Annotated in this window: 50 protein-coding genes and 2 pseudogenes (1 of these 52 running past the window's edge); 27 read left to right on the top strand and 25 right to left on the bottom strand. The window is 67.0% G+C overall.

Annotation, left to right across the window (positions count from 1 at the left end):
* Positions 1-358 carry the end of a 1-(5-phosphoribosyl)-5-[(5-phosphoribosylamino)methylideneamino]imidazole-4-carboxamide isomerase gene (hisA, locus tag QZW52_RS02240; protein ID WP_293994736.1) on the top strand. 392 nt of this gene lie to the left of the window's left edge, so only the last 358 of its 750 coding nucleotides appear in the window; the start codon falls outside the window, past its left edge; its stop codon occupies positions 356-358.
* 16 nt (positions 359-374) lie between these two features.
* Entirely contained in the window at positions 375-1,154 is a 780-nt protein-coding gene (gene hisF / locus QZW52_RS02235; RefSeq protein WP_293994733.1) for an imidazole glycerol phosphate synthase subunit HisF, read from the top strand.
* Positions 1,155-1,170: 16 nt separating this feature from the next.
* On the opposite strand, the gene QZW52_RS02230 is transcribed toward hisF, so the two are convergent.
* From QZW52_RS02230 to QZW52_RS02220, 3 genes are read right to left on the bottom strand one after another with little or no spacing between them, the layout of a single operon-like run.
* A complete protein-coding gene (locus QZW52_RS02230; RefSeq protein ID WP_293994730.1) occupies positions 1,171-1,800 on the bottom strand; it encodes an HD domain-containing protein in 630 nt (209 codons plus the stop codon).
* Between the two features lie 21 nt (positions 1,801-1,821).
* Complete coding sequence (locus tag QZW52_RS02225; RefSeq protein ID WP_293994727.1) at positions 1,822-2,451, bottom strand: response regulator; 630 nt, start codon at positions 2,449-2,451, stop codon at positions 1,822-1,824.
* Positions 2,448-3,608: a hybrid sensor histidine kinase/response regulator gene (locus QZW52_RS02220; RefSeq protein WP_293994724.1), complete on the bottom strand. Its 1,161-nt coding sequence runs from the start codon at positions 3,606-3,608 to the stop codon at positions 2,448-2,450. The genes QZW52_RS02225 and QZW52_RS02220 overlap by 4 nt, the downstream gene beginning before the upstream one ends.
* 147 nt (positions 3,609-3,755) lie before the next feature.
* Here QZW52_RS02220 and QZW52_RS02215 point away from each other — a divergent pair, with 147 nt between their 5' ends.
* Both QZW52_RS02215 and QZW52_RS02210 read left to right on the top strand, forming a co-directional pair.
* Positions 3,756-4,118 (top strand): response regulator, encoded by a 363-nt coding sequence (locus tag QZW52_RS02215; RefSeq protein WP_293994722.1) that lies wholly within the window; start codon positions 3,756-3,758, stop codon positions 4,116-4,118.
* Positions 4,119-4,129: 11 nt separating this feature from the next.
* Positions 4,130-6,181 (top strand): chemotaxis protein CheA, encoded by a 2,052-nt coding sequence (locus tag QZW52_RS02210; RefSeq protein ID WP_434738254.1) that lies wholly within the window; start codon positions 4,130-4,132, stop codon positions 6,179-6,181.
* An 8-nt stretch (positions 6,182-6,189) separates the two neighbouring features.
* On the opposite strand, the gene QZW52_RS02205 is transcribed toward QZW52_RS02210, so the two are convergent.
* A complete protein-coding gene (locus QZW52_RS02205) occupies positions 6,190-8,793 on the bottom strand; it encodes an ABC transporter permease (protein ID WP_293994719.1) in 2,604 nt (867 codons plus the stop codon).
* A 97-nt stretch (positions 8,794-8,890) separates the two neighbouring features.
* Here QZW52_RS02205 and QZW52_RS02200 point away from each other — a divergent pair, with 97 nt between their 5' ends.
* On the top strand, positions 8,891-9,736 hold the full coding sequence (locus QZW52_RS02200) for a DODA-type extradiol aromatic ring-opening family dioxygenase (protein ID WP_293994717.1): 846 nt from the start codon (positions 8,891-8,893) through the stop codon (positions 9,734-9,736).
* An 18-nt stretch (positions 9,737-9,754) separates the two neighbouring features.
* Here QZW52_RS02200 and QZW52_RS02195 read toward each other — a convergent pair whose 3' ends face one another.
* Positions 9,755-10,519, bottom strand: a complete 765-nt coding sequence (locus QZW52_RS02195) for a Nif3-like dinuclear metal center hexameric protein (RefSeq protein ID WP_293994714.1) — start codon at positions 10,517-10,519, stop codon at positions 9,755-9,757.
* 11 nt (positions 10,520-10,530) lie between these two features.
* Between QZW52_RS02195 and QZW52_RS02190 the strand changes: the two genes are divergently transcribed.
* On the top strand, positions 10,531-11,703 hold the full coding sequence (locus QZW52_RS02190) for a S1C family serine protease (RefSeq protein WP_293994711.1): 1,173 nt from the start codon (positions 10,531-10,533) through the stop codon (positions 11,701-11,703).
* A 27-nt stretch (positions 11,704-11,730) separates the two neighbouring features.
* Here QZW52_RS02190 and tatC read toward each other — a convergent pair whose 3' ends face one another.
* From tatC to hisI, 6 genes are read right to left on the bottom strand one after another with little or no spacing between them, the layout of a single operon-like run.
* Positions 11,731-12,510, bottom strand: coding sequence for a twin-arginine translocase subunit TatC (tatC, locus tag QZW52_RS02185; protein WP_293994708.1), 780 nt, complete (start codon positions 12,508-12,510; stop codon positions 11,731-11,733).
* 12 nt (positions 12,511-12,522) lie between these two features.
* Entirely contained in the window at positions 12,523-13,017 is a 495-nt protein-coding gene (gene tatB, locus QZW52_RS02180; protein WP_293994706.1) for a Sec-independent protein translocase protein TatB, read from the bottom strand.
* A gap of 20 nt (positions 13,018-13,037) precedes the next feature.
* Positions 13,038-13,277 carry a Sec-independent protein translocase subunit TatA gene (gene tatA, locus QZW52_RS02175; RefSeq protein ID WP_293994703.1) on the bottom strand — a complete coding sequence of 80 codons (240 nt, stop codon included), beginning with the start codon at positions 13,275-13,277 and terminating at the stop codon, positions 13,038-13,040.
* A gap of 55 nt (positions 13,278-13,332) precedes the next feature.
* Complete coding sequence (locus QZW52_RS02170) at positions 13,333-13,680, bottom strand: histidine triad nucleotide-binding protein (RefSeq protein ID WP_293994700.1); 348 nt, start codon at positions 13,678-13,680, stop codon at positions 13,333-13,335.
* Positions 13,681-13,705: 25 nt separating this feature from the next.
* Positions 13,706-14,047 carry a phosphoribosyl-ATP diphosphatase gene (locus tag QZW52_RS02165; RefSeq protein ID WP_293994697.1) on the bottom strand — a complete coding sequence of 114 codons (342 nt, stop codon included), beginning with the start codon at positions 14,045-14,047 and terminating at the stop codon, positions 13,706-13,708.
* A gap of 10 nt (positions 14,048-14,057) precedes the next feature.
* Positions 14,058-14,468 carry a phosphoribosyl-AMP cyclohydrolase gene (gene hisI, locus QZW52_RS02160; RefSeq protein WP_293994693.1) on the bottom strand — a complete coding sequence of 137 codons (411 nt, stop codon included), beginning with the start codon at positions 14,466-14,468 and terminating at the stop codon, positions 14,058-14,060.
* 57 nt (positions 14,469-14,525) lie between these two features.
* Here hisI and pdxA point away from each other — a divergent pair, with 57 nt between their 5' ends.
* Entirely contained in the window at positions 14,526-15,614 is a 1,089-nt protein-coding gene (pdxA, locus tag QZW52_RS02155; RefSeq protein ID WP_293994691.1) for a 4-hydroxythreonine-4-phosphate dehydrogenase PdxA, read from the top strand.
* Here pdxA and ubiA read toward each other — a convergent pair.
* The 3 genes from ubiA to QZW52_RS02140 all read right to left on the bottom strand — a co-directional run bounded on the left by ubiA (position 15,599) and on the right by QZW52_RS02140 (position 19,964).
* The gene (gene ubiA / locus QZW52_RS02150; protein WP_293994689.1) at positions 15,599-16,453 is read right to left on the bottom strand and encodes a 4-hydroxybenzoate octaprenyltransferase; all 855 of its coding nucleotides are present in this window, start codon (positions 16,451-16,453) and stop codon (positions 15,599-15,601) included. The genes pdxA and ubiA overlap by 16 nt on opposite strands.
* A gap of 16 nt (positions 16,454-16,469) precedes the next feature.
* Positions 16,470-18,932 (bottom strand): putative bifunctional diguanylate cyclase/phosphodiesterase, encoded by a 2,463-nt coding sequence (locus QZW52_RS02145; protein WP_293994687.1) that lies wholly within the window; start codon positions 18,930-18,932, stop codon positions 16,470-16,472.
* A gap of 93 nt (positions 18,933-19,025) precedes the next feature.
* On the bottom strand, positions 19,026-19,964 hold the full coding sequence (locus QZW52_RS02140; protein WP_293994685.1) for a hydrogen peroxide-inducible genes activator: 939 nt from the start codon (positions 19,962-19,964) through the stop codon (positions 19,026-19,028).
* Positions 19,965-20,186: 222 nt separating this feature from the next.
* Here QZW52_RS02140 and QZW52_RS02135 point away from each other — a divergent pair, with 222 nt between their 5' ends.
* Positions 20,187-20,849: a c-type cytochrome gene (locus QZW52_RS02135; protein ID WP_293994683.1), complete on the top strand. Its 663-nt coding sequence runs from the start codon at positions 20,187-20,189 to the stop codon at positions 20,847-20,849.
* Positions 20,850-20,873: 24 nt separating this feature from the next.
* Here the strand turns inward: QZW52_RS02135 and QZW52_RS02130 are convergent, their stop codons facing one another.
* Positions 20,874-23,123, bottom strand: coding sequence for a heavy metal translocating P-type ATPase (locus tag QZW52_RS02130; RefSeq protein ID WP_293994681.1), 2,250 nt, complete (start codon positions 23,121-23,123; stop codon positions 20,874-20,876).
* Positions 23,124-23,252: 129 nt separating this feature from the next.
* On the opposite strand from QZW52_RS02130, the gene QZW52_RS02125 reads away from it, so the two are divergent.
* The 6 genes from QZW52_RS02125 (at position 23,253) to QZW52_RS02100 (ending at position 32,216) form a co-directional block, all read left to right on the top strand.
* The gene (locus QZW52_RS02125) at positions 23,253-24,854 is read left to right on the top strand and encodes an ABC transporter substrate-binding protein (RefSeq protein WP_293994679.1); all 1,602 of its coding nucleotides are present in this window, start codon (positions 23,253-23,255) and stop codon (positions 24,852-24,854) included.
* 203 nt (positions 24,855-25,057) lie between these two features.
* Positions 25,058-26,239, top strand: a complete 1,182-nt coding sequence (flhB, locus tag QZW52_RS02120; RefSeq protein ID WP_293994677.1) for a flagellar biosynthesis protein FlhB — start codon at positions 25,058-25,060, stop codon at positions 26,237-26,239.
* A complete protein-coding gene (gene flhA, locus QZW52_RS02115) occupies positions 26,236-28,347 on the top strand; it encodes a flagellar biosynthesis protein FlhA (RefSeq protein WP_293994675.1) in 2,112 nt (703 codons plus the stop codon). Before flhB ends, flhA begins: the two co-directional genes overlap by 4 nt.
* Positions 28,344-30,077 carry a flagellar biosynthesis GTPase FlhF gene (gene flhF / locus QZW52_RS02110; protein WP_293994673.1) on the top strand — a complete coding sequence of 578 codons (1,734 nt, stop codon included), beginning with the start codon at positions 28,344-28,346 and terminating at the stop codon, positions 30,075-30,077. The genes flhA and flhF overlap by 4 nt, the downstream gene beginning before the upstream one ends.
* A gap of 55 nt (positions 30,078-30,132) precedes the next feature.
* On the top strand, positions 30,133-30,846 hold the full coding sequence (locus QZW52_RS02105) for an RNA polymerase sigma factor FliA (RefSeq protein ID WP_293994671.1): 714 nt from the start codon (positions 30,133-30,135) through the stop codon (positions 30,844-30,846).
* A 20-nt stretch (positions 30,847-30,866) separates the two neighbouring features.
* Positions 30,867-32,216: a methyl-accepting chemotaxis protein gene (locus QZW52_RS02100; protein WP_293994669.1), complete on the top strand. Its 1,350-nt coding sequence runs from the start codon at positions 30,867-30,869 to the stop codon at positions 32,214-32,216.
* Positions 32,217-32,219: 3 nt separating this feature from the next.
* On the opposite strand, the gene gltA is transcribed toward QZW52_RS02100, so the two are convergent.
* From gltA to QZW52_RS02065, 7 genes are all read right to left on the bottom strand, one after another.
* Positions 32,220-33,530 carry a citrate synthase gene (gene gltA, locus QZW52_RS02095; RefSeq protein ID WP_293994759.1) on the bottom strand — a complete coding sequence of 437 codons (1,311 nt, stop codon included), beginning with the start codon at positions 33,528-33,530 and terminating at the stop codon, positions 32,220-32,222.
* Positions 33,530-33,841 (bottom strand): FAD assembly factor SdhE, encoded by a 312-nt coding sequence (locus QZW52_RS02090; RefSeq protein ID WP_293994658.1) that lies wholly within the window; start codon positions 33,839-33,841, stop codon positions 33,530-33,532. Before QZW52_RS02090 ends, gltA begins: the two co-directional genes overlap by 1 nt.
* A 53-nt stretch (positions 33,842-33,894) precedes the next feature.
* A complete protein-coding gene (locus QZW52_RS02085; protein WP_293994655.1) occupies positions 33,895-34,599 on the bottom strand; it encodes a succinate dehydrogenase iron-sulfur subunit in 705 nt (234 codons plus the stop codon).
* A 10-nt stretch (positions 34,600-34,609) separates the two neighbouring features.
* Positions 34,610-36,436: a succinate dehydrogenase flavoprotein subunit gene (gene sdhA, locus QZW52_RS02080; protein WP_293994652.1), complete on the bottom strand. Its 1,827-nt coding sequence runs from the start codon at positions 36,434-36,436 to the stop codon at positions 34,610-34,612.
* Positions 36,436-36,801: a succinate dehydrogenase, hydrophobic membrane anchor protein gene (gene sdhD / locus QZW52_RS02075; protein ID WP_293994649.1), complete on the bottom strand. Its 366-nt coding sequence runs from the start codon at positions 36,799-36,801 to the stop codon at positions 36,436-36,438. Before sdhD ends, sdhA begins: the two co-directional genes overlap by 1 nt.
* A gap of 41 nt (positions 36,802-36,842) precedes the next feature.
* On the bottom strand, positions 36,843-37,265 hold the full coding sequence (gene sdhC / locus QZW52_RS02070; protein ID WP_293994646.1) for a succinate dehydrogenase, cytochrome b556 subunit: 423 nt from the start codon (positions 37,263-37,265) through the stop codon (positions 36,843-36,845).
* Between the two features lie 123 nt (positions 37,266-37,388).
* Positions 37,389-38,168, bottom strand: coding sequence for a GntR family transcriptional regulator (locus QZW52_RS02065; protein WP_293994642.1), 780 nt, complete (start codon positions 38,166-38,168; stop codon positions 37,389-37,391).
* A 182-nt stretch (positions 38,169-38,350) separates the two neighbouring features.
* Between QZW52_RS02065 and QZW52_RS02060 the strand changes: the two genes are divergently transcribed.
* The 10 genes and pseudogenes from QZW52_RS02060 to QZW52_RS02015 form a co-directional block, all read left to right on the top strand.
* A complete protein-coding gene (locus QZW52_RS02060; protein ID WP_293994640.1) occupies positions 38,351-39,337 on the top strand; it encodes a malate dehydrogenase in 987 nt (328 codons plus the stop codon).
* A gap of 77 nt (positions 39,338-39,414) precedes the next feature.
* A complete protein-coding gene (locus QZW52_RS02055; RefSeq protein WP_293994638.1) occupies positions 39,415-40,437 on the top strand; it encodes an HpcH/HpaI aldolase/citrate lyase family protein in 1,023 nt (340 codons plus the stop codon).
* 121 nt (positions 40,438-40,558) lie between these two features.
* A complete protein-coding gene (locus QZW52_RS02050; protein ID WP_293994637.1) occupies positions 40,559-41,008 on the top strand; it encodes a hypothetical protein in 450 nt (149 codons plus the stop codon).
* A gap of 116 nt (positions 41,009-41,124) precedes the next feature.
* Positions 41,125-43,716, top strand: coding sequence for a bifunctional aconitate hydratase 2/2-methylisocitrate dehydratase (gene acnB, locus QZW52_RS02045; protein ID WP_293994635.1), 2,592 nt, complete (start codon positions 41,125-41,127; stop codon positions 43,714-43,716).
* A 108-nt stretch (positions 43,717-43,824) separates the two neighbouring features.
* The gene (locus QZW52_RS02040) at positions 43,825-46,905 is read left to right on the top strand and encodes a type I restriction endonuclease subunit R (protein WP_293994632.1); all 3,081 of its coding nucleotides are present in this window, start codon (positions 43,825-43,827) and stop codon (positions 46,903-46,905) included.
* 36 nt (positions 46,906-46,941) lie between these two features.
* Positions 46,942-47,547: a protein adenylyltransferase Fic gene (gene fic / locus QZW52_RS02035; RefSeq protein WP_293994629.1), complete on the top strand. Its 606-nt coding sequence runs from the start codon at positions 46,942-46,944 to the stop codon at positions 47,545-47,547.
* 61 nt (positions 47,548-47,608) lie between these two features.
* A complete protein-coding gene (locus QZW52_RS02030; RefSeq protein WP_293994626.1) occupies positions 47,609-48,898 on the top strand; it encodes a restriction endonuclease subunit S in 1,290 nt (429 codons plus the stop codon).
* The gene (locus tag QZW52_RS02025) at positions 48,895-49,950 is read left to right on the top strand and encodes a UPF0149 family protein (RefSeq protein WP_293994623.1); all 1,056 of its coding nucleotides are present in this window, start codon (positions 48,895-48,897) and stop codon (positions 49,948-49,950) included. The genes QZW52_RS02030 and QZW52_RS02025 overlap by 4 nt, the downstream gene beginning before the upstream one ends.
* Before the next feature lie 29 nt (positions 49,951-49,979).
* Positions 49,980-51,593 carry a type I restriction-modification system subunit M gene (locus tag QZW52_RS02020; RefSeq protein ID WP_293994620.1) on the top strand — a complete coding sequence of 538 codons (1,614 nt, stop codon included), beginning with the start codon at positions 49,980-49,982 and terminating at the stop codon, positions 51,591-51,593.
* Positions 51,594-51,595: 2 nt separating this feature from the next.
* Positions 51,596-51,826 (top strand): annotated as a pseudogene (locus QZW52_RS02015) (hypothetical protein); the annotation flags it as partial.
* A 74-nt stretch (positions 51,827-51,900) separates the two neighbouring features.
* Here the strand turns inward: QZW52_RS02015 and QZW52_RS02010 are convergent.
* A complete protein-coding gene (locus QZW52_RS02010) occupies positions 51,901-52,263 on the bottom strand; it encodes a hypothetical protein (RefSeq protein ID WP_293994615.1) in 363 nt (120 codons plus the stop codon).
* A 479-nt stretch (positions 52,264-52,742) separates the two neighbouring features.
* Between QZW52_RS02010 and QZW52_RS02005 the strand changes: the two genes are divergently transcribed.
* The 3 genes from QZW52_RS02005 to QZW52_RS01995 are packed head-to-tail and all read left to right on the top strand — an operon-like array spanning position 52,743 to position 55,385.
* The gene (locus QZW52_RS02005; RefSeq protein WP_293994612.1) at positions 52,743-53,546 is read left to right on the top strand and encodes a 5-oxoprolinase subunit B family protein; all 804 of its coding nucleotides are present in this window, start codon (positions 52,743-52,745) and stop codon (positions 53,544-53,546) included.
* Complete coding sequence (locus QZW52_RS02000) at positions 53,531-54,571, top strand: 5-oxoprolinase subunit C family protein (RefSeq protein ID WP_293994609.1); 1,041 nt, start codon at positions 53,531-53,533, stop codon at positions 54,569-54,571. Before QZW52_RS02005 ends, QZW52_RS02000 begins: the two co-directional genes overlap by 16 nt.
* Before the next feature lie 25 nt (positions 54,572-54,596).
* Positions 54,597-55,385: a LamB/YcsF family protein gene (locus tag QZW52_RS01995; RefSeq protein ID WP_293994606.1), complete on the top strand. Its 789-nt coding sequence runs from the start codon at positions 54,597-54,599 to the stop codon at positions 55,383-55,385.
* Between the two features lie 13 nt (positions 55,386-55,398).
* Here the strand turns inward: QZW52_RS01995 and QZW52_RS01990 are convergent, their stop codons facing one another.
* Positions 55,399-55,776, bottom strand: a complete 378-nt coding sequence (locus QZW52_RS01990) for a tetratricopeptide repeat protein (protein WP_293994603.1) — start codon at positions 55,774-55,776, stop codon at positions 55,399-55,401.
* A gap of 31 nt (positions 55,777-55,807) precedes the next feature.
* A pseudogene (locus QZW52_RS01985) lies at positions 55,808-56,063 on the bottom strand (hypothetical protein); the annotation flags it as partial.

Raw genomic sequence — 56,063 nt, 5'->3', positions numbered from 1 at the left:
CGCCAAGGACGGCATGGTCGCCACCGACGGCTGGAGCAAGCTCAGCGGCCACGAGGTCGTCGATCTGGCGAAGAAGTTCGAGGGCTACGGCGTCGAAAGCATCATCTACACCGACATCGGCCGCGACGGCATGCTCACCGGCATCAACATCGACGCCACCGTGAAGCTCGCGCAGGCGCTGACCATTCCCGTGATCGCCTCGGGCGGGCTGTCGAACATCGCCGACATCGAGGCGCTGTGCGCGGTGGAAAAGGAAGGCGTGCAGGGCGTGATCTGCGGCCGTTCGATCTACACCGGCGACCTCGACTTCGCGGCAGGCCAGCGCCTGGCCGACGAACGCAACGGCACCACGGCCTGAGCCGGATCGGAACGCCATGCTCGCCAAACGCATCATCCCCTGCCTCGACGTGACCGGCGGTCGGGTCGTCAAGGGCGTCAACTTCGTCGGCCTGCGCGACGCGGGCGATCCGGTGGACATCGCCGCCCGCTACAACGACCAGGGCGCCGACGAGCTGACCTTCCTCGACATCACCGCCACCAGCGACGGGCGTGACCTGATCCTGCACATCATCGAGGCGGTGGCGTCGCAGGTCTTCATCCCGCTGACGGTGGGCGGCGGCGTGCGCACGGTGGCCGACGTGCGCCGGCTGCTCAACGCGGGCGCGGACAAGGTGAGCTTCAATTCGGCCGCCGTCGCCAACCCGCAGGTGATCCGCGAGGCATCCGACAAGTACGGCGCGCAGTGCATCGTCGTCGCCATCGACGCCAAGAAGCGCGTGGGCGAGGATCTGGTCGCCAAGGGGCCGGGCTGGGATGTCTACACCCACGGCGGGCGCAAGAACATGCACCTCGACGCCGTGGCCTGGGCGCGCCAGATGGCCGAGATGGGCGCCGGCGAGATCCTGCTGACCAGCATGGACCGCGACGGCACCAAGATCGGCTTCGACCTGGCGCTGACGCGGGCGGTGGCGGATGCCGTGTCGGTGCCGGTGATCGCGTCCGGCGGTGTCGGCAATCTGGACCATCTGGCCGACGGCGTGCAGCAGGGCGGGGCGGACGCGGTGCTGGCGGCCAGCATCTTCCACTATGGCGAACACACGGTCGGTGAGGCCAAGGCGCTGATGGCGGCGCGTGGGATTCCGGTTCGCCTCTGATCGCAGCTTGCCGGCGTCAGGCCGCGTCGAGGCCGAGGCCCATGGCGCGGCGCAGGTTGTCGCGGGCCGTGGCTTCCAGCGCGTTGCGGAAATGCGCGGTGCTGTAGAGCGTCGGCCGGTCCAGGAACGATTGCAGGATGGCGCGGCGCTTCGCCCGAAACAGCACGCCCGGCACCCAGGCGTACTCGGCGCGGATCTGCTCCTCGTACTCGGCGAAGCGTGCTGGTGGTGTGCCCAGGATCGACAGGTCGATGTCGATCAGTACCTGTTCGTCGAGTCCTGTGGGCACGGCCGTGTGCCGGGTCGCCATGATCAGTGCGTGAACGCGGTTCGCCACCTCGGCCGGTACACCGTCCTGCAGGCACGCTGACCTGGCCCAGTCGGCGCTCCGGGCTTCGTTGTCGCTGCTGTACAGGTCGTAAACGGCGTCGTGAAACCAGAGCGCCACTTCCACTTCTGCCGCGTGCGTGGGCAGGTGCCGCACGGCGTCGAAGTGTTCGAGGCACTCGGTCAGGTGCTGGCGCGAGTGGTAGTGGCGGTGTGGCTCGTCGTACCGGGCCAGCAGGGTGGTGAAGAGATCGTCGCCTGCGGTGCGTGCCCCGAGTGTTTTCCAGGCGAGTGACCAAGTGCGGTGAAGGTCGAGCATGTCCAGACCTCTGCTTTCCCTTCAGACCAGCTCGTTCCTGATCGCATACACCGTCAGCTCCGAGTTGTTCGTCAGCCCCAGCTTCTCCAGCACCCGCGCCCGGTAGACGCTCACCGTCTTCGGACTCAGCGACAGTTGCTCGGCGATGTCGCTCAGCCGCTTGCCGGAGGCGATCATCGTCAGCGTCTGCAGCTCGCGGTCGGAGAGCTTGTCATGCGCAGCCTCCGGCGCGGGCGTGGTCAGGCTTTCGACCAGCATCTGCGCCATCTCGGCGGTGATGTACTTGCGGCCTTGCGCCACCATCCGCACCGCGGTGACGATCTGCGCCGTGTCACCGCCCTTGTTGACGTAGCCATAGGCGCCGCCGCGCAGTGCGCGCAGCGCGTACTGGTCCTCCGGGTACATGGACACGATCAGCACCCGGATCGGCGAGCCTTCGTCCTTGAGCGCGTGCAGCACGTCCAGTCCGCTGCGGCCTGGCATGTTGATGTCGAGCACCAGCACGTCGCAGGTGGTGGTGCGCAGCAGGGAGCGCAGTTCGCCGTATTCGCCGGCCTCGCCGACGATCTGCATGTCGGGCTGCTCGGCCAGCGTGTCGCGGATGCCGCGGCGGATCAGGGCATGGTCGTCACAGAGAATCACGCGGGTCATAGGGCGCCCCAGGTAGAAGGATCGTGCGGGCTGCTGGTCAGTGGCGGGTCGATGTCGGTGTCACCGGGACGCAAGGCCACATCGCTCAGGTCGAGAGGCACGGAGAGTATCAGGGTCGTCCCCGTCGGTGAGCTGCTCAGGTCCACCCAGCCGCCCACCGTGTCCGCGCGTTCGTGCAAGCCGCGAATTCCGAACGAATGGTCCTTGCCCAGATCGCCATTGGCCAGCCCGCGGCCGTTGTCGCTGATCTCCAGCGACAGCACGCCCGCAGCCACCGTCAGATCGACCTGGACCCGCGTGGCCTGGGCGTGCTTGGAGATGTTGGTGAGCGCCTCCTGGGCCGTGCGGTAGGCCACGAGTGGAATGCCGGGCGACAGGCGCAGGTGGTCGTGGCTGGTGCGGAAGGTGGTGCGCATGTGGGTGCGGCGCTCGAAACGCTGGGTCATCCACTGCAGTGCGGCCACCAGCCCCTGCTCCAGGATGGCCGGGCGCAGGTTGTGCATGATCCGCTGGCTGGCCTCGATGGCGTGGTTGACCGACTCCAGCGCCTGCTGGGCACGCTCGGCCATCGGCCCGTTCGGGGCATGGCGGGCGATCCAGGCCAGGTCGAACTTGACCGCAGTCAGCGAGCCGCCCACATCGTCGTGGACCTCGCGGGCGATGGCGGCGCGCTCCATCTCGATGCTGGTCTGCAGGTGCTGGGCCAGCTCGGACAGGCGCTTGCGCGAGCGGGCCAGCTCCTCGTCGGTGCGCTGGCGGGCACGCTGGCCTTCGCAGACCTCGACCGCGTGCAGCAGCGCCGGCACCAGGCGTGCCAGGTTGATCTTGAGCAGGTAGTCGGATGCGCCGTTGCGCATGGCCTCGACGGCGGTGTCCTCCCCGATCTCTCCCGACACGAGGATGAAGGGCATCAAGGTGTCGCGGTCGCGCAGCAGCTCCAGCGCGACCAGGCCCGAGAAGCCGGGCAGGTTGTAGTCCGAGATGACGGCATCCCAGCTCTGGCCGAGTGCGGCGAGGAAAGCCCCCTCGGTATCGACACGGTGCATGGTGGCTTCGATGCCGCCGCGGCGCAGGTGGACCAGGACCAATTGGTGGTCCATGTCCGAGTCTTCGAGGTGCAGGATGCGCAGGCGGCGCGGTGGAGGCGGGCGGTACATGGGGCGTCTCCTGGAAACTGGCTCGGATTTTGAGGCGTGATCCCGGCACCACTGAACGCCCATACTGAGAAAAATCGAGGCAGTTGACGCATACCCCGTCGTTTGGCGCGTTGGGCGTGCGTCCGGACCCAGCCGGAGTGGTGATTCATGCCCTTGATCCTCGCAGTCGATGACTCCGCCTCCATGCGGCAGATGGTGTCTTTCACGCTCAAGAGTGCCGGCTACCAGGTGGTGGAGGCCGTGGACGGCGCCGATGCCTGGGAAAAAGCTGGGCGGCAATCCTTCGATCTGGTCCTGACCGACCAGAACATGCCGCGCATGGACGGCATCGCGCTGACGCGCAAGCTGCGCGAAACCTCGCAATACCAGGCCACGCCCATCCTCATCCTCACCACCGAATCCGGCGAGGACATGAAGAAGGCCGGGCGCGAGGCCGGGGCAACGGGCTGGCTGGTCAAGCCCTTTGATGCGATCAAGCTGCTCGAAGTCCTGCGCATGGTCATCCGCTGACCGCGCCCGCCATGACCGACTCCACCCCGCAGCACCCGGACCCTGCCGCCCCCCGCGACAGCGGCATGGGACTGGATTTGCAGCAGTTCCACCAGACCTTCTTCGAAGAAGCAGCGGAAAACCTCCAGCGCATGGAGCCGCTGCTGCTGGCGCTGGATCCGGCGGCGGTCGATGACGAGACGCTCAACGCGATCTTCCGTGTGGCCCATTCGATCAAGGGTGGCGCCGCGACCTTCGGTTTCACGGAGGTGGCCGCGCTGTCGCACGAGATGGAGACGCTGCTCGACCGCTTGCGGCGCCACGAGCTGGTGCCGACGGCGCCCATGGTCGATGTGCTGCTGCGTGGTGGCGATGCGCTGTGGGCGCAGCTCTTGTTCCGCCAGGGGCGGGTGCCGCAGACCCCGGCGATCGAGGCCCTGGTCAACGACATCCGCCGTCTGGTCGGTCAGACCGGTGCGCCCCCCGTGGCCGACGTGCGTTCCATTCCCGCGTCCGCGCAGGCGGGCTTGCGCGAGCTGGACGTGCGGATCGGTCCGCTGGAGCACCCGCAGGCGGCCAACCAGCTCCACGAGCTGTTCGACGAGATTCCGGGCCTGGGCGAGCTGCGCCCGCTGGATTTCGGCGAGGCCGTGGACGGGATGCGCCGCTTCAGCGTCACCACGGCGTGTACCGATGCCGAGCTGCTGGACTTGTTCAGCTTCCACGTCGATCGTTCGCTGGTGCGCCTGGAAGCGCTGGGTCCGGGGTATGGCTTCCACGAGGGCAATCCGGGCGCGCCGCTTGCGAGCGCCACGGCGGCCTCCCCATCCCACGCCCCACCACCCGCCACCACGCCGGCCGCCAGCCCCGCCGCACCCCGTGCCGCCAGTGCCGGTGCGGGGGCCTCGGTGGACGCCACGACGCTGCGCGTGTCGGTGGACAAGGTCGATCAGCTCATCAACCTCGTGGGCGAGCTGGTGATCACGCAGGCCATGCTGATCCAGGGCAGCCGCGCGCTCGATCCCGTGGCACACCAGGTGCTGCTGGCCTCCATCGGTCTGGTGGAGCGCAATTCGCGTGATCTCCAGGACGCCGTGATGTCGATCCGCATGATCCCGATGTCGGCGGTGTTCAGCCGCTTCCCGCGCATGGTGCGCGACCTTTCCAGCAAGCTGGGTAAGCAAGTCGAGCTGGTGACGCTCGGCGAGGCGACGGAGCTGGACAAGGGCCTGATCGAGAAGATCACCGACCCGCTGACCCACCTGGTGCGCAACGCCTGTGACCACGGCATCGAGGCGCCCCAGATCCGTACCCAGCATGGCAAGCCGCCGCACGGCACGATCACCCTGTCGGCCTGGCACCAGGGCGGCTCGGTCGTGATCGAGGTGCGTGACGATGGCAAGGGCCTGTCGCGCGAGAAGCTGCTGTCCAAGGCCCGCGAACGCGGCTTGCCTGCGCCGGACACGCTGACCGACGCGCAGGTCTGGAACCTGATCTTCGAGCCGGGCTTCTCCACGGCCGAGGTCGTCACGGACGTGTCCGGCCGCGGCGTCGGCATGGACGTGGTGAAGAAGAACATCACCGGGCTGGGCGGGCGGGTCGAGATCGACTCGGCGCCGGGCTGCGGCATGAGTGTCAAGGTGCGCCTGCCGCTGACCCTGGCGATCATGGACGGCATGAGCATTGCCGTGCGCGACGAGGTCTACATCCTGCCGATGGCGTCGGTGGTCGAGAGCGACCTGATTGAGCCCGACACGATCCGCTCGCTGGGTGGCGGTGGTCGGGTGGCCAAGGTGCGCGACGACTACCTCCCGGTCGTGGACCTGGCCGAGCTGCTGGGCACGCCGCCGGCGCAGGAGGCGGCCACCCTGGCACCGGCCGCGCCCGGCATCGTGGTGATCGTCGAGTCGGAGGGGACGCGCGCGGCCCTGCTGGTGGACGAGCTGGTGGGCCAGCAGCAGGTGGTGGTCAAGAACCTGGAGACCCACTTCCGGCGCGTGCCGGGGGTGTCGGGGGCGACCATCCTCGGCAATGGCCGGGTGGCCTTGATCCTGGACGTGGGCGCGCTGGTCCACCGGAGCTGAACCACGGGTCAGCCCGTGGCCTGCCGCAGCGTCTCGCTCACCGGGCGGCGCAGCACCTCGCGCAAGCTCCACCACCCCGCCCCCAGTGCCAGCAGCGCCCCCAACGCCGCGCCGAACAGCGGCACCCACAGCGGTGGATTCCACTGGAAGTTGAACACCTCCCGCGCCAGCGCCCAGCCCACGGCCAGCGCCGCGACCGAGGCCAGCCACCCCGCCAGTGCCCCCACGCCGAGCAGCTCCGCCCGCTGCACCTGCCGCAGCAGCCTGCTGCCTGCGCCCATCGCCCGCAGCAGCGCGAACTCCCTGGCCCGCGCCTCCCGCGTGGCGCTCACGGCGGCGAACAGCACCAGCAGCCCCGCGCACAGCGTGAAGCCGAACAGGAACTCCACCGCCCGGATCACCTGGTCGAGCACCCGCTGCACCTGTCCGATCTGGGCCGAGACATCGACGTTGGTGATGTTCGGGTAGGCGCGTGCCAGGGCCGCGTCGAAGCCGGGCTGGCTCGGTGCCCGCAGCGCGGCGATGTAGGTGGCCGGCAGGTCGGGCATGGCCGTGCGCGGGAACATCACGAAGAAGTTCACCCGCATCGAACCCCAGTCCACCTTGCGCAGGCTGCTGATGCGGCCCTCGGTCGGTGTGCCCGCGATGTCGAAGCGCAGCCGGTCGCCCAGCTTCAGGCCGAGTGTCTTCGCCAGACCTTCCTCCACGCTCAGGCCATCGGGCTCGTCCGCCTTCCACTGCCCGGCGACCACCTCGTTGTGTCCGGGCAGTGCCGCGCTGTGGCTGAGGTTGAACTCGCGCTCGACCAGCCGCTGCGCGCGCACGTCCGGGTAGCTGGCCGGGCCGACCTCGCGGCCATTCACCGCCACCAGCCGGCCGCGGATCATCGGGTACCAGTCGTAGTGCGCCACGCCGGCGGTTGCCAGCGATTGCCGGAACGCTTCGCCCTGTTCGGGCTGGACGTTGATGACGAAGCGGTTCGGTGCATCGGCAGGCGTGGCAGCGCGCCAGCTGGAGACCAGATCGGTGCGCAGCAGCACCAGCAGCATCAGCGCCATCAGCCCCAGCGCCAGCGCACTGACCTGCAGCACCACCAACCCCGGCCGCGCCCCCAGGCTGCGCGTGGCCAGCGTGAGCCAGCGCGGCGCACCTGCCTCCGGCACCGCCCGCCGCAGCACCTGCACCGCCAGCCACGCCGCCCCGGCGAACACGCCCCAGGCCAGCGCGAAGCCCCCCACGGCGATGGCCCCGAGCCTGGCGTCCTGCGCCACCGCCATCAGCAGCGCCGCATAGCCGGCCAACCCCGCCAGCAACACCCCCAGCGACGCCGCCCGCTGCGCCCCCAGATCGCGCCGGATCACCCGCAGCGGCGGTACCTGCGCCAGTTGCAGCACGGGCGGCAGCCCGAACGCCGCCACCAGCACCATCCCCACCGCCAGCCCGAACACGCCGGGCCACACGCCGGGCGCGGGCAGGTTCGTCTCGACCAGCCCTGCCAGCAGCACGACAAACACCTGGTGGACCACCAGGCCGATCAACACGCCCAGCGCACTCGCCGCCACGCCGACCAGACCCAGCTCCAGCCCGTACACCGCCGCGATGCGCCGCTGCGGCATCCCCAGCACCCGCAGCATCGCGCAGGCGTCCAGGTGCCGCGCCGCAAATCCCCGCGCCGCAATTGCCACCGCCACCGCCGCCAGCAGCGCCGCCAGCACGGCCACCAGTTGCAGGAACTGCCCCGCCCGGTCCAGCGTCTGGCGCATCTCGGGGCGGGCGTTGTCCATCGACTCGACCCGCGTGCCGCGCAGGTGATCGCGCTCGACCGTGGCGTCCACCCAGGCGACGTAGCCGCGCACGGCGGCCTGCGCAGTGGCGCGGCGCTTGGCGTCTGCGGCGACCACGGCGAGCCGCCAGTTCACGCGGCTGGCGGGCTGGATCAGACCCGTGGTGGCGAGGTCGCTTTCGGCCAGCAGCACGCGGGGCGCGAAGCTCATGAACCCGGCATCCCGGTCGGGTTCGACCCGCAGCACCTGGGCGATCCGCAACTGCGCGTCGCCCAGCAGCAGCGTGTCGCCGACCTGCACGGACAGCCCGTCCAGCACGGCCGCATCGACCCAGACCGTGCCTGCTGCCGGCCCGGCGGTCTGTTCGCGCACCGGCCCGGTGGCGCTGTCGCTCACGCCCAGCGTGCCGCGCAGCGGATAGCCCGCCGAGACCGCCTTGACGGACACCAGCTTCGATGCACCGCCACGCGCGTCCGGCGCGCGGGCCATGCTCGGAAAACGCACATTGCGGGCGGTTTTCAGCCCCATCTCGCGGGCTGTGGACTCGAAGCTGGCGGGCAGCGGCTGGTCGCTGGCGACGACTGCATCCCCGCCCAGCAGCGTCAGCGCATCCCGTGCAAGGCCCGCCTGCAGCCGGTCGGCGAAGAACCCCACCGCGCAGATGGCAGCCACCGCCAGTGCCACCGCCACCAGCATCAGCCGCAGCTCGCCAGCCCGGAAGTCGCGCAGCAACTGCCGCCAAGCCAGCCGCAGCACGGAGGGCGGGGTGTTGGTGCTGGTCTGGGCAGCGGAAGGCAAGGGCGGTGCAGCAGCGGAATCGGTGTTCATGCCGCCAAGGTACACCAGCCCGCACCATCGGACCGAACGCTGTGTGCAAAGGCACAGAATGGCGGTGTCCGATCGCGGTGCTTCAATCGAGTCCACCATGCACACACACCCTTCGTCCTTGCCCCCGCTCTACCTGTCGCACGGCTCGCCGATGATCGCCATCGAGACCTCGCCGGCTTCGCAGTTCCTCGACCGCCTCGGTGCGGCGATCGACCGCACTTTCGGCCGTCCTCGGGCGGTGGTGGTGGTTTCGCCGCATTCGGCGACGCGCCAGCCGATGGTGCTGGCCGGCGCGCAGCACGGGGCGATCCACGACTTCGGCGGCTTCCCGGCGGAGCTGTATGCCCAACGCTACGACGTGCGCGGCGATCCGGTGCTGGCGCATGACGTGTCGCGTCGGCTGGGCGTGGCGGGCATCCCGACCCAGGCGGTGGACGCCAGTGGTCTGGACCACGGCATCTGGACGGTGATGAAGCGTGCCTGGCCGGGTGCCGAGGTGCCGGTCGTGCCGCTGACGCTGGTGCCGACGTGGACGCCCGCGCAGCTCTGGGCGGCGGGCCGCGCACTGGCGGCGCTGGCCGAGGACGGCGTGCTCCTCATCGGCAGCGGCGCGATGACGCACAACCTGCGGCGCTTCTTCGGCCCGCGCTCGGTGCCGGAGGGCCAGATCGAGCCGGACGTGGTGGCGTTCCAGGACTGGGTCCACGCCCGCGGCACGGCGCGCGACTGGCCCGCGCTGCTCGACTACCGCAAGCAGGCCCCCGGCGCCGCGCTGCAACACCCGACGGACGAACACTGGCTGCCGTTCTACATCGCCGCGGGCGCCGGCGGCGAAGCGTCGCCGGCCGTGGGCATCCACCGCAGCGTCGATGCCGGGGTGCTGGCGATGGACAGCTTCGCGTTCGGGCCGCAGGCGGGTGCGCTGGCCGCCGCGCTGGCCTGAGCCGGGCGCCCGGCGCGTTCAGCCGGGGTTGTCGATGTCGATGAACTGGTGCGCGATGCCGAAGTGCGCGGCCAAGTGTGCGCCCACGGCCTGCACGCCGTAACGCTCGGTGGCGTGGTGCCCGCAGGCCATGAACGCCACGCCCGTTTCGCGGGCGATGTGGGCCTGGGGTTCGGAAATCTCGCCGGTCAGGTAGACATCGGCCCCCGTTGCGATCGCCGATTCGAACCAGCCCTGCGCGCCGCCGGTACACCACGCGACGCGCCGCACCACCCGCCCATCGCCCGCGGCCACCACGGGTGCGCGGCCCAGCCGGTGGCCGATGCGGGCCGCGAGGGCCTCCAGCGTGCAGGCACCATCGACCGGCCGGCCAATCACGCCAAGCGCCTTGTCACCGAAGGTGCCGTCCGTTGCCAGCCCGAGCTGCAAGCCGAGCTGCGCGTTGTTGCCCAGCGTTGGGTGGGCGTCCAGCGGCAGGTGGTAGGCGTAGAGGTTGATGTCGTGGCGCAGGAGGGTGGCCAGCCGCTGCTTCATCCAGCCGGTGACGCGGCCGTCCTGCCCGCGCCAGAACAGTCCGTGGTGGACGAGAATGGCATCGGCGCCTGCAGCGGCGGCGGCCTCGATCAGCGCCAAGCTCGCCGTGACGCCGCTGACGAGGCGGCGCACCTCGGCGCGGCCCTCCACTTGTAACCCGTTGGGACCATAATCGGCGAACCGGGCCACCTCCAGACACTGCTCCAGATGGTCGGCCAACCCGGTTCGGTGTGCCACGTTTTCAGTCATCTTCGATCTCCATGCGCAGGCTCTGGCTCGTATTCTCTCAAGCGGTCACGGTCGCCCTGGCCGTGGTGTTCGTGCTGGCCACGCTCAAGCCGCAGTGGATCGGCGCGCCAGTCGGTGGTCCGCCCGTGCAGTTGAGCATTGCGCAGGCACCCCCTTCCGGCGCCAGCGGGGCCTCCACACCGCCCAGCCCGGGCAGTTTTGCCCCTGCGGCACGGCGGGCCTCGCCATCGGTGGTCAGCGTGGTCACCAGCGCGGCCGTGGACCCCAAGCGCAAGCCCAACCCGGCCGAGCCGTGGTTCCACCGCTACTTCGGCGACCAGGAGGGACCGACCAGCGGCACCGGTTCGGCCGTGATCGTCTCGCCCGACGGCTACCTGCTCACCAACAACCATGTCGTCGAGAACGCCGGCCAGATCGAGATCGGGCTGGCGGATGGCCGGCGCGTGGCGGCCAAGGTGATCGGCACCGATCCGGACAGCGACCTCGCGGTGCTGAAGGTGGCGCTCAAGGGCTTGCCGGCGATCACCTTCGGGGATGCGGATGGCCTGCAGGTGGGCGATGTCGTGCTGGCGATCGGCAACCCGTTCAACGTGGGGCAGACGGTCACGTCGGGCATTGTCAGCGCCGTCGGCCGCACCGGGCTGGGGCTGAACACCTTCGAGAATTTCATCCAGACCGATGCCGCCATCAACCCCGGCAACTCGGGCGGCGCGCTGGTCGATGCCACGGGGCAGTTGCTGGGCATCAACACGGCGATCTATTCCCGCTCGGGCGGCAGCATGGGCATCGGCTTCGCGATCCCCGTGTCCACGGCGCGGCAGGTGATGGAAGGGCTGATCACCGAGGGCGTCGTCACCCGCGGCTGGATCGGCGTGCAGCCCAGCGACCTGACCCCCGACATGGCCGAGTCCTTCAAGCTGAAGGTGGACCACGGCGTGCTGATCACGGGGGTGCTGCAGGATGGGCCGGCCAGTGCAGCCGGGATGCAGCCGGGCGATGTCGTGCTGAAGGTGGGCCGGTCGGCGGTGGCCAATACCGCGCAGTTGCTCAACGCCGTGGCGGCGCTCAAGCCGCTGTCGTCGGTGGTGATCACGGTGCAGCGTGGCGAGCAGGCGGTGGACCTGACCGTGAAGGTCGCTCAGCGCCCGAAGGCCAAGGTCGCGGGCCGCAAGTCGGCCGAGTAGCCAACCGAATCGCCGCCGCGCGGCCCGTCAGTCGGTCGATTCCGGCTCCACCGCCGGCGCCTGGGTGTGCTTCAGGAAGAACTGCGACGCCACGATGCCCACTTCGTACAGCAGGCCCATCGGCAGCAGCAGCGCGACCATCGACACGGCATCCGGTGGCGTCACCAGCCCGGCGGCAGCCGCAGCGGCCACCCAGAAGTAACGCCGGAACTCGCGCAACTGGTCCACCGTGAGCACGCCCAGCCGTGTCAGCACGACCACCGCCACCGGCACCTCGAACGCCACCCCGAAGGCGATGAACATGGTGATCACGAAGTCGAGGTACGCCTCGATGTCCGGACTCACCGCCACCGAGGCGGGCGCCATCGACTGGATGGCCGGGAACGCCTGTCCGAAGACGAAGAAATAGCAGAACGACACGCCCAGGTAGAACAGCACCGTGCTGCTCGTCACCAGCGGCAGCACCAGACGGCGCTCGTGCTTGTACAACCCCGGCGCGACGAACGCCCAGATCTGGTACAGCACCCACGGCAGGGCCGCCCCGAACGCCACCAGCAGCGTCACCTTGATCGGGATCAGGAAGGGCGAGACGACGCCGACGGCGATCATCTTGGAACCCGCCGGCAGCGCCTTGACCAGCGGCAGCGCCAGCAGGTCGTACATCCGCGACGGGCCGGGAAACAGGCACAGCAGCGCGAAGATCGCGCCGACGCCGTAGACGGTCCTGAGCAGGCGGTCGCGCAGCTCGATCAGGTGGCTCACGAAAGGCGCTTCGGTGCCTTCCAGTTCATCGGTCGGAGTGGGCATGGAACCAGGGGATCAGAGCGAACGCGTCGGGCGCGCAGGGCGGAAACGTGCCACCCGGGCGGCGCCCGACTGCACATGGCGGCGCACGTTCTCGCTTTTCTTGTACCACTGGGGCACGGCGGAACGCTTGAGGCGCCAGTTCTTCTTCGGCGGCTTGTGGGGGGCCGGGGCCGGCGTGCTGTCCCAGTTGTACGGCTCGTAGGTCGGGGTGTCGCCATCGACGTGCTGGCCCAGGGCCGCATTGACATCGCGCGTGGCGTCGTTCAACCCGCCGGACACCGACTGGCCGACATCGCGCGCGGCGGTCTCGAACTGCTCGCGGACCTTGGTCAGTTCCTCCAGCTCGATCGAGCGGTTGACCTCGGCCTTCACGTCGGCGACATAGCGTTGCGCCCGGCCGATCAGCGTGCCGGCCATGCGTGCCACGCGGGGCAGCCGCTCCGGGCCGATCACGACCAGCGCAATGCCCGCCACGAGCATCATCTTGGAAATGCCGATGTCAAGCATGGGTCAGGTGCCGTGCTGCATCACTGCTTGGTCTTGACTTCGACGTCGATGGTCTGGCTGTCCAGGCGCTTCTCGGCGGCGACCTGGGCGGCCGGCGCGGCAGCGGCGGTCTCGGCGGCCTTGTCACCGTCCTTCACGCCGTCCTTGAAGCCCTTGACGGCCGAGCCGAGATCGGAGCCGAGGTTCTTGAGCTTCTTGGTGCCGAAGACCAGCACGATGATGACGAGGAAGATGATCAGGTGGGTGGTGGACAGGCCCATGGCGGTGCTCCGGTGCGGGTAGGTGATGCTGGGAAATTCAGCGAAGAATTCTAGGTCAGCCGTGTTTCCAGGGCCGGGGTCCGCCCATCACATGCAGGTGCAGGTGGTAGACCTCCTGGCCGCCGTCCGGGCCGGTATTGATCACCGTGCGAAACCCGTTGGTCGCCCCTTGCTCGACGGCCAGCCGCGGGGCCAGCGTCATCATGCGGCCCAGCAGCGCCTCGTGCTCGGCGGTCACGTCACCGAGTCCGGCGATGTGCTGGCGCGGGATGACCAGCAGGTGGACGGGCGCGGCCGGGTGGATGTCCTTGAACGCGATCAGCTCGTCGTCCTCGTAGACCTTCCGGGCGGGGATCTCGCCGGCGGCGATGCGGCAGAACAGGCAGTTCGGGTCGTGGCTCATGGGACAGCAGCGGTGCAGGGGGTGGTCAATTCTGGGGTCGGCTGGCGAACTCGGCCAGCCCGGACAAGCCTTCGCGGCGCTCCAGCTCGGCGATCACGTCGGCGGGGGTCAGGCCGAACTGCGCGAGCGCCACGAGGCTGTGGAACCAGAGGTCGGCGACTTCGTAGACGATTTTCTGCGCGTCGCCATCCTTGGCGGCGATCACCACTTCGGTGGCCTCTTCGCCGATTTTCTTGAGGATGGCGTCGGTGCCCTTGTGGAACAGGCGGGCGACGTAGCTCTTGTCGGGATCGCCGCCGCGGCGTGCGGCGATGACCTCGGCGAGGCGGGCCAGGCTGTCCTGGGAGGTCGGGTGCGTCGTCGTCATGGGGTCGTCGTCACGGCTTGGCGTAGATGGTGTGGGGATCCTTGAGCACCGGCTCGACCGGCTGCCACGCGGGCTGTCCGTCCGCACCCGGCAGCAGGCGCTCGTAGAAGCAGGAATGGCGCCCGGTGTGGCAGGCGATGCCGGGTGCGTGGCCGTGCTGCGTGACCTTCAGCAGCACGACATCCTGGTCGCAGTCGATCCGGATCTCATGCACCTGCTGCACATGGCCCGACTCTTCACCCTTGTGCCAGAGGCGCTTGCGCGAGCGGCTCCAGTAGACGGCTTCCCCGCGTTCGGCGGTCAACGCCAGCGCCTCGCGGTTCATCCACGCGAACATCAGCACGTCGTGCGTGCCCGCTTCCTGCGCGATCACGGGCACCAGGCCCTCGGCAGTCCATGCAATCTTGTCCAACCAGTTCATGCGGGGGAGTGTAGCAACCGGGCATGGCCGGCCTGCCCCTTCCGTGACAATCTCCCCATGGCACACCTTGACCCTGTTCAATCTCTCCCGGCTGGCGCTGTGCTGGCCCCGGTGGTGATCACGCTCGGCGACGCGCTGGGCATCGGCCCGGAAATCACCGTCCGCGCTTTCCTCGGTGGCCGCACCGGCCCGCCGGGGCAGACGCTGGTGATCGGCGAGCCGGCGGTGCTGCGGCGGGCGGCGGCGGTGTGGCGGCAACGGGCGGATGTGCCAGAGCTGCCGATCGCCGTGATCGAGACGGTGGCGGATCTGACCGAGGTGCCGCCGGGCGCGCTGCCGGTGCTGTTGCCAAGCTGGCGCTGTCCGGAGCTGGGGCAGGCGCCTTGGGGCACGGTGGATGCCCGCTGCGGTCGGCTCGCGGCGGCCTGCATCCGCGACGCGGTGGCGCTGGCCAGCCGGGGCGCGGTGTCGGCGATCGTCACGGCGCCGATCCACAAGGAGGCGCTGTCCGCCGCGGGCGAGCCGTATCCCGGCCACACCGAGATGCTCGCCGCCGAGAGCGCGGTCCACGGGCAGCCGGCCGATGTGCGGATGATGCTGGCCAACGAGGAGCTGAAGACCGTGCTGGTGACGGTGCATTGTTCGCTGCGGGAGGCCATCGATCGGGTGACGTTCGATGCCGTGCTGTCCACGCTGCGCATCGCCCACGCGGGTGCGGCACGCTGGGGACAGCCGACGCCACGCATCGCGGTGGCCGGGCTGAATCCGCACGCGGGGGAGGGTGGCTTGTTCGGCCGCGAGGAGATCGAGACCATCGCGCCGGCCATCGCGGCGGCCCGCGCGGAGGGCATCGACGCCCGCGGCCCGTTCGCTCCGGACACCGTGTTCATGCGGGCGCGGACGGGCGCGTTCGACGTGGTGCTGGCGATGTACCACGACCAGGGGCTGATCCCGGTGAAGTACCTCGGGGTGGAGCAGGGCGTCAACGTCACGCTGGGCCTGCCCTTCGTGCGCACCAGCCCGGACCATGGGACCGCCTTCGACGTGGCCGGGCGTGGCGTGGCGGATGCGTCGAGTCTGGTGGCGGCGCTGGCGATGGCGCGGCGGCTGGCGGGCGAGGTGTCCGCCGGTCAGCGCAGCGCGTAGTCGAGCACCACGCCCGCGAAGACCGCCGCGCCCAGCCAGTGGTTTTCGCGGAAGGCGCGGAAGCAGCCAGTGCGCGTGCGGTCGCGGATCAGCGTCCAGTGCCACAGCGCCTGCGCGGCGGCGACAGCGATCCCGACCAGGAACACCGCGCCCAGTCCGGCCCGCACACCCAACCACGCCCAGACCGCCAGATAGACGGCATAGAACCCCATGATCGCTGCCACATCCCAGCGGCCCAGCGTGATGGCTGATGTCTTCATGCCGATCTTGAGATCGTCGTCGCGGTCCACCATCGCGTACTCGGTGTCGTAGGCCAGCACCCAGAACAGGTTGCCCGCCAGCAGCGCCCAGGCCAGCGGCGGCACCTCCGCACGCGCTGCGGCGAAGGCCATCGGAATGCCGAAGCTGAACGCCACGCCCAGCACGGCTTGCGGCATCGAGACGAAGCGTTTGGCATACGGATACACCAGCGTCACCGCCAGTGCGCCGAACGACAGTCCGATGGTCAGCGCATTCGTGGTCAGCACCAGCGCGAAGGCCACCAGCGCCAGGGCCGCACCGAGCAGCAGCGCCTCTTTCACCGAGATGGCGCCGCTGGTCACGGGTCGGGCGGCGGTGCGCTGGACGTGGCGGTCGAAGTCGCGGTCGGCCACGTCGTTGATGCAGCAGCCGGCGCTGCGCATGAGGAGGGTGCCCAGCGTGAACACCGCCAGCAGGTGCCACCCCGGACAACCGCCTGCCGCCAGCCACAGCGCCGCCAGCGTCGGCCACAGCAGCAGCAGCCAGCCGGCCGGGCGATTCCAGCGGATCAGGTCGAGGCAGAGAGCGAGCTTGTTCATGCCCGCGATTGTCGCGTCAGAGCATGGTTTCGGGCAGCGAGGGCATCAGTTCGGCGGCGCGCGTGTCTTCCAGCTCCAGTTCCCGCGGGCGCTGCGGCCGGTCGCGCTCGCGCCACTTGAGCACGAACTCCAGCACCTGGTCGGCCGGCATCGGACGCGAGGCGAAGTAGCCCTGCACCATGTTGCAGCCCTCGGCTTCGAGCACGTTGACCTGCAGCGGCTCCTCCACGCCCTCGGCCACCGTGGACATGCGCAGCGACTTGGCCAGCGCCAGGATGTTGCGCACGATCGAGCGTGCATCGCGGCTGGTGAGCAATTCGCGCACGAAGGCGCGGTCGATCTTGAGCGTGTCGAAAGGGAAGCGGCGCAGGTAGGCCAGCGAGGAGTAGCCGGTGCCGAAGTCGTCCAGCGCGATCTGCACGCCCAGCCGGCGCAGCGCGTGCAGCCGCTCCACCGTGCCGCGGTTGTCGTTGATGAAGACCGACTCGGTGATCTCCAGCTCCAGCCGACCGGGTGCCAGTCCGCTGGTCCGCAGGGCGCGCTGCACCGCTTCGGGCAGGTTCTGTGCCATCACCTGCACCGGCGAGATGTTGACCGCCACCTGCAGCGGGTCGGGCCAGCGTGCGGCCTGGCAGCAGGCTTCCGTCAGCGCCCACTCGCCCATCGGCAGGATCAGGCCGCTCTCCTCGGCCACCGGGATGAACTCGACCGGCGGGATCGCGCCGTGCTCCGGGTGGTTCCAGCGCAGCAGGGCCTCGAAGCCGATGACCTCCCACCCATCCAGGCTGACCTTGGGCTGGTAGTGCAGCGAGAGCTGGTTCTTCTCCATCGCTTCGCGCAGATCCCGTTCCAGCACCAGCCGGCGGCGGATCTGCTCGCCCAGCCGGGCGACGAAGAAGCGCATCGAACCGGTGGCATGCGCCTTGGCGTCGTAGAGCGCCAGGTCGCCGTTCTGCATCATCTCGTCCACGGTGGTGCCGTCCTGCGGGAAGCGGGCGATGCCGATGCTCACCCGCACCGGCACGGCCGCGCCCATCACCTCGCAGGCCGGGCGCATGGCGTCCACGATGCGCTGGGCGGTGGTGCCGATCTCGGCCTCTTCTCGCACCGAGCGCAACAGCACCGCGAACTCGTCCCCCCCGAGCCGGGCGACGACGTTGCTGCGCCCGACCGCTTCCTTGATGCGGCGGGAAACCTCCACCAGCAGCGCGTCGCCGGTGGCGTGGCCGAGGGTGTCGTTGACGTTCTTGAAGCCATCCAGGTCCAGGCACATCACGGCGCCCTGGCTGAGCCGGGTGCGGCTGGTCTGCAGCGCGCTTTCGAGCAGCACGCGGAAATGCGCCCGGTTGGTCAGTCCGGTCAGCGTGTCGTAGTGCGCCAGCCAGGCCAGGCGGCGATCGGCGATGCGCGCCTGCGTGACATCGCGGGCCACGCCGCGCCAGCCGATCGCGCTGCCGCGCTCGTCCACCAGCGGCTTGGCGGTCATCGACCACCAGCGTTGCTTGCCCTGGATGACCATGGGCAGCAGCACGTCGCGGAAGGGATGGCCCTGGGTCAGCCGGTCGTGCAGGGTGTTGGCGGATTCGCGGTCGGTCTCGCTGAGCTTTTTCTGCAGATCGGCCAGCAGCGCGAGCAGCGAGTGGTCGTTGAGGTCTTCCACCGTCAATCCCAGCGCGCCCGCGAATTGCTTGGAGACATGCTGAAGACGGCCGGTCGAGTCGATTTCCCAGAGCACGTCGCTGCCTTGCTCCTCGAAGTCGCGCAGCAGCAGGCCGATGAGCTGGTTCTGGTGCTCGGCCTTGACTTCGGCGCTGACGCGGGCCTGCAGGTTGCGCTGCACGCTGCGCGAGGCGCCGATCGCCAGCCCCGTCAGCACGACCCACTGCACCACCCCGTAGGTCTGCAGCCCCGAACCCCAGCCGAGGTAGGACAGCAGCGTGCCCAGGCTCAGCGCCCCCGTGAAGGCGAGCATCGCCCGCGGCAGCGACAGCAGCGTGAAGGCCCCGGCGCTGAGCATGGCCACCATCGACAGACCGATGGTGAGCTGGTGGGCTGGCTGGGCGTCGAAGACGAGCGTGCCCGGCGCCAGGCCCCAGGTGGCGCCGATGAGGGCGGCGTGCAGGTCGTAGGTGGTGATGCGCCGCGCGGAGATGGCCGAGGCGCGGTGCCGGCGGTGCTGGTACCAGAACTGCAGTTGCGCCAGCGTCAGGGCAACGATGGCGGTGAGCCAGACCAGCAGCAGGGCCTGCGGGATCTGCGGCGACGCGGTGAAGGCCAGCAGCAGGGCGTTCAGCAGCGACATGCCGGCCATGTAGGGCAGCGTGCGCAGGACAGCGGCGTGCTGGCGCAGCCGCACGCGGGCCTCGACGGCCGCCTCGGACGACTGGACCGAGTTCCGCCGATCGATGCGACGGCGTTCCGCTTCGCGGCGCCGGGGCGACATCGACGAGGGACGGCTCGTTTTCGGAGAAGAGGGCATCGGGAAACTCGCAACCGGACATGTCGGACCATGTCCCCGTTGCTGGTTTCGGCAGCCTGGCGTGAAGCTTGAGCCGGCCGGCAGCGCGGGCGCTCAGTCGCTCAAGCGGCGAACCCCTGGCAGCGCACACGCGTAGACCGCGTTGCGCAGCGCCGCGATGGCCTCGTAGCGTGTGAACGAGCGCCGCCAGGCCAGGACGACCCGCCGCGTCGGCACCGGATCGCTGAACGGCACGTAGCGCAGCAGCGCGGGGTTGTCCGGCGCGTCATGCCCGACCGGCACCGACAACTGCGGCACCACCGTGATGCCCATGCCCGAGGCCACCATGTGCTTGATCGTCTCCAGCGACGAGCCTTCGAAGCTCTTGCGGATGCCCTCGGTGTCGCTGGAGAAGCGGGCGAATTCGGGGCACACCTCCAGCACATGGTCGCGGAAGCAGTGGCCGGTGCCCAGCAGGAGCATGGTCTGCTGCTTCAGTTCGGCCGATGAAATCGAGGCCCGCCCGGCCAGCGGGTGATCGCGCGGCACGGCCACCATGAACGGCTCGTCGTAGAGCGGGGCGATCGCCAGCCCGGTGTCGGGGAAGGGTTCGGCCAGGATGGTGCAGTCGAGTTCACCGGTGCGCAGCATCTCCAGCAGGCGCACGGTGAAGTTCTCCTGCAGCATCAGCGGCATCTGCGGGACGTGCGCGATGGCGTTGCGCACGAGATCGGGCAGCAGGTAGGGACCGATCGTGTAGATCACGCCCAGCCGCAGCGGCCCGGCCAGCGGGTCTTGGCCGCGGCGGGCGATTTCCTTGATCGATGCGGCGCTCTCCAGCGTGGCCTGCGCCTGCCGGACGATCTCCTCGCCCAGCGGCGTGACGCTCACCTCGCTGCCACCGCGCTCGAACAGCTTGACCTCCAGCTCCTCCTCCAGCTTCTTGATCGCCACCGACAGCGTGGGCTGCGAGACGAAGCAGGCTTCTGCTGCCCGCCCGAAATGTCGCTCGCGGGCGACGGCCACGATGTAACGCAGTTCGGTGAGGGTCATGGCTGGTCCCGGCTCGCGGCAATGGCACCGCACGCCGGGATTGTGCTCAAAACGGGAGACGGTGTCATGGCACTGCGTCGGCCGTGCCGTGCCGGCAGGGGGCTGGAAATGTGGTGTCAGGGCATCGGCTGGTTTTCTGCCGTCCTGAAAACCGGCTGGAAGTCAGGGACGCGTATCTATAATTCGCGGCGTTTTTGCTTGATCGTCATCTAACACCACTCTATGAGCAAACAGACCATTGCCACGGCCGCCCTCGCACTCGCACTTGCCGCCGGTGTGTCTTGCGTGCGTGCTCAGGACAACCCGGCCGGAGACGCAGCCAACGGCCAGAAGAAGGCCGCGATGTGCATCGGCTGCCACGGCATTCCGGGCTACCGCGCCAGCTTCCCCGAAATCCACCAGGTGCCCATGATCTCGGGCCAGGGTGCCAAGTACATCGCCTCGGCGCTGACCGCCTACAAGAAGGGCGAGCGCAAGCACCCGACGATGCGCGGCATTGCCGGCTCGCTGTCGGACCAGGACATCGCCGACGTGGCCGCCTTCTACGCCAGCCACCAGCGGCCGACCGCTGCCGCTGCTGCGCCTGCGCCGAGTGCGGCCGTGGCCGAGCTGCTCAAGAAGGGCAACTGCGCGTCCTGCCACGGCGAGGGCCTGAACAAGCCGATCGATGCCAGCTACCCCAAGCTGGCCGGCCAGCACGCCGACTACCTGTACGTGGCGCTCAAGTCCTACAAGACCGAGAACAACCCCAACGTCGGCCGCGGCAACGCGATCATGGGCGGCATGGCCAAGCCGTTCACCAATGCCGAACTGAAGTCGCTGGCCGACTACATCGGCTCGCTGCCGAGCGACCTGCAGGTCGTCCCGAACGCCAAGTTCCGCTGAGCGTTCCCGGTCTGACCCGGTGGTTCACCGCCCGCGCGGCGACCACCGTGCCAGCAGCAAGGCGTTGCTGACCACGCTGACGCTGCTGGCGGCCATGGCGGCACCGGCCACCACCGGACTGAGCAGCCCGAACGCCGCCAGCGGGATCCCCACCACGTTGTAGGCAAACGCCCAGAACAGATTCTGGCGGATCTTGGCCGTGGTGCGGCGTGAAATGTCGATCGCTTCGGCCACGGCGCGCGGGTCGCCCCGCATCAGCGTGATGCCGGCGGCGTGCATGGCGACATCGGTGCCGGTGCCATCGCTGTGCGTGATGGCCATCCCGACATCGGCCGCAGCCAGCGCCGGTGCGTCGTTCAACCCGTCGCCGACCATGGCCACGCGGGTGCCATCGGCCCGCAGCGTCGCGATCACCCCCGCCTTGTCGCCCGGCAACACCTCCGCCCGCACCTCGTCGATGCCCAGCGCCCGGCCCACGGCGTTCGCGGCGTCGCGGTTGTCGCCGCTGACCAGCAGGGTACGGATGCCCAGCGCGTGCAACTGCGTGATCGCCTCGCGTGCGCCGGGCTTGAGCGTGTCGCCGAAGGCCAGCAAGCCGAGCAACTGCGGTGTCCCTGGCGTGTTCTCGGTTGGCACTTCGGCCAGCCACGCCAGCGTCTGTCCCTGCGACTGCCAGCCGTCCGCGGTGGCCTGCAGCGGCGCCACCGGCACGCCCAGCTCCTCCATCCAGCGCCGGCTGCCCAGCCGCAGCGCACGGCCTTGCACGACACCCACCACGCCGCGGCCCGCCTGCGCCTGCATCCCGTTTGCCGTGGGGAGCGTCTGGCCGGTGGCTGCAGCGGCCGTGACGACGGCGCGCGCCAGCGGATGCTCGCTGCCCACCTGCAGCGCCGCGGCCCAGTCCAGCACCGTGTCTGCGGTCTGACCCGGCGCGGCGACATGGCCGACCAGCGCGGGCTTGCCGGCCGTGAGCGTGCCGGTCTTGTCGAAGGCGACGATCCGCACGGCGTGGGCGAGTTCGAGTGCCTGTGCGTCCTTGATGAGGATGCCGTGGCGAGCGGCTGTACCGGTGCCGACCATGATCGCCGCCGGTGTCGCCAGCCCCAGCGCGCAGGGGCAGGCGATCACCAGCACGGCCACCGCCCGCAGCACCGCCACCGTCCAGTCGCCCATCGTCAGCCCCCAGCCGAGCAGCGTGATGACCGCGATCACCACCACCACGGGCACGAACACCGCGCTGATCTGATCGACCAGCCGCTGGATGGGCGCCTTTTTGGCCTGTGCCGACTCCACCAGCCGCACGATGCGCGCCAGCGTGGTCTCGGCGCCGATGGCCAGTGTGCGGACCACCAGCCGGCCCTCGCCATTGACCGCGCCGCCCGTCACGCGCTGGCCCGGTTCACGCGCCACTGGCAGGCTCTCGCCGGTCAGCAGCGATTCGTCCAGATGGCTGCTGCCGTCGAGCACCTCGCCATCCACCGGCACGCGCTCCCCCGGCCGCACCACCACCCGGTCGCCAACCCGCAGCCGCGCCAGTGGGCGATCCGCTTCGGTGCCGTCCGGGCCGATGACATGGGCGAAGGCGGGGGTCAGGGCCTGCAGCGCCCGGATGGCGTCCACCGTGTGGTGCCGGGCGCGCGACTCCAGCCACTTGCCCAGCATCACCAGCGTGACGACCACCGCGGCACTCTCGAAGTACAGGTGCGGCATCCCGGAGTGGTCCGTCAGCAGCAGCCACACCGACAGCGCATACGCCGCGCTCGTGCCCAGCGCGACCAGCAGGTCCATGTTCCCGCTGCCACTGCGCAGCGCGGCCCACCCCGCCCGGTAGAAGCGTGCCCCGAGCCAGAACTGCACGGGTGTCGCCAAGGCCCACTGCAGCCAGCCGGGCAGCATCCCGTGCTGGCCGAACACCCCCGCCAGCATCGGCAGCACCAGCGGCGCCGACAGCAGCCCCGCGACCGCCACCCGCCGGCCTTCGTTCCACCACGGTTCGACCGCCACGACCGGCGCCGCACCGGCCACCACCTCGTCGGGCACGCTGAACCCGGTGCGCTGCACGGCCGCTTGCAGGGCTGCACGGGTGGCGGTGTCGGCGCGGGCGACGACGTGGGCCTGCTCGATGGCAAGGTTGACCTCGGCTTCGACCACGCCCGGTACTTTCTTCAGCGCCTTCTCGACCCGCAGCACGCACGAGGCGCAGGTCATGCCGTCGATCGGCAGGGTCCATTCGGTCAGGGCGGCGACGGCGTCCAGAGGTGCGGTGGTGTCCATGGAGGAACTGTGCCCGGTTTCGAGGGGTCGGGCTTGATGCGGGTCAAGTCGGCAGGCACCAGGCGGGTGAGCACAATGCACGGGCGATCCGCCTACACTGCGCCATCGTTGTCTGCCGGAGCCGCTTCCATGCCCCACCACCGCCCGCTCTTGTCCACCGCCGCCATCGCCACCGCGGTGCTCGCCGCGGCGCTCAGCCTGCCCGCCGCGGCCCAGACGCTGCGCTGGGCCACCCAGGGCGATCCGCAGACCATGGACCCGCACGCGCAGAACGAGTCGCTGACCAACCAGATGAACGCCCAGGTCTACGAGACGCTGGTCGGCCGCGACAAGCAGCTCGGCATCGTCCCGCAGCTCGCCACCGAGTGGCAGCAGACCGGCCCGCTGACGTGGCGCTTCAAGCTGCGGCCGAACGTGAAGTTCCACGACGGCTCGCCCTTCACCGCCGACGATGTGGTCTTCTCCATCCTGCGTGCCCGCGAGCCCAGCTCCAACCTCATCGCCTACGCGAATCAGGTGGGCGAGCCGAAGAAGATCGACGCGCTGACGGTCGAGTTCCGCATGACCGAGCCGAACCCGGTCTTCCTGCAGCACATGAACACGCTGTTCATCATGAGCAAGTCGTGGTCCGAGAAGAACCGGGTCACCAAGCCGCAGGACTTCAAGAACAAGGAGGAGAGCTTCGCCGCGATGAACGCCAATGGCACCGGCCCGTTCATCCTCGTCAGCCGCCAGCCCGACATCAAGACCGCCTACAAGCGCAACCCGGCGTGGTGGGGCAAGTTCGAGGGCAACCTGCAGGAGGTCGTCTACACCCCGATCAAGAGCGACGCGACCCGGCTGGCCGCGCTGGTCTCGGGCGAGGTGGACTTCGTGCTTGATCCGGCGCCGCGCGACGTGGCGCGCCTGAAGAGCACCGCGGGCATCAAGGTGGTCGAGGGCGTGGAGAACCGCGTGCTCTTCATCGGCATGGACCAGTCCCGCGACAAGCTGCTCTATGGCCAGGTGCCGGGCGACACCAACCCGTTCAAGGACGTGCGGGTGCGCCGCGCGCTCTACCAGGCGATCGACATCGAGGCGATCAAGACCAAGCTGATGAACGGGCAGGCGATCCCGACCGGGGCGGTGGTGCCGAGTCCGCTGGGCAGCCTGAACGATCCGGAGATCGAGCGGCGCCTGCCGTTCGATCTGGTCGCCGCCCGCAAGGGGATGGCGGAGGCGGGCTACGCCGACGGGTTTGAAGTCGGCATGGACTGCCCGAACAACCGCTACGTCAACGACGAGGAACTCTGCGTCGCGCTGGCGGGCATGTGGGCGCAGCTCAAGGTCAAGGTGCGGGTCAACGCGATGCCGCGCGCGGTGTATTTCCCCAAGCTGCAGAAGCTCGACACCAGCCTCTACCTGCTCGGCTGGGGTGGCTCGATCACCGACCCGGAAACCACCTTCACCCCGATCTACCGCAGCCGCGCCGACAAGGGCGTGGGCGACTGGAACTTCGGCAACGTGAAGAACGACAAGCTCGACGCACTGGCGGCGGCCTCCAGCAAGGAAGCCGACGTGACCAAGCGCCAGGGCCTCATCAAGCAGGTTTTCGTCGAGCACAACGCGCAGGTCCACCACATTCCGCTGCACCGGCAGTTCGTGCCCTGGGCGGCGCGCCAGAACGTCACGGTGGTCCACCGCGCCGACAACTGGCTGGAGTGGCAGTGGGTGACGGTGGCGCCGCGCTGACGTGCGGATGCACTGAAGCGGGGTTTGCGTGCGATCAAGGCGGCCGATGGCCGCCTTTTTGTTGTCTGGCGGCCGTGCGCTTGTGCGTGAGTGAGGCCGGGCGGGAATACGCCGCGAAAGAGCGTGCTTATTGGTCTCCAGTTTGAGGGGGCGACCGGAAGAATGGCGGCGACACCACGGCTTCGTACTCTGATACTTTTTTCATGTCCGGCGACAGCTCCCAAGACAAGCAACTTCCCGCCACCGCGCAGCGCCTGGAAAAGGCGCGTGCCGAGGGCCAGGTGGTGCGCTCGCGGGATCTGGCGCATTGCGCGGTGGTGGCGGCCTCGCTGGGCGTGATCGGTGCTGTGGCGCCCTCGGTGACGCAGCGGCTGCGTGATCTGCTTGCTGCAGCCCTGCGCTTTGACGCCGTGACGGTGGCCAGCCCCGCCTTCATGGCCGAGCGGCTGGCGTCGGTGGTGCCGGACCTGCTGCTGCTCAGCCTGTTCCTGGGCGGCGTGGTCTGTGCCGTGGCGGTGGTGTCGGCGCTGGTGTCGGGGGGCTGGGTGTTCACGCTGTCGGTGCTGGCCCCGAACTTCGGCAAGCTCAACCCGCTCAGCGGCCTGGTCAACCTGCTGTCGAAGGACAACCTGAGCGAAACGCTCAAGTCCAGCGTGCTGGCGCTGCTGCTGGGCGTGGTGGGGGCGCTGTGGCTGTGGGCGCACCAGGGGGATTTCGTGCGCAGCCAGTCGGTCGATCTGACGGCGGCGTTCACCGAGGCGGGCAGCCAGATCCTGTCGGGGCTGTGGCTGCTGGTGCTGGTGCTGGCGCTGTTCGCGGTGATCGACCTGCCGCTGCAGCGGTTCCTGCACGCCTCCAAGCTCAAGATGAGCCACCAGGACATCAAGGAAGAGCACAAGCAGCAGGACGGCAATCCAGAGATCAAGGGACGCCTGCGCCAGCGGATGCGTGAAGCCTCCCGCCGCCGGATGATGGCAGCGGTTCCCAAGGCCGATCTGGTCGTGATGAACCCGAGCCACTATGCCGTGGCGATCCAGTACAGCGAGGACAGCGGAGGCGCCCCCAAGGTCGTGGCCAAGGGGACGGACCAGGTGGCGATGAGGATCCGTGATCTGGCCACGGCGTCGCGCGTGCCGGTGCTGGAAGCGCCACCGCTGGCCCGCGCGCTCTACGCCACGACCGAGCTGGACCGCGAGATTCCCGTGGCGCTCTACAGCGCCGTGGCGCAGGTGCTGGCGCATGTGTTCCGCCTGCGCGAGGCGGTGGCGGGGCGGGCGCCGTATCCCGATGCCCTCGATCCGATTGCCGTGCCGCCGGAGCTTGATCCGGCCGATCCCCGCCACAACCGGCACGCCGCCCGCACCGGCAGCGCCCCCACGCCATGAACGCCCAGACCCTGACCCTGACCCTGCAGCGCCTGTTTGGCACCAACACCGCCTGGCTGCAAGGCATGGCCGCGCCGGTCATGATCCTCATGGTGCTGGCCATGATGGTGCTGCCGCTGCCCACCATCCTGCTGGACCTGCTGTTCACCTTCAACATCGCCGCAGCGTTGATGGTGATGGTGGTGGCGTCCTACATGGTGCGGCCGCTGGACTTCGCGGCGTTTCCGTCGGTGCTGCTGCTGACGACGCTGATGCGGCTGTCGCTGAACGTGGCGTCGAGCCGGGTCGTGCTGCTCGAAGGCCACACCGGGCCGGGCGCGGCAGGTGCGGTGATCGAGTCCTTCGGCCACTTCCTGATCGGCGGCAACTTCGCGGTTGGCTTCATCGTGTTCGCGATCCTGGTGGTGATCAACTTCGTTGTGGTCACCAAGGGTGCGGAGCGGATCGCGGAAGTCGGGGCGCGCTTCACCCTGGACGCCATGCCCGGCAAGCAGATGGCCATCGACGCCGACCTGAACGCCGGCCTGATCGACGAGAAGGAAGCCAAGCGCCGCCGCATCGAGGTCGGCAACGAGGCGGAGTTCTTCGGCTCGATGGACGGCGCGTCCAAGTTCGTGCGCGGCGACGCCATCGCCGGCATCCTGATCCTGGTCATCAACATCCTCGGCGGCTTCGTCATCGGCGTGGCGCAGCACGACCTGACCGCCTCTGCGGCCGCCAGCACCTACGTCCTGCTGGCGGTGGGAGACGCGCTGGTGGCGCAGATTCCGAGCCTGCTGATCTCGGTGGCGGCGGCGATGGTGGTCTCGCGGGTCGGCAAGGAACAGGACGTGGGCACGCAGATCATCGGCCAGATGTTCCGCACGCCGCAGGCGGTGGGCATGGTCGCCGGGGTCATCGGGATGCTCGGGCTGGTGCCGGGGATGCCGCACCTGGTGTTCCTGTCGGTGGCGGCGGGGCTGGGTTATCTGGCGTACACGATGCGCGGCCGCGGTGCCTTGCTGGCGGCGGCCGAGGCGGCCAGCCTGGCGGCGGCGGATGCGCCCAGCACCAAGGCCCACGGCGACGAGGCGAGCTGGGACGACCTGCAGCCCGTGGACACCCTGGGCATGGAGGTCGGCTACCGCCTGATCGCGCTGGTGGACAAGGAGCGTGGCGGCGACCTGCTCAACCGGATCAAGGGCGTGCGCAAGAAATTCGCGCAAGAGGTCGGCTTCTTGCCGCCTTCTGTTCACATCCGGGACAATCTGGAGCTGAAGCCCAGCATGTACCGGTTGACGCTGCGCGGCGCGGTCATGGGCGAGGGCGAGGCGTATCCGGGCATGTTCCTGGCCATCAATCCGGGCAATGCACAGCTCGCATTGCAGGGCCAGACGACCACCGATCCGGCCTTCGGACTGCCGGCGGTGTGGGTCGATGAGCGCCAGCGAGAAACTGCCCAAATGGCTGGGTACACCGTTGTTGATTCCTCGACTGTCGTGGCGACCCATCTTTCACACTTGATGCAACAACACGCGGCCCGTTTGCTGGGCCGCACCGAGACCCAGGCGCTGGTCGAGCATGTGACCAAGCTGGCGCCCAAACTGATCGAAGACGTGATCCCCAAGATGATCGGCATCGTCCCTCTGCAGAAAATTCTCCAGTCCTTGCTGGAAGAGGGCGTCCACATCCGCGACATGCGCTCCATCGTCGAATCGCTGGCCGAGCAATCGGCGGCGGGCGTGAACGATCCGGTCGAGCTGGCGCGGCGGCTGCGGGTGGCCCTGGCGCCTGCGATCGTGCAGCAGATTTACGGCACGCAGCGCGAGCTGGACGTGATCGCACTGGAGCCGGATCTGGAGCGGCTGCTGACGCAGGCGCTGACCGCGGTGAACGGCCCGGTGCTCGATCCGAGCGTGGCGGACCAGCTCAGCCGCAGTGCCTTCGACGCGGCACGCCGCCAGGAAGATCTGGGCCAGGCGGCGTGCCTGCTGGTGCCGGACACGTTGCGGCCGTCCTTGTCCCGCCTGCTGCGCCGCGCTGCGCCGCGCCTGAAGGTGCTGGCCCACAGCGAAATACCTGACACCCACTCGATCCGCATCGGTTCGATCATCGGAGCACAGCCATGAATGTGAAGCGCTTTTTCGGGCGCAACTCGCGCGAAGCGATGCAGAAAGTGCGTCAGACCTTCGGCGACAACGCGGTGATCCTCTCGACCAAGCCGAGCAGCGACGGGGTCGAGGTCGTGGCCATGCCATCCGAGAGCATCGAGGCGCTGGAGCGGCACGAGTCGGTCACCGACGCCGCTCCGCCGCTACCCCCCCCGGCACCACGCTCGCTGGCGACCCCGCCGGCAGCACCCGCAGCGGCAAAACCGTCCGCAGCCACGGCCCCGGCCGAAGCGGCTGCGACGCCTGTGCAGGATGACGTGGGCACGCTGGCCATGAGCACGCTGTCGTTCCAGGACTACGTCCGCGAGCGGATGCTCAAGAAGCGCAAGGCCGAGCTGAGCGGACGCGATGGCGCTGTCACACCGGAGCCTGATGTCCGCAGCACAGCGGCCGAACCGCGGGCGGCTGCACGCAACGAACTGCGTGGTGATCCCCGGCGCGAGCCGTTGATGGGCCGGCCAGCGTCGGCCGTCGATGCGGGCGAATCGGACTGGCCGCTCCCCCCGCCAGACGGGACACGCGCAGAGCCGCACGCCACCTTCACGACGGATGAAGCCTCGATCCGCCCGTTCTTGCTGAGTCCTTCGGTGCCGGCGCGCCCGGCGCCACCGGCCCGCTCCGCGGCGGCCGACAACCGGCCGCTTCCCACGGCTGCGCGCACCACCAACACCGAAGACCGCTTCGACGACGACATGGAGGTCGCCGCTTCGCCATCGGCCAGTGCGGACATGCTGGCCGAGATCCGTGCGCTGAAGAGCTTGATCGAGGAACGCTTCACCATGATGGCGTTCATCGACCGGCTGCAGAAGAACCCCCGCCAGGTGCAGCTCAGCACCCGGCTGCTGGAGTCCGGGTTCTCGCCGGCGCTGGTGCGCGAGCTGGTCGATGGCGTGTCGCTGGACGACGGCGACGAGCTGGGCGCCGTGACGGACCTGCTGCAGCGCAACCTGCTCACCAGCGAGGACGAAACCGATCTGGAAGACGAGGGCGGTGTCTATGCGCTGATCGGCTCGACCGGTGTGGGCAAGACCACCTCGACCGCCAAGCTCGCCACCGCCTTCGCCACGCGCCACGGCCCGTCGCAGCTCGGTCTGATCACGCTGGATGCCTTCCGCGTCGGTGCCCACGAGCAACTGCGTGCATACGGCCGCATCCTGGGCGTGCCGGTCCACACGGCGCACGACCGCGCGGCGATGGAGGATCTGCTCGACTTGCTGTCCGGCAAGAAGATGGTGCTCATCGACACCGCCGGCCTGTCCCAGCGCGATGCCCGCACCCGCGATCTGATGGACATGCTCACCCACCGCAGCATCAAGCGGCTGCTTGTGGTCAATGCCGCGCAGCAGGCCGAGACGATCGACGATGTGATCACCGCCTACAAGGCCAGCCAGGCCAAGGGCGTCATCCTGTCCAAGCTCGACGAGGCGGTGAAGCTCGGCCCGGCGCTGGACGCGGTGATCCGCCACCGTCTGAAGGTGCTCGCCGTCTCGACTGGCCAGCGGGTGCCGGAAGACTGGCACCACCTGAGCAGCCAGACACTGGTCCAGCGCGCGCTGCGGGGCAGTGCCTCGCAGGCGTGGCGTCTGAGTCCTTCTGACGTGGGCATGGCCTTTGCGCGCCCTGGTGGCGTGCTGGCCGGCGCTGCACTGCGCCGCAGCGGCCACCCCTCACGAGATCTGGGCGCATGAGTCCAGGTCTTCTCCCGCTTCCAGCCGATGGTCTGAACCGATCCGGAGTCACCTGATGTACACCTCCAAGGGCCAACTCGAAGCCAACCAGATGCTGGAGCAATACAGCTCGCTGGTGCGGCGTCTGGCACACCAGATGATTGCCCGGCTGCCGGCCAACGTCGAACTCGACGATCTGATCCAGGTCGGCATGATCGGGCTGACCGATGCGCTCACGCGCTTCGACGTGAAGCAGGGGGTCCAGTTCGAGACCTTCGCGACCCAGCGCATCCGTGGTGCCATGCTCGACGAGCTGCGCGGCGGCGACTGGATGAGCCGCAGCAACCGCAAGCACCAGCGCGACATCGAGGCCGCCGTGCATCGGCTGGAGCAACGCTTCGGCCGCGCCCCGCACGAGAGCGAGATCGCCCTGGAAATGGGTCTGGCACTCACCGATTACCAGGACTTGCTCAACCGGGTGCGGGGCACGCAGCTTGTCTACCTCGAAGACATGAGCGGCGACGAGGGCGAGAACGACTACCTCGACCGCCACGTCGTGGACAACGACGCCGACCCGCTGGCGCGCCTGAACGACCGCCGGATGCGCGAGGCGCTGGTCGAGGCCATCAAGCACCTGCCCGAGCGGGAGCAGTTCGTGATGAGCATGTACTACGAAGAGGACATGAACCTCAAGGAAATCGCGGCGGTGCTGGGCGTGACCGAATCGCGGGTCTGCCAGTTGCACAGCCAGTCCATCGCCCGCCTGCGCGCCAAGCTGCGCACCTGGTAAGCCTGTCCGAGGACCACCCCATGCTGCAACTGCTTCGATCCTGGGGGTCGGCTCCCGTGGTGCCGGACATGGACACCACGCCCGACCAGGTCGATTCGACCGAGGTGCTGCAGCGGCTGTCGCGCCAGGTGTCGAACATCGGCCGGGACGCCGCGGAGACACGCGGCGTGATCGAGGACACCCAGAAGATCGTGACCGCGCAGTTGCAGGCCATGCACCACCTCAACCTCGACCTCGGCCGTGTGCGGGAGACCCAGCACGCCATCGGCGAGGCGACGACGGCGAGCCGGGCGGCGGTGGTGCGTGTGCGGCAGCAGGTGGAGCAGGTGGCGCGTGAGGTCACGGGCATCGTCGAGGTGCTGCACCAGGTGGCCAACGCGGCGGGCGACATCGGACAGATCGCCCTGCAGACCCGTCTGGTCGCCTTCAACGCCTCGGTCGAGGCCAAGCGGGCAGGGGAAGCGGGCCGGGGATTCGGGGTGGTGGCCGATGCCGTGAAAGAGCTGGCGGGGCGGGTCGAGCTGTCGTCCCGCACCATCATGGGCACGCTGGACGATCTCGATCGGCGCATTGCCGCGTTCTCGCGCGACATCTGCATCGATCCCCGCACCGACCGACAGGGGCAGATCCACCGGGCGTTCGCGGACGTGGAAACCGCTGTTCACCGCATCGACGCTGCGGCCGACACCAGCCGCATGATCGCCCAGCAGGTGATCGACAAGACCCAGGCGCTGGGCAAGGACATCCAGGGGGCGATCAGCGGTCTGGAGGTGGCCATGCAGTGCAGCAACCGTTTCCTCGCGGTATCGGAGCGTCTGATCGACGAGCTGGCGGGCTGCGGGATCGAGACCGAGGACACGCCGCTGATCCGTGGTGCCCAAGGGGCTGCCCTGCACGTGGTGGTCTTGCTGGAGCAGGCGCTGGCGGCCGGCCATATCGACCTGGAGGCGCTGTTCGACGCGCACTACCAGCCCATTGCCCACACCGATCCGCCCCAGTTCCTGACCCGCTTTGTCCCGCTCGCCGAGCGGCTGTTTCCCGAAGTGCAGGAGCAGGTGCTGTCGAGCAGCGACAAGGTGGTGTATTGCATTGCAGTGGACCGCAATGGCTATGTGGCGGTCCACAACCGTGTGTACTGCCAGCCCCAGCGCCGCAGTGATGCCGTCTGGAACACCGCCAACAGCCGCCACCGCCGCATTTTCAATGACCGCACCGGTCTGGCATCGGCCCGCAACCGCCGGCCGTTCCTCGTGCAGACCTACCGGCGGGACATGGGAGGGGGCAGTTTCGTGCTGCTCAAGGAAGTCGCGGCGCCGATCCTGGTGCAGGGTCGCCACTGGGGCGCCCTGCGGATCGGGTACCGCTTCTGAGCGTCAGCGCGCCGACAGCGGCGGCACGTCGCGGCGACCCGCACCGACGAACAACTGGCGCGGACGGCCGATCTTGTACTCCGGGTCGCCGATCATCTCGTTCAACTGCGCGATCCAGCCGACCGTGCGGGCCAGTGCGAAGATGGCGGTGAACAGCGGCACGGGGATGCCGATGGCGCGCTGCACGATGCCGGAGTAGAAGTCCACGTTCGGGTAGAGCTTGCGGGCGACGAAGTAGTCGTCTTCCAGCGCGATCTTCTCCAGCTCCATGGCCAGCTTGAACAGCGGATCGTTCTGCAGACCCAGTTCGCCCAGCACTTCGTGGCAGGTCTCGCGCATCAGCTTGGCACGCGGGTCGTAGTTCTTGTAGACGCGGTGACCGAAGCCCATCAGCTTGACGCCGGAGTTCTTGTCCTTCACCTGGTTCATGAACTCGCCGACCTTGGCCACGCCACCCATCTTCTGGATGTCGCCGAGCATGTTCAGGCAGGCTTCGTTGGCACCGCCGTGCGACGGGCCCCACAGGCAGGCGACACCGGCCGCGATCGCCGCGAACGGGTTGGTGCCCGACGAGCCGCACAGGCGCACGGTCGAGGTCGAGGCATTCTGCTCGTGGTCGGCGTGCAGGATGAAGATGCGGTCGAGCGCGCGCTCGATCACCGGGTTCACCTTGTAGTCCTCGCACGGCGTGGCGAACATCATCCGCATGAAGTTGCCCGCGTAGGACAGGTCGTTCTGCGGGTACATGTAGGGCTGGCCCACGGTGTACTTGTAGGCCATCGCCACCAGCGTCGGCATCTTGGCGATCAGGCGGATCGCGGCGATGTCACGGTGCTCCGGATTGTTGATGTCCGTGCTGTCGTGGTAGAAGGCCGACAGCGCGCCCACCAGACCCGTCAGGATGGCCATCGGGTGCGCGTCCCGGCGGAAACCGCGCAGGAAGAACTGCATCTGCTCGTTGACCATCGTGTGGTTGGTCACGCGGCCATGAAAGTCCGTGCGCTGGTCCGCGTTCGGCAGATCCCCGTACAGCAGCAGGTGGCAGGTGTCGAGGAAGTCGCAGTTGACCGCGAGCTGCTCGATCGGGTAGCCGCGGTACAGCAGTTCGCCCTTGTCACCGTCGATGTAGGTGATGGTCGAGTTGCACGACGCGGTGGACAGGAAGCCCGGGTCATAGGTGAACTTGCCGGTCTGCGCGTAGAGCTTGCGGATGTCGATGACGTCCGGGCCGATCGTTCCCTTGTAGAGCGGCAGGTCCATCGAGGCACTGCCGTCGGAGAACGAGAGCGTGGCCTTCACGTCGGAGGGGGTCATCATGGCTGTTTCCTCGGTAGATCAAGAGTGTCGGAGTCTGTATCGGGTCGGCGCTGCCGCAGCATCTCGAGCACGGCCTTCACGTCTGGCTCGGCCAGATCGCCTTCAGGTTCGCGCCGGCGCAGCAGCAAGTCCAGCAGGTCGTTATCGGCCAGGTCCATCAAAACTTCCAGGCCGCGGGCCTGCCGGACTGTCAAGCTGGATTCATGGCGGCTGAAGAACCGTTCAATGAACAGGTCGTTTTCCAGCAAGCCCCGCCGGCAGCGCCAGTGCAGCTTGCTGAGGGCGCGCTCGTCGAGCAAAGTGTCCATTGCGCATCTTTCAGTGGTCTGACCACGGTGCGCCAGGACAGCGCACCACGGACTCAGACGGCCCGGCGGATCATCAATTCCTTGATCTTGCCGATGGCCTTGGTCGGATTCAGACCCTTCGGGCACACGTCCACGCAGTTCATGATCGTGTGGCAGCGGAACAGGCGGTACGGGTCTTCCAGGTTGTCCAGGCGGGCGCTGGTGTCCTGGTCGCGGCTGTCGGCGATGAAGCGGTACGCCTGCAGCAGACCGGCCGGGCCGACGAACTTGTCCGGGTTCCACCAGAAGCTCGGGCACGAGGTCGAGCAGCTCGCGCACAGGATGCACTCGTACAGGCCGTTCAGCTCGTCGCGCTCCTCGGGCGATTGCAGACGCTCCTTGTCCGGCGGCGGGTCGTCGTTGACGAGGTAGGGCTTGATCGAGTTGTACTGCTTGAAGAACTGGGTCATGTCCACGATCAGGTCGCGGATGACCGGCAGCCCCGGCAGCGGCTTGAGCACGACGACGCCCGGCAGGTCACGCATGTTGGTGAGACACGCGAGGCCGTTCTTGCCGTTGATGTTCATCGCGTCCGAGCCGCACACGCCTTCGCGGCACGAACGGCGGAAGCTCAGCGAAGGATCGACCGCCTTGAGCTTGTTCAGGGCGTCCAGCAGCATGCGCTCGTTGCCGTCGAGTTCGACGTCGATCGACTGCATGTAGGGCTTGCTGTCCTTGTCCGGGTCGTAGCGGTAGATCTGGAATGTGCGCTTGGCCATGGGATTCTCTTCAGAAGGTGCGGACCTTGGGCGGAACCGAATCCACCGTCAGCGGCTTGAGGTTGACAGGCTTGTACGACAGCGAGTTGGTGGCACTGTCCCAGAGGGTGTGCTTCATCCATTCCTTGTCGTTGCGGCCCAGCGGGAACTGCGCGTCGTCAGCACCGCGCTCGTAGTCCTTCACCGTGTGCGCGCCGCGGCATTCGTGACGGGCTGCAGCCGAGGTCATCGTCGCCTGGGCGGCTTCCATCAGGTTGTCCACTTCCAGCGCCTCGATGCGGGCGGTGTTGAAGACCTTGGACTTGTCCTTCAGGGTGATGCTGGCCACGCGCTCACGCAGTGCGTTGATCTTGACGACGCCCTCGTCCATGATCTTCTGGGTGCGGAACACGCTGGCGTGCTGCTGCATCGCGGCGCGCATGTCGTTGGCGACATCCTGCGCGTACTCGCCGCTGGTGCTGCTGTCCAGACGGGCCAGACGGGCCAGCGAGCGGTCGGCGGCGTCCTTCGGCAGTGCCTTGTGCGACTTCGGCGCAGCCTTGAACGCCTCGATGATGTGGTTGCCGGCGGCCTTGCCGAACACCAGCAGGTCGAGCAGCGAGTTCGTGCCCAGCCGGTTGGCGCCGTGGACCGAGACGCACGAGCATTCGCCCACCGCGTACAGGCCGTTCACCACTGTGTTGACGTTGTCCTTCGTCGTCACGACCTGGCCCGTGATGCCGGTCGGAATGCCACCCATCTGGTAGTGGATGGTCGGCACCACCGGGATCGACTCCTTGGTGATGTCCACGTTGGCGAAGTTGTGGCCGATCTCGAACACCGAGGGCAGGCGCTTCAGGATGGTGTCGCCGCCCAGGTGGGTCATGTCGAGGTTGATGTAGTCCTTGTTGGGACCGCAGCCGCGACCTTCCTTGATCTCCTGGTCCATGCAGCGCGAGACGAAATCGCGCGGGGCCAGATCCTTCAGCGTCGGGGCGTAACGCTCCATGAAACGTTCGCCGTTCGAGTTGCGCAGGATCGCGCCTTCGCCGCGGCAGCCTTCGGTCAGCAGCACGCCCGCGCCGGACACGCCGGTCGGGTGGAACTGCCAGAACTCCATGTCCTGCAGTGGAATGCCGGCGCGCGCGGCCATGCCCAGGCCGTCGCCCGTGTTGATGAAGGCGTTGGTCGATGCCTGGAAGATGCGACCGGCACCACCGGTGGCCAGCAGCACGCTCTTGGCTTCCATGATGTAGACCTCGCCGGTCTCCATCTCCAGCGCCGTCACGCCCACCACGTCACCCTCGGCGTCGCGGACCAGGTCGAGTGCCATCCACTCGACGAAGAACTGCGTGCGCGACTTGACGTTCTGCTGGTAGAGCGTGTGCAGCATCGCGTGGCCGGTGCGGTCAGCCGCCGCGCAGGCGCGCTGGACCGGCTTCTCGCCGTAGTTCGCGGTGTGGCCGCCGAAGGGGCGCTGGTAGATGGTGCCGTCGGCGTTGCGGTCGAACGGCATGCCGAAGTGTTCCAGCTCGTAGACCACCTTCGGTGCTTCGCGGCACATGAACTCGATCGCGTCCTGGTCGCCCAGCCAGTCCGAACCCTTGACGGTGTCGTAGAAGTGGTAGTGCCAGTTGTCTTCCGACATGTTGCCCAAGCTGGCACCGACGCCACCCTGGGCGGCGACGGTGTGCGAGCGGGTCGGGAACACCTTGGTCAGCACGGCCACGTTCAGGCCGGCGCGGGCCAGTTGCAGCGAGGCACGCATGCCCGAACCACCGGCGCCGACGATCACCACGTCGAACTTGCGGCGCGGCAGGGAGCCGGTGTAACCGGCAGCAGTAGCGATGGACGCCATCAGAGTCTCCAGAGAACTTGCACCGCCCAGCCGGCACAGCCGACGAGCCAGACCAGCGTACACACCTGCAGCGTCAGCCGCAGCCCGAGCGAGCGGGTCACGTAGTCCATGAAGATGTCGCGCATGCCGACCCAGGCGTGCCACGCCAGCGAGACGATCAGCACGAAGGTCAGCGTCTTCATCCACTGCGACGAGAAGATCGCCGACCAGCGGTCATAGCCCAGCGGGCCGCCAAACAGGACTTGCGCGAGCAGGGCGATGGTGAACAGCGCCATCAGCACCGCGGTGATGCGCTGCGCGAGCCAGTCGCGCAGACCGTAGTGCGCACCGGTGACGATGCGCTTGGAACCGTAATTCGTGGACATGGTGGGGGATTGCCTCGTGGTCTCTTGTCAGGTCAGTCAGGTCAGAACAGGCCGAACAGCTTGGCGCCGAGGGCCACGGTCAGCACCAGGCTCAGCGTGAAGCAGACGATGGCGGACGAGCGGCCCTGCTCCTTGGACACGCTGTGCGTCGCGTCCATCCACAGGTGGCGCACGCCGGCGCAGAAGTGGTGCAGATACGACCAGATCAGGGCCAGCACCACCAGCTTGACGCACCAGCCCGGCAAGAACCCGAAACCTGCCGTGAACACGGAGGTGAAGGTGTCGTACGAGACTTCCGAACTCACGCTGGTGTCGAACATCCAGACGATGAAGGGCAGCAGCAGGAACATCACGATGCCGCTGGCGCGGTGGAGGATGGACAACTGCGCCGCGACGGGCAGCCGGTACTGGGTCGCGTCGATCAGGCGCATCGGGCCTGGTCGCTGCTTGAGGGTGTCTGCCATGGGATGCCTTTGCCTTTGCCTGTTGTCGTGTGGTGTGTCTTGTGTAATGACGAAGAAACCGCGGAATTTTATTGCAATGCAGCAGGCCGCACACCCTGGACAGCGTGTTCAGCCCACATCTTTTCAACTCAGCTCATTGCGGTAGTGGTGTGTCGAGGTGTTGTAGAAGCCTCGGCGCAACTCCACCGGCTTGTCGCCGTACGTGAACGACAGCCGCTCGACGCTCAGCAGGGGGCTGCCCGCTGCCACGCCCAGCACGCTGGCGATCTCCGTGTCCGCCGCCACCGCCCGGATCTTCTCCTCGGCCCGGATCATGCGAACCCCGAACTCGGATTCGAACAGCCCGTACAGCGGCCCCCGGTAGTCGCCCATGCGCTGTGCGGTCAGCCCGGTGAAGAGCTGGGCCGGCAGCCAGATGTCGTCCAGCACGATGGGGTTGCCATGCTGCGAGAGCGTGCGGCGGATTTCCAGCGCCATCTCGCCCGGACGCAGCGACAGGGCTTTCGCCACGTCGGCCGGGGCCGGGATGCGGCGGCAGTCCAGGAACTGACGCTGCATCGGCACCGGGTCTGCGCCGTCTTCCGGCTGCAGACGCAGGAAACGGTACTGGATCTTCTCTTCGCTGTGCGTGGCCACGAAGGTGCCCTTGCCTTGGCGGCGAACCAGCAGATTCTCGGCTGCCAACTCGTCGATAGCCTTACGCACGGTGCCCTGGCTCACCCGGAAACGCGCCGCCAGCTCCAGCTCGCTCGGGATCGCCTCGCCCGGCTTCCACTCGCCGGACTGCATTCCGCGCAGGATCAGCGTCTTGATCTGCTGGTAGAGCGGGCTGAAGGCCGGCGTGTGGTCACCCGCCGGATCGGAGGGCTGGAACTGCGCTGACGTGGACGCGGAAGGGGGCATGGGCGAGATTGCAGCACAACGGTGTGTCGGCCTGCAACGCAGTTCTACAAGATGTCTTATATAAGACATAAGATGATTGACAGCATTGGGGTCGATCCCTAGACTGGCCGCCGATTTCGGATGTTTTCTGATTTTTCGTTGACCCCACTTCGCTGCACTCACCCATTTCAGGAGCCACGCCCATGAGCAAGAAGCCCGTCCGTGTTGCCGTCACCGGCGCTGCTGGTCAGATCGGTTACGCCCTGCTGTTCCGCATTGCCTCGGGCGAGATGCTCGGCAAGGACCAGCCGGTCATCCTGCAACTGCTCGAAGTGCCGATGGAAAAGGCCCAGGAGGCGCTCAAGGGCGTGATCATGGAGCTGGAAGACTGCGCGTTCCCGCTGCTGGCCGGCATCGAAGCCCACAGCGATCCGATGACCGCGTTCAAGGACACCGACTACGCGCTGCTGGTCGGTTCGCGTCCGCGGGGTCCGGGCATGGAGCGCGCCGAGCTGCTGTCGATCAACGGCGCCATCTTCACCGCCCAGGGCAAGGCACTGAACGCCGTCGCTTCGCGTGACGTGCGCGTGCTGGTGGTCGGCAACCCCGCCAACACCAACGCCTACATCGCCATGAAGTCGGCCCCGGACCTGCCGGCCAAGAACTTCACCGCCATGCTGCGCCTGGACCACAACCGCGCCGCCAGCCAGCTCGCCGCCAAGACCGGCAAGCCGGTCGCGTCGATCGAGAAGCTGGCCGTGTGGGGCAACCACTCGCCGACGATGTACGCCGACTACCGCTTCGCCACCATCAACGGCGAGTCGGTCAAGGACATGATCGGCGACGAAGCCTGGAACCGCGACGTGTTCCTGCCGACCGTCGGCAAGCGTGGCGCCGCGATCATCGCCGCCCGTGGCCTATCGTCGGCCGCGTCGGCTGCCAACGCCGCCATCGACCACATGCGCGACTGGGCGCTGGGCACGAACGGCGCCTGGGTCACGATGGGCATCCCGTCGGCTGGCGAATACGGCATCCCGGCGGAAACGATGTTCGGCTACCCCGTCACCTGCGAAGGTGGCGAGTACAAGATCGTCGAAGGGCTGTCCATCGACGCGTTCTCGCAGGAATGCATCAACAAGACCCTGGCCGAACTCGACGGCGAGAAGGACGGCGTCAAGCACCTGCTCTGATGCGCTGAATCCGGGACTGCGGTCCACAATGCAAGGCCGGCGGCTTCAGGCGCCGGCCTTTTTCTTTGAGGTGTGACATGAACAAAGTCCATCCCCGCGACGCCTTGTTCGACGCCAGCGAGTTGGCCGTGCCCGAGCTGCCGGTGTGCGACCACTACGCCGGTGTCGAAGTCCGGATGCGCAAGAGCCTGGAGCTGCAGGCGGAACTTGGTCCCGTCTTCGACATCACGCTCGACGGCGAGGATGGCGCGCCTGTCGGCGGCGAGGTCGAGCACGCGCACCTGATCGCCGAGCTGGTCCTGTCGCCCCAGAACCACTTCGGCCGTGTCGGTGCCCGCGTGCAGACCGTCGATCACCCCGCCTTCGAGCGCATGGTCGATGTCGTCGTCGGACGGGCGGGCGAGCGGCTGGCCTACCTGATGGTGCCCAAGCCGCGGGGCCTCGCCGATCTGGAGCGGGCGATCGGCGTCATCGACGAAGCCATCGCCCGCCACGGCGTGTCGCGCCAGATCCCCGTGCATGCGCTGGTCGAAACGCATGGGGCGCTGCGCGAGGTGCAGGCACTGGCCGCCCATCCGCGCATCGAGTCGCTGTCGTTCGGGTTGATGGATTTCGTCTCCGACCACCGTGGCGCCATTCCGCAGAGCGGCATGACCGTCAAGGGCCAGTTCGAGCACCCGCTGGTGATGCGCGCCAAGCTGGAAATCTCTGCTGCCTGCCACGCCTGGGGCAAGGTGCCTTCGCACTGCGTCGTGACCGAGTTCAAGCACCTGTCCGCGTTGCAAGAGGCTGCAACCCGAGCGTGCCGGCAACTCGGCTACACGCGCATGTGGAGCATCCACCCGGACCAGATCCGCCCGATCGTCGATGCCTTCTCGCCGACCACGGCCGAGGTCGATCAGGCCGCCGAGATCCTGCTGGACGCCCAGGCCAACGGCTGGGGTCCGATCCGCCACCGCCACCACGGACAGGACACGCTGCACGACCGGGCCAGCTACCGCTACTTCTGGCATGTGCTGGAGCGCGCGCACCGCACGTCCGGCACGGGCGCTGGCCAATTGCCGGGCGAGGTGCGGCTGGCGTTTTTCGGGGACGCCTGAGGGTGTGGAAAACTGCACGACTGTGACGCCGCAGCCACCCGGATGCCGACCGGGTTAAGGATGCTGGCTGGGTGGTCCGATATGGTTCGCTCCCGCCTGCTCGTTGAATCCGGAGTCCTTGATGCCCCACACCACCCCTGTTACCGTGCGTTCCCTGACCGCTGTTCTGGTTGCTGCTGCCTGTGTACTGAGCGCCGGTTCGGCGTCGGCGACTACCAAGAAAGCCAAGCCTGCGCACGCGGCCCAACCCGCCCAGCCCGCGCCCCTCGCCGACCTCAGCGAGGAACAGCTCGCCAACGCCGAGCGGGTGCTGACCGGCGCCCAGGCGTGCGAGTTCAACCAGACCATTGCCGTCGAAGGGGCGCCGGAGAAAGCCGGCTACTTCCACATCGTCTTCAAGGGCAAGAAGTACCTGCTGGCGCCCGAGCCGACCACCACGGGCGCTGTCCGTCTGGAGGACAAGAAGGCTGGCGTGGTGTGGTTGCAAATCGCCAACAAGTCGATGCTGATGAACGCCAAGATCGGGCAGCGCATGGTGGACGAATGCATCCATCCGAGCCAGAAGGTTTGAGCGCAGTGCCACATTGGCACATCACGGCACATCAGGACTTGGCAAGTCTTATATAAGACATAAAATACCGGACTTACCCCAAGTCCGGGGTTCAGCCACACCGCACGGAGCTTTTCATGCTGCAAGCCTATCGCCAACACGCCGCTGAACGCGCTGCGCTCGGCATCCCGCCCCTCGCGCTCGATGCCAAGCAAGTCGCCGACCTGATCGAGCTGATCAAGAACCCGCCGGCTGGCGAGGACGCGTTCCTGCTGGACCTGCTGACGCACCGTGTTCCCCCCGGTGTGGACGATGCGGCCAAGGTCAAGGCGTCGTTCCTGGCCGCTGTCGCGCACGGTGACATCGCCGTCGCGCTGGTCTCCAAGGCCAAGGCCACCGAGCTGCTCGGCACCATGGTGGGCGGCTACAACGTGCATCCGCTGATCGAGCTGCTCGACGACGCCGAAGTGGCTGGCGTGGCGGCGCAAGGGTTGAAGAAGACCCTGCTGATGTTCGACTTCTTCAACGATGTCGCCGAGAAGGCCAAGGCCGGCAACGCCAAGGCCCAGGAAGTCATGCAGTCGTGGGCCGACGCCGAGTGGTTCACGACGCGCCCGGAAGTGCCGCAGTCGATCACCGTGACCGTGTTCAAGGTGCCCGGCGAGACCAACACCGACGACCTGTCCCCGGCCCCGGATGCGTGGAGCCGCCCGGACATCCCGCTGCACTACCTCGCGATGCTGAAGAACACCCGCGAAGGCGCGGCGTTCGTGCCCGAGGACGACGGCAAGCGCGGCCCGATGCAGTTCATCGAAGACCTGAAGAAAAAGGGCAACCTCGTCGCCTACGTCGGCGACGTGGTCGGCACGGGTTCTTCGCGCAAGTCGGCCACCAACTCGGTGATCTGGGCCACGGGGCAGGACATCCCCTTCGTGCCGAACAAGCGTTTCGGCGGCGTCACGCTCGGCGGCAAGATCGCCCCGATCTTCTTCAACACGCAGGAAGACTCCGGTTCGCTGCCCATCGAAGTTGATGTCACCAAGCTCGAAATGGGCGACGTGATCGACGTGCTGCCGTATGAAGGCAAGCTCGTGCGCAACGGCGAGACCGTCGTCGAGTTCAAGCTGAAGAGCGAAGTGCTGTTCGACGAAGTGCGCGCCGGTGGCCGGATCAACCTGATCATCGGCCGCTCGCTGACCGCCAAGGCCCGCGAGTTCCTGAACCTGCCCGCCTCGACGCTGTTCCGCCTGCCTTCGACCCCGACTGCCACCAACGCCGGCTTCACGCTGGCGCAGAAGATGGTCGGCCGTGCCGTCGGTCTGCCGGAAGGCCAGGGCGTGCGTCCCGGCACCTACTGCGAGCCGAAGATGACCACCGTGGGTTCGCAGGACACCACCGGCCCGATGACCCGCGACGAGCTGAAGGACCTGGCCTGCCTGGGCTTCTCGGCCGATCTGGTGATGCAGTCGTTCTGCCACACCGCCGCGTACCCGAAGCCGGTCGATGTCAAGACGCACCGCGAGCTGCCCAAGTTCATCTCCAGCCGCGGTGGTGTTTCGCTGCGTCCGGGCGACGGCGTGATCCACTCATGGCTGAACCGCCTGCTGCTGCCCGACACCGTCGGTACCGGTGGTGACTCGCACACCCGTTTCCCGATCGGCATCTCGTTCCCGGCTGGCTCCGGTCTGGTCGCCTTCGGTGCCGCCACCGGCGTGATGCCGCTGGACATGCCGGAATCGGTGCTGGTGCGCTTCAAGGGCCAGATGCAGCCCGGCATCACCCTGCGCGATCTCGTCCATGCGATCCCGCTGTACGCCATCAAGGCTGGTCTGCTGACGGTGGCCAAGGCCGGCAAGATCAACGTGTTCTCGGGCCGCATCCTCGAAATCGAAGGCTTGCCGGACCTGAAGGTCGAGCAGGCGTTCGAGCTGTCCGACGCTTCGGCTGAACGCTCGGCTGCTGGCTGCACGGTCAAGTTGAACCCGGCACCGATCCAGGAATACCTCACCAGCAACACCGTGCTGATGAAGAACATGATCGCCGACGGTTACGCCGACGCCCGCACGCTGGCCCGCCGCATCGAGAAGGTCGAAGCCTGGCTCGCCAACCCGAACCTGCTCGAAGCCGACCAGGACGCCGAATACGCGGCCGTGATCGAGATCGACCTGAACGAGCTGACCGAGCCTGTCCTCTGCTGCCCGAACGACCCGGACGACGCCAAGCTGCTGTCCGCGGTGGCCGGCGCCAAGATCGACGAGGTGTTCATCGGCTCCTGCATGACCAACATCGGTCACTTCCGCGCAGCAAGCAAGCTGCTCGAAGGCAAGCGCGACATCCCGGTCAAGCTGTGGATTGCCCCGCCGACCAAGATGGATGCGTCCGAGCTGACCAAGGAAGGCCACTACGGCGTGTTCGGTGCCGCCGGTGCGCGCACCGAAATGCCGGGCTGCTCGCTGTGCATGGGCAACCAGGCGCAGGTGCGTGAAGGCGCGACAGTGGTCTCGACCTCGACCCGCAACTTCCCGAACCGGCTGGGCAAGAACACCTTCGTGTACCTCGCCTCGGCCGAACTGGCGGCGATTGCGTCCAAGCTGGGCCGCATCCCGACGGTGGCCGAATACGCCGCCGACATGGGCGTGATCAACAAGGACAGCAGCAAGATCTACACGTACCTGAACTTCGACCAGATCGAAGAGTACGCGGACGTGGCCAAGGGCGTGACCGCCTGACGGTTCAGCCCCTGCTGACGATGGCCCGCCGATGGCGGGCCTTTTCGTTTTTGCAATGCCACAATTCGTGGTTTGTCGCCCTGCGTCGCCCCTCCTGACCGTGCCCACATGCCTTCATCCAAGTCCACTTACGATCGCAGCGCGGGCGCACCCGGTCTTGTCGTCAGGGAGGAGCAGATCGAATACGGCTTCATCGGCAAGCTGCAAGACCTGAAATACGAATACCGTCCCGACATCCGGGACCGGCTCGCACTGGAGCGCAACTTCCGCGAGAAGTTCGAGGCGCTCAACCGTGTCCACCTGAGTGATGGCGAGTTCGCACGCCTGCTGGAAGACATCGTCACGCCGGACGTCTTCACCGCCGCCCGCACGCTGCGCGAGCGCAACGCCTTCACGCGCGACGACGGCACCCCGCTGAACTACACCCTGGTCAACATCAAGGACTGGTGCAAGAACACGTTCGAGGTGGTCAACCAGTTGCGCATCAACACCGACCACAGCCATCACCGGTACGACGTTCTCATCCTCGTCAACGGCGTGCCCTGTGTGCAGATCGAGCTGAAGACGCTGAACATCAGCCCGCGGCGGGCGATGGAACAGATCGTCGAGTACAAGAATGACCCGGGCAACGGCTACACCCGGACCTTGCTCAGCTTCGTGCAACTGTTCATCGTCAGCAACCGCACCGACACCTGGTACTTCGCCAACAACAACGCCCGGCACTTCACGTTCAATGCCGAAGAGCGTTTCCTGCCGATCTACCAGCACGCCGACGAGGCCAACCAGAAGATCACCCACCTCGACCACTTTGCCGAGACCTTCCTGGCGAAATGCACGCTGGGCCAGACCCTGAGCCGCTACATGGTGCTGGTGGCCAGTGAACAGAAGCTGCTGCTGATGCGGCCCTATCAGGTCTATGCCGTCAAGGCCATCGTGGACTGCATTCACCAGAACTGCGGCAACGGCTATATCTGGCACACCACCGGCAGCGGCAAGACGCTCACGTCCTTCAAGGCATCCACCTTGCTCAAGGACAACCCGGACATCGAGAAATGCCTGTTCGTGGTGGACCGCAAAGACCTGGACCGCCAGACCCGCGAAGAATTCAACCGCTTCCAGGAAGGCTGCGTCGAAGAAAACACCAACACCGGCGCGCTGGTGCGTCGTCTGCTGTCGGACGACTACGCCGACAAGGTCATCGTCACCACCATCCAGAAGCTGGGCTTGGCGCTGGACGAGAACAGCAAGCGCAACCAGCAGCAGAAGAAAGCCGGCCGGGCCAGTTACAAGGAACAACTGGCACCGCTGAGCGACAAACGCATCGTCTTCATCTTCGACGAATGCCACCGCTCGCAGTTCGGCGACAACCACCAGGCCATCAAGGACTTCTTCCCCAAGGCGCAGCTCTTTGGCTTCACCGGCACCCCCATCTTTGAAGACAACGCCACCGCCCGGCAGATCGAAGGCGAAGAGGCGCAGCTCAAGACCACCGAAGACCTGTTCCAGAAGCGGCTGCACGCCTACACCATCACCCACGCCATTGAAGACGCCAATGTGCTGCGCTTCCATGTGGACTACTACAAGCCTGAGGGCAACAAAGCCAAGGCACCGGCGCCCAAGCCCGGCGAAGCCTTGGCCAAGAGGGCTGTGATCGAGGCCATCCTCGCCAAGCACGACACCGCCACTGCCGGGCGCCGCTTCAATGCGATCCTGGCCACCGCGAGCATCAACGATGCCATCGAGTACCACGCCCTGTTCGGCGCGCTGCAGCAAGCCAAGGCCGAGGCCAACCCCGACTTCGTGCCCCTGAACATCGCCTGCGTGTTCTCGCCGCCCGCCGAGGGCGACGCCGACGTGAGGCAACTGCAGCAAGACCTGCCGCAGGAAAAGGCCGACAACGAAGAAGACCCCGAAGGCAAGAAGGCGGCGCTCAAGGCCATCCTGGCGGGCTACAACGCGCGCTACGGCACCAACCACACCGTGGGCGAGTTCGACTTGTACTACCAGGACGTGCAAAAGCGCATCAAGGACCAGCAGTGGCCCAACGCCGATTACCCCGCAGCGAAGAAGATCGACATCACCATCGTGGTGGACATGCTGCTCACCGGGTTTGACAGCAAGTACCTGAATACGCTGTACGTGGACAAGAACCTGAAGCACCACGGGCTGATCCAGGCGTTCTCGCGCACCAACCGCGTGCTCAACGGCAGCAAGCCCTACGGCAACATCCTCGACTTCCGCCAGCAGCAGGACAACGTGGACGCGGCCATCGCCCTGTTCTCCGGCGAGAAGACCGGCGAGCAGGCCCGCAAGATCTGGCTGGTGGACAAGGCCCCGGTGGTCATTGAAAAGCTCGATGCGGCCGTGCAGAAGCTGGCCGACTTCCTGCAGAGCCAGGGTCTGGCCTGTGCACCCGAGGCGGTGCCGCAGCTCAAGGGTGACGAGGCCCGCGCGGCCTTCATCAAGGCGTTCAAGGAAGTGCAGCGGCTGAAGACCCAGCTCGACCAGTACACCGATCTGACCGACGACAACGCTGCCGCCATCGAGGACATCCTGCCCCGCGAAGACCTGCAGGCGTTTCGCGGGGTGTACCTGGAGACGGCGCAGCGGCTCAAGGCGCAGCAAGACCAGGCCAACCGGGAAGGCGAGGGCGCCGTCGCTGGTGCGGTGGATGAACTCGACTTCGAGTTCGTGCTCTTCGCCTCCGCTGTCATCGACTACGACTACATCATGGGCTTGATGGCCCGCTTCTCGCAGCAGGGCGCGGGCAGCGGCAAGCTCACGATGAGCCGCGAACAGCTCATCGGCCTCATCGCGGCAGATGCCAAGTTCATGGGTGAGCGCGACGACATCGCCGCGTACATCGGCACCCTCCAGGCGGGCGAAGGTCTGAGCGAGCAGGCCATCAGCGAGGGCTATCTGCGCTTCAAGAAGGAAAAGGACGGTGCCGAGCTGGCTGGCATGGCCTCTCGGCATGGATTGGCCGTGGACGCCCTGCAAGCCTTCGTGGACGGCACGCTGCAGCGCCTGATCCTGGACAGCGATGCGCTGAGCGACCTGATGGCGCCGCTGGATCTGGGCTGGAAGGCGCGTGCGCAGGCCGAGACGGCGCTGATGGCCGAGTTGATTCCGCTGTTGAACAAGCGGGCGCAAGGCGGTGAGATTTCAGGGCTGAGTGCGTATGAGTGAACAGCCGCCAACCACCCCCAACGCAAAGGACACACCATGGTCTTGGCCAACAAACTGAATATTGCAAGCCAGGTTGAACTCAACAGGGCGGAAGAAAAGCTCAGCAAGCAAAAAGCCAAGCAGTTGTTTGAAAGCGGCGATATCGATAAGGTGGACGTGGGTACCTTTGCCGGCTTGGCGTATGTCCATGCGTATCTGTTTGATGAGGTGTATGCCTTCGCCGGGCAAGTGCGCGACGTGAATCTGGCGAAGGGTAATTTCCGGTTTGCGCCCGTCATGTACTTGCAGCAATCGCTGACGCACATCAGCGCCATGCCGCAGCAGAGCTTCGAGCAGATCATCGAAAAATACGTGGAAATGAACGTGGCCCATCCGTTTCGCGAAGGCAACGGGCGCGCGACACGCATCTGGCTGGACTTGATGCTGAAAAAAGAAATCCGCCAGGTCATCGACTGGAACGCGGTGGACAAGGCCGAGTATTTGTCGGCCATGGAGCGCAGCGTGGTGAAAGACCTGGAAATCAAACACCTGCTCAAGAGTGCCTTGACTGACCAGATCAATGACCGCGAGCTGTACATGAAAGGGATTGACGTGAGCTACTACTATGAAGGCTACAGCGAGTACCGGGTGGAGGATTTATGAGGCAAGGGAAGAAACCACCCCGCCCCTTCGGGGCACCCCTCCTTGGAAAGGAGGGGATAAATTGAGCGCCGCTACCAACTCTCCCCCTGCCAAGGGGGAGTACCCCGAAGGGGAGAGGGGGTTTCTTCCCACGCTGCGGTTTCCGGAGTTTCGTGATGCAGGTGAATGGGAGAAAAGAAAAGCTGGATCGCTTTTTGCCCATCGAACTACAAAAGGTGGTCAAGACCTTCCGATCTATTCCGTCACAATGAATGATGGAATGGTCAGGCGCGATTCTTTGGATCGAAAGGTTGACGACATCGAGGATGCCGCCGGCAATAAGAAGGTGTGCCGAAACGACATTGCCTATAACATGATGCGCATGTGGCAAGGCGCTATGGGCGTTGCACCAGAAGATTGTTTGGTGAGTCCCGCCTATGTCGTGCTCGCACCGAATAAGGATGCCGCTCCACACTTCTTCCAGTATCTGTTCAAGCTGCCTGCAATGCTGCAGTTTTTGACATCACACTCTAGAGGGCTGACCAAAGACCGCTTGCGACTGTATTTCGATGATTTTGCCAAGATGGAATTTCGATGCCCCACGGTGAAGGAGCAGCAACGCATCGCTGACTTTTTGGCTGCCATCGACGAGCACATTGCCACCAAGACTGAGCGGCTCGATAGCCTGAAGACCCACAAGAAGGGCCTGATGCAGCAGCTTTTTCCCTGCGAAGGTGAGAGCCAGCCGCGTGTGCGGTTTCCTGAATTTGGAAACGATGAGCAGTGGGGAAATGTTAGCTTGGGAGAAATTTCTGAAATCAAACTCGGAAAGATGCTAGATAAGCAGAAGAATACGACCGGGTATCTTCTCCCATACCTTAATAATATCTCAGTGAGGTGGAATGAGGTTAACGTCCTTGATCTACCTCAAATGTATTTTGATGATCGAGAACTTGAACGATTTGGATTGAAGTCGGGAGATGTCGTCGTTTGTGAAGGCGGTGAACCAGGCCGTGCGGCCGTATGGGATGGACATTTGCCTGATCTGAAATTCCAGAAGGCAATTCATCGTGTTAGATTTAATGTGCCTTTCGAGCCAAAGATTTTGGTGCTGCTTCTTGAAAGTATTTCTGGAACGCCACAATTCGAAATGCTTTTCACCGGAGGGGGGATTAAGCATCTAACCGGTGAAACATTCTCTCGATTGAAGATCCCACTTATTCCCGTCCCAGAGCAAAAGCGAATCGCTGACTGCTTCACCTCCCTCGACACCCTCATCACCGCCGCCACCCAAGAACTCGACACCCTCAAAACCCACAAGAAAGCCCTGATGCAGCAATTGTTTCCAGCACAGGAAGAGGTGGCCGCATGAATGTCCCGAATGACGACGAGATCAAACTCATCCACTCGCCACTGACACGAACCCACAGCGCCGACGGCCACACGCTGCACATCCAGATCTACCGCAGTCCGGACAGTCCCTGGATTCTCGAAATCGTGGACGAGCAGGGCACGTCCACCGTCTGGGACGACCCGTTTGACACCGACACCGCGGCGATGGAAGCCGCTTTCGTGGCGATCGAGACCGAGGGCGTGCTCAGTTTCGTGGCCCAGGCCCAGCAAGCGGCCGAGGAAGCCGAGCCCGAACTGCTGCGCAAGCTGGCCCCCGCGCCGCAGAATCGACCACCGTCCGGCGGCGCCCACGACATGATGACGCCACTGTCGGACGAGGAACTGGACGCGCTGGAGCTGTTTCTGCTGGACCTGGACACAGACGAGGGCATGACGCTGGACATGCTGGACGGTTTTCTGCACGCCATCGTCATCGGGCCCGAGACGCTGCTGCCCAGCGACTGGCTGCCCAAGGTGTGGGGACAACAGGACGCCGACGAGATGATGCCGCCTGCAGCGGACCTGGACGAGGTCCAACGCGTCATGGGCTGGATCATGCGCCACCACAACAGCATCGTGTCGGACTTCGAGCAGCACCCGCCGCAACCGCAGCCGCTGTGGCCGACGGTGCAGCATGGCCAAGGCGACCAGGTCCGCGAGTTCGAGGATGCCGAGGCCTGGGCCTATGGGTTCGTGCAAGGCGTCAAGCTGAACCCGGCCGCTTGGCAGCCCTTGCTCAGCGATCCACAGGGTCGGCGGTGGTTTCGACCGATCGGCTTGTTGGGCGCCGATGGGTTTTCGGCCGATCAGGACGCACTGACCCGGAAACCCGAACAGCGCGAGGCGTTGGCGGCCGACATCGCAAAGAGCCTGGTGCGGATCCACGCCTTCTGGCTGCCGCTGCGGCAGGCCGTTCAGGAGCGTCACACCGCGCAACGGATGCGCGCCAAGGTGGGCCGCAACGAGCCTTGCCCCTGTGGCAGCGGCAAGAAGTTCAAGAAGTGCTGCGGCGCACCCTCTGAACTGCATTGATTGATTCGACAGCGACAAGAAACAGCGCCATGACCGACGAAAAACAGAAACAACTGGGCAAGACCCTCTGGGCGATCGCCGACCAACTGCGCGGCGCGATGGACGCGGATGATTTCCGCGACTACATGCTGTCGTTCCTGTTCCTGCGTTACCTGTCGGACAACTACGAGACCGCCGCGAAAAAGGAGCTGGGCAGCGACTACCCGAAGGTCGATGCCGACAGCCACCTGGTGCCGCTGGCCGCCTGGTACGCCGACAACCCGGCTGACGTGCCGACGTTCGAAAAGCAGATGCGCCGCAAGGTGCATTACGTCATCCAGCCCGCGCACCTGTGGAGCAGCGTCACCCACCTGGCGCGCACACAAAGCCTCGACCTGCTGACCACGCTGCAGCAAGGCTTCCGCTACATCGAGACGGAATCGTTCGAGAGCGCCTTCGCCGGCCTGTTCTCCGAGATCGACCTCGGCTCGACCAAGCTGGGCAAGTCCTACACGGAGCGCAACAACAAGCTCTGCGCCATCATCCAGAAGATCGCCGAAGGGCTGTCGTCGTTTTCCACCGACGTGGACACGCTGGGCGATGCCTACGAATACCTGATCGGCCAGTTCGCGGCCGGCTCGGGCAAGAAGGCGGGCGAGTTCTACACCCCCCAGCAGATCTCCGACATCCTCTCGACCATCGTCACGCTGGACAGCCAGGAACCCAGGACCGGCGCCCGGCAGCGCCTCGACAGCGTGATGGACTTTGCCTGCGGTTCAGGCTCGCTGCTGCTGAACGTGCGCCAGCGCGTGAAGAAGGCCGGCGGGACCATCGGCAAGATCCACGGCCAGGAAAAGAACGTCACCACCTACAACCTCGCGCGCATGAACATGCTGCTGCACGGGGTGAAGGACACCGAGTTCGAGATCTTCCACGGCGACACCCTCACCAACGACTGGCCGATGCTGCGCGAACTGAACCCGGCCAAGCAGCCCAAGTTCGATGCCATCGTGGCCAACCCGCCGTTCAGCTACCGCTGGGAGGCCAGCGACGCGATGGCGGACGACGTGCGCTTCAAGAACCACGGCCTCGCCCCCAAGTCGGCGGCGGACTTCGCCTTCCTGCTGCACGGCTTCCACTTCCTGAAGGACCAGGGGGTGATGGCCATCATCCTGCCGCACGGCGTGCTGTTCCGGGGCGGTGCGGAAGAGCGCATCCGCACCAAGCTGCTGAAGGACGGGCACATCGACACGGTGATCGGCCTGCCGTCCAACCTGTTCTATTCCACCGGCATCCCGGTCTGCATCCTGGTGCTGAAGAAGTGCAAGAAGCCGGACAACGTGTTGTTCATCAACGCGGCCGAGCACTTCGTCAAAGGCAAGCGCCAGAACCAACTGACCGATGAGCACATCGCCAAGGTCATCGAGACCTACCAGTTCCGCAAGGAAGAAGCACGTTACGCGCGCTGCGTGGAGATGGCCGAGATCGAGAAGAACGACTTCAACCTGAACATCTCGCGCTACATCAGCACCGCGGTGGGCGAGGCGGAGATTGACCTGGACGCCACCCACCGCGAACTGGTCGAGATCGAGAAGACGATCGCAGCGGCCAAGGACAAGCACAACCGATTTCTGATCGAGTTGGGGTTGAAGCCATTGCCATAGGGGTCTCGACCTCGACCCGCAACTTCCCGAACCGGCTGGGCAAGAACACCTTCGTGTACCTCGCCTCGGCCGAACTGGCGGCGATTGCGTCCAAGCTGGGCCGCATCCCGACGGTGGCCGAATACGCCGCCGACATGGGCGTGATCAACAAGGACAGCAGCAAGATCTACACGTACCTGAACTTCGACCAGATCGAAGAGTACGCGGACGTGGCCAAGGGCGTGACCGCCTGAGGGTTCTGAGTCGCTGCAACGCAAAAAGCCCGCCGGGGATGCCCCGGCGGGCTTTTTTCATCGCGTCACACGGATCAGCAGCGCGTGATGCCAGGGCCACCGCGCTTGCACGGCGGCACGACGATCACCGGCGGCGGCGGTTGCGGATGCACCGGCGGGCGCGTCACCGGAGGACGGATCACCGGTGGTGTGACCACGGGCGGGTGATCACGCGGGCCGTCACGGTCGCCGGACTCTTCGTGCCGGTCACCGCCGGCGTGCTGAGCGTCATGCCCAGCACCCTTGCCACCCTTGGCGTCGTGGTGTGCGGGTTTTTGTGCTTGTTGCTGCACGGGTGCGGCTTCGCGCGGGCCGGCGGCTTGTGCCTGGACGCCGCAAAGCAAGGTGCCTGCGACAGCCACGCAGGCCAGCAGTCGTGCGCTGCATTGGATTGCCATGTTCCACTCCTGAGATTGTTCGGAATTCCCCCGACAAAGTGCGGGTGATAATGATTCTAGGGGTAATTCCGTGGCGAAGAGCAGCCTGTCCTTTGGTCAATTCTTAAACTACCAGAAAGTCTAGTTTTAATATATTGGGTGATATGGTAAGAGAACTTGCATGGTAATTTTGGTAAAAAAATACTGTAGATGAACGATCTTAACGAAAGATCATGTATTTTGAATGATCTTGTTGAAGATGATTGTGCGGGCGGTCTGACATCGGCTGGCGGCGACTTGTGGTGTGGGGACATTATTCCGGTCCCAAAACCGCAAATTGGACTTCAACTGATAAATATGATTACCAACTGGGGGGCGATATTTTGTTCCCTGACGTGGTCGTCCCATCCTGTTACAGCTTGGCGGGGCAGACTGCACAGAATCGACGGGCTTGCCGGCATGGCGGCATGTGGGTGGACAGGTCAACCAAAGGGCATGGCGTGAACGAAGAGACCCGAGCCGATCCGCAGCCGCCGCGCTGCGTGCCTGCCCGGCTGTTGCCGCTGGGCGATGGGGCGTGGACGGTGGAGTTCGGCGACGAGATCGCGCTGGCGTTGCAGGCGCGGGTGCTGCAACTGGCCGAGCACATCCGCGCCCTGCGGGGCGTGGACCCGGTGCTGGACGGCGTGCAGGACGTGGTGCCGACGTTCCGCTCGCTGACCGTGCTGTTCGATCCGCTGCATACCGATGCCGATGCCCTGGGTGCGCGCCTGCTGGAGTGGAGCGTGGCCGAGGTGGCGGGGGTGCCGGTTGGACGCGGCTGGCGGCTGCCGGTGTGCTGTGCGCCGGTGTTCGCGCCGGATCTGGCCGCGGTGTCGGCGGCGAGCGGCTTGTCGGCGCAGGCGGTGGTGCAAACGCTCACCGCCACGCGCTTTCGGGTCGGCATGATCGGCTTCATGCCCGGATTTCCCTACCTCAGCGGTTTGCCGCCGGTGCTCGCCATGCCGCGGCTGGCCACACCGCGCAAGGCCGTGCCGGCGCAGTCGCTGGCGGTGGCCGGGGCGATGTGCTGCGTGTACCCGTGGGAGAGTCCGGGGGGATGGCGCTTGCTGGGGCGGGTGCCGCTGCCGCTGTTCGATTTGCAGCATGGCGAGGCCCCGGCGTGGCTGGCGGCGGGGGACCGGGTGCGCTGGGTGGTGGTGGACCGCACCGAGCACGACCGCCTCGCCGCGGACTGGGCGCGTGGTGTGCTGACACGGGCTGATTTCCTGGATCCCGAGGAGCCGGCATGTCGGGCGGACTGATCGAGATCGTCTCTGGCGGGCCGGGCTGGACGGTGCAGGATGCCGGCCGCATCGGCCACCGCCATGCCGGCATCGCGCAGGCGGGCTGCCTGGTGCCGCCGCTGGCCTGCGCCGCCAACGCCTTGGCGGGCAATCCTCCGGAGGCGGCCTGCCTGGAGTGGCGTGGCCTGGGCGCCGTGCTGCAGGTGGTGTGCGGGCCGGTGCGGGTGGCGGTGGCGGGCGAGCGCAGCGCGGCCGTGTCCCGTGGGGGCGGGACGCTGCGGCCCATGCCCCGCTGGTGCAGTGCCACGCTGGCCGAAGGCGATCGGCTGCACCTCGGTGTGCCGGCCAGCGGCTGCGCCTACGTGGCGCTGGGGGGTGGTGTGCAGGTGCCGCGGGTGCTGGGCAGCCGCTCCACGCATGTCCGCACGCGCCTGGGCGGGCTGGAGGGCCGGATGCTGCAACCCGGCGACCGGCTCCCGTGCAACCGCCGACCACCGGGTCCGGCCGGTGAGCGCAGGGCGCAGGGTCCGTATCCGCTGCCCGCTGGCCCGATCCGCGTGCGGTGGGGTCCGCAGGACGACCACTTCACCGGGCCGGTGCGGACGCAGTTTCTCGCCACCGACTGGTGGGTCACCCCGGAGCAGGACCGCATGGGGATGCGGCTCGCCGGCCCGCCGCTGGCACACATCCGCGCTGCGGCTGCCGACATCGTGTCGGATGGCGTCGTGCCCGGCGCGGTGCAGGTGCCAGCGAATGGCCTGCCGATCGTGCTGCTGGCCGATGGACAGACGGTGGGTGGTTACCCGAAGATCGCGACCGTCATCCGGGCGGACTTGCCACGTCTGGCGCTGGCGCTGCCGGGCAGCACGCTGCGCTTCGAGGCCGTGGACGCTGCGACCGCCCGCCAGGCGCTGCTGCACGCCGAGGCACAGGGCCGGGCGTGGGTCGCTGCGCTGGCGCCGTGCCAGCCGGTGGGGTGGCTGGATGACGCGGCCCTGTATGCCGAGAACCTCGTCAGCGGCGTGTTGCGGGCCGAGCCGTGAGGCCTTTTGATCTGCAGGAGTGACCGTGCAACCCATCGATGCCCTCAATCTCAACGCCGACCTCGGCGAAAGCTTTGGCGCCTGGTCCATGGGCGACGACACGGCCATGCTGGACGTGGTGGCCAGTGCCAACATCGCCTGTGGTTTCCACGCGGGCGATCCGATGGTGATGCGCCAGACCGTGTGCGCCGCGCTGGCGCGTGGGGTCAGCCTGGGGGCGCACCCGGCGTTCCCGGACCTGCAAGGCTTCGGCCGGCGTCGCATGGAGCTGTCGCCACAGGAGCTGGCGGCGATGCTGATCTACCAGATCGGCGCGCTGCAGGGCCTGGCGGCGGCAGAGGGCGGCCGGGTGACGCATGTGAAGCCGCATGGGGCGCTGAGCAACATGGCGTGTGCCGATGCGGGGTTGGCCGAGGGGGTGGCGCGGGCGGTGCGGGCGGTGGACCGAGAGCTGATCCTGCTCGCACCGGCGCATTCGGTCCTGGCCTTGGCGGGGGAGCGCGCCGGGCTGCGGGTGGCGCTGGAGGTGTTCGCCGACCGGGCCTACCAGGACGATGGGCAACTGGTGCCGCGTGCGCTGCCGGGCGCGGTGCTGCACGGTGCTGCAGCGTGCTGGCAGCAGGTGCAGCGCATGGTGGAGGCGCAGGCGCTCGTCAGTGTCCACGGCCGGCGGCTGCCGACGGCGATCGACAGCGTCTGTGTCCACGGCGATGGCGCCGAGGCGGTGGCGACGGCACGGGCCGTGCGTGAAGGGTTGGCCGCGGCGGGGGTGGCGGTGGTGCCGCTGCCCTGTCTGGCACGGTTGGCGGGCTGAGCCGCGGCAGGTCTCAGGGGCGCGAGGTAGCGACCTGGACGGCTGGTGGGGTTGCACCTGCATGGTGCGGAGACAGGACAAACGCCAGGTTGTACTGCGCGCCTTCGAGTCCCTGGGCAACGGCCTTGCGGTACCACTCGGCCGCCGTGCCAGGGTCGCGCGCCACGCCATCGCCGCGCTCGTGCATCAGGCCGAGGCTGCGCTGGGCGCGGGCATCACCGCGGGCGGCGGCGTTGCCGAACTCTCGCAACGCCACGTCGTGTCGGCCACGCTGGTATGCCGCTACGCCCTCGTCATAGCCGGCCCAGGCCGAGGTCAGAGGAAGGCTGGCCAGCATGGGTGCAAGCACGCGCAGGCTGGTGCGCAGGAAGGGGGTGGGGAATGTACGCATGGTGCGATCCTGCGTGGTACGCACTCGCCCTTCAAGGTCGCATTGCACGACCTGCGCCGGTCTGCCGGTCCAGCCACGCCGCGATGCCTTGCGCGTTCAGTGTCACGTCCATCTGGAGCAGGTCGCGCACCCTGTCGTCCGGCAGCGTGACCCCCGCCGCGCGGGCCGAGGCGCGCAGCGTGGACAGCACGAGCGCCTCCAGCCGCTGCAGCCGTGGTGGATCGGTGGCGGTGTCGCGGTCTGCCGCCAGCGCGCCGGATTCCCACAGGTCGAGCAGCGCGCGGAAC

This window comes from Sphaerotilus sp., from assembly GCF_013299175.1.
Classification (GTDB): domain Bacteria; phylum Pseudomonadota; class Gammaproteobacteria; order Burkholderiales; family Burkholderiaceae_C; genus Sphaerotilus.
The sequence above is the reverse complement of the archived record's forward strand: the minus strand, read 5'-3'. Positions and strand labels throughout refer to the sequence as shown.

What these genes read in the sequence shown, in the direction of transcription:
- hisF (WP_293994733.1), top strand. Translation starts at nt 375, where the DNA reads ATGCTCGCCAAACGCATCATCCCCTGCCTCGACGTGACCGGCGGTCGG.
- QZW52_RS02230 (WP_293994730.1), bottom strand. Translation starts at nt 1,800, where the DNA reads ATGCTCGACCTTCACCGCACTTGGTCACTCGCCTGGAAAACACTCGGG.
- QZW52_RS02225 (WP_293994727.1), bottom strand. Translation starts at nt 2,451, where the DNA reads ATGACCCGCGTGATTCTCTGTGACGACCATGCCCTGATCCGCCGCGGC.
- QZW52_RS02220 (WP_293994724.1), bottom strand. Translation starts at nt 3,608, where the DNA reads ATGTACCGCCCGCCTCCACCGCGCCGCCTGCGCATCCTGCACCTCGAA.
- QZW52_RS02215 (WP_293994722.1), top strand. Translation starts at nt 3,756, where the DNA reads ATGCCCTTGATCCTCGCAGTCGATGACTCCGCCTCCATGCGGCAGATG.
- QZW52_RS02210 (WP_434738254.1), top strand. Translation starts at nt 4,130, where the DNA reads ATGACCGACTCCACCCCGCAGCACCCGGACCCTGCCGCCCCCCGCGAC.
- QZW52_RS02205 (WP_293994719.1), bottom strand. Translation starts at nt 8,793, where the DNA reads ATGAACACCGATTCCGCTGCTGCACCGCCCTTGCCTTCCGCTGCCCAG.
- QZW52_RS02200 (WP_293994717.1), top strand. Translation starts at nt 8,891, where the DNA reads ATGCACACACACCCTTCGTCCTTGCCCCCGCTCTACCTGTCGCACGGC.
- QZW52_RS02195 (WP_293994714.1), bottom strand. Translation starts at nt 10,519, where the DNA reads ATGACTGAAAACGTGGCACACCGAACCGGGTTGGCCGACCATCTGGAG.
- QZW52_RS02190 (WP_293994711.1), top strand. Translation starts at nt 10,531, where the DNA reads ATGCGCAGGCTCTGGCTCGTATTCTCTCAAGCGGTCACGGTCGCCCTG.
- tatC (WP_293994708.1), bottom strand. Translation starts at nt 12,510, where the DNA reads ATGCCCACTCCGACCGATGAACTGGAAGGCACCGAAGCGCCTTTCGTG.
- tatB (WP_293994706.1), bottom strand. Translation starts at nt 13,017, where the DNA reads ATGCTTGACATCGGCATTTCCAAGATGATGCTCGTGGCGGGCATTGCG.
- tatA (WP_293994703.1), bottom strand. Translation starts at nt 13,277, where the DNA reads ATGGGCCTGTCCACCACCCACCTGATCATCTTCCTCGTCATCATCGTG.
- QZW52_RS02170 (WP_293994700.1), bottom strand. Translation starts at nt 13,680, where the DNA reads ATGAGCCACGACCCGAACTGCCTGTTCTGCCGCATCGCCGCCGGCGAG.
- QZW52_RS02165 (WP_293994697.1), bottom strand. Translation starts at nt 14,047, where the DNA reads ATGACGACGACGCACCCGACCTCCCAGGACAGCCTGGCCCGCCTCGCC.
- hisI (WP_293994693.1), bottom strand. Translation starts at nt 14,468, where the DNA reads ATGAACTGGTTGGACAAGATTGCATGGACTGCCGAGGGCCTGGTGCCC.
- pdxA (WP_293994691.1), top strand. Translation starts at nt 14,526, where the DNA reads ATGGCACACCTTGACCCTGTTCAATCTCTCCCGGCTGGCGCTGTGCTG.
- ubiA (WP_293994689.1), bottom strand. Translation starts at nt 16,453, where the DNA reads ATGAACAAGCTCGCTCTCTGCCTCGACCTGATCCGCTGGAATCGCCCG.
- QZW52_RS02145 (WP_293994687.1), bottom strand. Translation starts at nt 18,932, where the DNA reads ATGCCCTCTTCTCCGAAAACGAGCCGTCCCTCGTCGATGTCGCCCCGG.
- QZW52_RS02140 (WP_293994685.1), bottom strand. Translation starts at nt 19,964, where the DNA reads ATGACCCTCACCGAACTGCGTTACATCGTGGCCGTCGCCCGCGAGCGA.
- QZW52_RS02135 (WP_293994683.1), top strand. Translation starts at nt 20,187, where the DNA reads ATGAGCAAACAGACCATTGCCACGGCCGCCCTCGCACTCGCACTTGCC.
- QZW52_RS02130 (WP_293994681.1), bottom strand. Translation starts at nt 23,123, where the DNA reads ATGGACACCACCGCACCTCTGGACGCCGTCGCCGCCCTGACCGAATGG.
- QZW52_RS02125 (WP_293994679.1), top strand. Translation starts at nt 23,253, where the DNA reads ATGCCCCACCACCGCCCGCTCTTGTCCACCGCCGCCATCGCCACCGCG.
- flhB (WP_293994677.1), top strand. Translation starts at nt 25,058, where the DNA reads ATGTCCGGCGACAGCTCCCAAGACAAGCAACTTCCCGCCACCGCGCAG.
- flhA (WP_293994675.1), top strand. Translation starts at nt 26,236, where the DNA reads ATGAACGCCCAGACCCTGACCCTGACCCTGCAGCGCCTGTTTGGCACC.
- flhF (WP_293994673.1), top strand. Translation starts at nt 28,344, where the DNA reads ATGAATGTGAAGCGCTTTTTCGGGCGCAACTCGCGCGAAGCGATGCAG.
- QZW52_RS02105 (WP_293994671.1), top strand. Translation starts at nt 30,133, where the DNA reads ATGTACACCTCCAAGGGCCAACTCGAAGCCAACCAGATGCTGGAGCAA.
- QZW52_RS02100 (WP_293994669.1), top strand. Translation starts at nt 30,867, where the DNA reads ATGCTGCAACTGCTTCGATCCTGGGGGTCGGCTCCCGTGGTGCCGGAC.
- gltA (WP_293994759.1), bottom strand. Translation starts at nt 33,530, where the DNA reads ATGACCCCCTCCGACGTGAAGGCCACGCTCTCGTTCTCCGACGGCAGT.
- QZW52_RS02090 (WP_293994658.1), bottom strand. Translation starts at nt 33,841, where the DNA reads ATGGACACTTTGCTCGACGAGCGCGCCCTCAGCAAGCTGCACTGGCGC.
- QZW52_RS02085 (WP_293994655.1), bottom strand. Translation starts at nt 34,599, where the DNA reads ATGGCCAAGCGCACATTCCAGATCTACCGCTACGACCCGGACAAGGAC.
- sdhA (WP_293994652.1), bottom strand. Translation starts at nt 36,436, where the DNA reads ATGGCGTCCATCGCTACTGCTGCCGGTTACACCGGCTCCCTGCCGCGC.
- sdhD (WP_293994649.1), bottom strand. Translation starts at nt 36,801, where the DNA reads ATGTCCACGAATTACGGTTCCAAGCGCATCGTCACCGGTGCGCACTAC.
- sdhC (WP_293994646.1), bottom strand. Translation starts at nt 37,265, where the DNA reads ATGGCAGACACCCTCAAGCAGCGACCAGGCCCGATGCGCCTGATCGAC.
- QZW52_RS02065 (WP_293994642.1), bottom strand. Translation starts at nt 38,168, where the DNA reads ATGCCCCCTTCCGCGTCCACGTCAGCGCAGTTCCAGCCCTCCGATCCG.
- QZW52_RS02060 (WP_293994640.1), top strand. Translation starts at nt 38,351, where the DNA reads ATGAGCAAGAAGCCCGTCCGTGTTGCCGTCACCGGCGCTGCTGGTCAG.
- QZW52_RS02055 (WP_293994638.1), top strand. Translation starts at nt 39,415, where the DNA reads ATGAACAAAGTCCATCCCCGCGACGCCTTGTTCGACGCCAGCGAGTTG.
- QZW52_RS02050 (WP_293994637.1), top strand. Translation starts at nt 40,559, where the DNA reads ATGCCCCACACCACCCCTGTTACCGTGCGTTCCCTGACCGCTGTTCTG.
- acnB (WP_293994635.1), top strand. Translation starts at nt 41,125, where the DNA reads ATGCTGCAAGCCTATCGCCAACACGCCGCTGAACGCGCTGCGCTCGGC.
- QZW52_RS02040 (WP_293994632.1), top strand. Translation starts at nt 43,825, where the DNA reads ATGCCTTCATCCAAGTCCACTTACGATCGCAGCGCGGGCGCACCCGGT.
- fic (WP_293994629.1), top strand. Translation starts at nt 46,942, where the DNA reads ATGGTCTTGGCCAACAAACTGAATATTGCAAGCCAGGTTGAACTCAAC.
- QZW52_RS02025 (WP_293994623.1), top strand. Translation starts at nt 48,895, where the DNA reads ATGAATGTCCCGAATGACGACGAGATCAAACTCATCCACTCGCCACTG.
- QZW52_RS02020 (WP_293994620.1), top strand. Translation starts at nt 49,980, where the DNA reads ATGACCGACGAAAAACAGAAACAACTGGGCAAGACCCTCTGGGCGATC.
- QZW52_RS02010 (WP_293994615.1), bottom strand. Translation starts at nt 52,263, where the DNA reads ATGGCAATCCAATGCAGCGCACGACTGCTGGCCTGCGTGGCTGTCGCA.
- QZW52_RS02000 (WP_293994609.1), top strand. Translation starts at nt 53,531, where the DNA reads ATGTCGGGCGGACTGATCGAGATCGTCTCTGGCGGGCCGGGCTGGACG.
- QZW52_RS01990 (WP_293994603.1), bottom strand. Translation starts at nt 55,776, where the DNA reads ATGCGTACATTCCCCACCCCCTTCCTGCGCACCAGCCTGCGCGTGCTT.